Origin of the sequence: Burkholderia sp. AU44665 (assembly GCF_030504405.1) — a bacterium.
In the GTDB taxonomy this organism is placed as follows: Bacteria; Pseudomonadota; Gammaproteobacteria; order Burkholderiales; family Burkholderiaceae; genus Burkholderia; species Burkholderia semiarida.
Map to the genome: position 1 here is coordinate 57,672 of NZ_JAUJRI010000003.1, position 57,096 is coordinate 114,767.

51 protein-coding genes (2 of these 51 running past the window's edge) are annotated in these 57,096 nt (G+C 67.8%); 31 read left to right on the forward strand and 20 right to left on the reverse strand.

The genetic code is table 11. The features are described 5' to 3' along the window. The 3 genes from QZM15_RS08760 to QZM15_RS08770 all read left to right on the forward strand — a co-directional run. Nucleotides 1–639 carry the 3' end of an NAD(P)/FAD-dependent oxidoreductase gene (locus QZM15_RS08760; RefSeq protein ID WP_275905301.1) on the forward strand. Its footprint begins 720 nt before the window's first position, so 639 of the gene's 1,359 nt are visible here — the last part of the coding sequence; the start codon falls outside the window, past its left edge; it ends in the stop codon at nt 637–639. Between the two features lie 324 nt (nt 640–963). Then, nucleotides 964–1,398: a phosphatase gene (locus tag QZM15_RS08765; protein WP_275905300.1), complete on the forward strand. Its 435-nt coding sequence runs from the start codon at nt 964–966 to the stop codon at nt 1,396–1,398. A 179-nt stretch (nt 1,399–1,577) separates the two neighbouring features. Then, nucleotides 1,578–3,203 carry a histidine-type phosphatase gene (locus QZM15_RS08770; RefSeq protein WP_275905299.1) on the forward strand — a complete coding sequence of 542 codons (1,626 nt, stop codon included), beginning with the start codon at nt 1,578–1,580 and terminating at the stop codon, nt 3,201–3,203. An 89-nt stretch (nt 3,204–3,292) separates the two neighbouring features. Here QZM15_RS08770 and QZM15_RS08775 read toward each other — a convergent pair whose 3' ends face one another. Next, nucleotides 3,293–3,829: a YcxB family protein gene (locus tag QZM15_RS08775; protein ID WP_275905298.1), complete on the reverse strand. Its 537-nt coding sequence runs from the start codon at nt 3,827–3,829 to the stop codon at nt 3,293–3,295. 272 nt (nt 3,830–4,101) lie between these two features. On the opposite strand from QZM15_RS08775, the gene QZM15_RS08780 reads away from it, so the two are divergent. Continuing rightward, entirely contained in the window at nt 4,102–4,407 is a 306-nt protein-coding gene (locus tag QZM15_RS08780; protein ID WP_124862280.1) for a hypothetical protein, read from the forward strand. Between the two features lie 22 nt (nt 4,408–4,429). Here the strand turns inward: QZM15_RS08780 and QZM15_RS08785 are convergent, their stop codons facing one another. Continuing rightward, nucleotides 4,430–4,726 (reverse strand): hypothetical protein, encoded by a 297-nt coding sequence (locus QZM15_RS08785; protein WP_059574748.1) that lies wholly within the window; start codon nt 4,724–4,726, stop codon nt 4,430–4,432. 425 nt (nt 4,727–5,151) lie between these two features. On the opposite strand from QZM15_RS08785, the gene QZM15_RS08790 reads away from it, so the two are divergent. Beyond that, nucleotides 5,152–6,756 (forward strand): EAL domain-containing protein, encoded by a 1,605-nt coding sequence (locus tag QZM15_RS08790; protein WP_302106210.1) that lies wholly within the window; start codon nt 5,152–5,154, stop codon nt 6,754–6,756. An 18-nt stretch (nt 6,757–6,774) separates the two neighbouring features. Here the strand turns inward: QZM15_RS08790 and QZM15_RS08795 are convergent, their stop codons facing one another. After that, nucleotides 6,775–7,146: an SH3 domain-containing protein gene (locus QZM15_RS08795; protein ID WP_104013279.1), complete on the reverse strand. Its 372-nt coding sequence runs from the start codon at nt 7,144–7,146 to the stop codon at nt 6,775–6,777. Between the two features lie 209 nt (nt 7,147–7,355). Between QZM15_RS08795 and kdgT the strand changes: the two genes are divergently transcribed. After that, the gene (kdgT, locus tag QZM15_RS08800; RefSeq protein WP_302106211.1) at nt 7,356–8,375 is read left to right on the forward strand and encodes a 2-keto-3-deoxygluconate transporter; all 1,020 of its coding nucleotides are present in this window, start codon (nt 7,356–7,358) and stop codon (nt 8,373–8,375) included. Nucleotides 8,376–8,458: 83 nt separating this feature from the next. Here kdgT and QZM15_RS08805 read toward each other — a convergent pair whose 3' ends face one another. Together QZM15_RS08805 and QZM15_RS08810 are read right to left on the reverse strand one after the other, a co-directional pair. Further along, nucleotides 8,459–9,199, reverse strand: coding sequence for a 3-oxoacyl-ACP reductase family protein (locus QZM15_RS08805; RefSeq protein ID WP_181035496.1), 741 nt, complete (start codon nt 9,197–9,199; stop codon nt 8,459–8,461). A gap of 90 nt (nt 9,200–9,289) precedes the next feature. Then, nucleotides 9,290–9,874 carry a TetR/AcrR family transcriptional regulator gene (locus QZM15_RS08810; RefSeq protein ID WP_302106212.1) on the reverse strand — a complete coding sequence of 195 codons (585 nt, stop codon included), beginning with the start codon at nt 9,872–9,874 and terminating at the stop codon, nt 9,290–9,292. A gap of 140 nt (nt 9,875–10,014) precedes the next feature. On the opposite strand from QZM15_RS08810, the gene QZM15_RS08815 reads away from it, so the two are divergent. Further along, nucleotides 10,015–12,399 (forward strand): DNA polymerase II, encoded by a 2,385-nt coding sequence (locus QZM15_RS08815; RefSeq protein WP_302106213.1) that lies wholly within the window; start codon nt 10,015–10,017, stop codon nt 12,397–12,399. Nucleotides 12,400–12,532: 133 nt separating this feature from the next. Further along, nucleotides 12,533–13,660 (forward strand): J domain-containing protein, encoded by a 1,128-nt coding sequence (locus tag QZM15_RS08820; RefSeq protein WP_302106214.1) that lies wholly within the window; start codon nt 12,533–12,535, stop codon nt 13,658–13,660. 44 nt (nt 13,661–13,704) lie between these two features. On the opposite strand, the gene QZM15_RS08825 is transcribed toward QZM15_RS08820, so the two are convergent. From QZM15_RS08825 to QZM15_RS08850, 6 genes are all read right to left on the reverse strand, one after another. Then, a complete protein-coding gene (locus QZM15_RS08825) occupies nt 13,705–14,610 on the reverse strand; it encodes a LysR family transcriptional regulator (RefSeq protein WP_089465898.1) in 906 nt (301 codons plus the stop codon). A 79-nt stretch (nt 14,611–14,689) separates the two neighbouring features. Beyond that, on the reverse strand, nt 14,690–15,934 hold the full coding sequence (locus QZM15_RS08830; protein ID WP_302106215.1) for an acyl-CoA dehydrogenase family protein: 1,245 nt from the start codon (nt 15,932–15,934) through the stop codon (nt 14,690–14,692). Between the two features lie 39 nt (nt 15,935–15,973). Further along, the gene (locus tag QZM15_RS08835; RefSeq protein ID WP_124658894.1) at nt 15,974–16,732 is read right to left on the reverse strand and encodes an SDR family NAD(P)-dependent oxidoreductase; all 759 of its coding nucleotides are present in this window, start codon (nt 16,730–16,732) and stop codon (nt 15,974–15,976) included. 7 nt (nt 16,733–16,739) lie between these two features. Further along, complete coding sequence (locus QZM15_RS08840) at nt 16,740–17,504, reverse strand: SDR family oxidoreductase (protein ID WP_059645183.1); 765 nt, start codon at nt 17,502–17,504, stop codon at nt 16,740–16,742. Between the two features lie 79 nt (nt 17,505–17,583). Beyond that, nucleotides 17,584–18,615: a phosphotransferase gene (locus QZM15_RS08845; RefSeq protein ID WP_302106216.1), complete on the reverse strand. Its 1,032-nt coding sequence runs from the start codon at nt 18,613–18,615 to the stop codon at nt 17,584–17,586. A gap of 19 nt (nt 18,616–18,634) precedes the next feature. Then, a complete protein-coding gene (locus tag QZM15_RS08850) occupies nt 18,635–19,309 on the reverse strand; it encodes a histidine phosphatase family protein (protein WP_059574768.1) in 675 nt (224 codons plus the stop codon). A gap of 203 nt (nt 19,310–19,512) precedes the next feature. Here QZM15_RS08850 and QZM15_RS08855 point away from each other — a divergent pair, with 203 nt between their 5' ends. Next, a complete protein-coding gene (locus tag QZM15_RS08855) occupies nt 19,513–19,668 on the forward strand; it encodes a DUF3309 family protein (protein ID WP_006483086.1) in 156 nt (51 codons plus the stop codon). A gap of 127 nt (nt 19,669–19,795) precedes the next feature. Here QZM15_RS08855 and QZM15_RS08860 read toward each other — a convergent pair whose 3' ends face one another. From QZM15_RS08860 to QZM15_RS08870, 3 genes are all read right to left on the reverse strand, one after another. After that, entirely contained in the window at nt 19,796–20,173 is a 378-nt protein-coding gene (locus QZM15_RS08860; protein WP_099318171.1) for a BON domain-containing protein, read from the reverse strand. Nucleotides 20,174–20,221: 48 nt separating this feature from the next. Then, nucleotides 20,222–21,205: a LysR family transcriptional regulator gene (locus QZM15_RS08865; protein ID WP_059574772.1), complete on the reverse strand. Its 984-nt coding sequence runs from the start codon at nt 21,203–21,205 to the stop codon at nt 20,222–20,224. Between the two features lie 138 nt (nt 21,206–21,343). Then, on the reverse strand, nt 21,344–22,483 hold the full coding sequence (locus QZM15_RS08870) for an NAD(P)H-quinone oxidoreductase (protein ID WP_181035497.1): 1,140 nt from the start codon (nt 22,481–22,483) through the stop codon (nt 21,344–21,346). Nucleotides 22,484–22,575: 92 nt separating this feature from the next. Here QZM15_RS08870 and QZM15_RS08875 point away from each other — a divergent pair, with 92 nt between their 5' ends. Further along, complete coding sequence (locus tag QZM15_RS08875; RefSeq protein WP_124862297.1) at nt 22,576–23,448, forward strand: LysR family transcriptional regulator; 873 nt, start codon at nt 22,576–22,578, stop codon at nt 23,446–23,448. A 24-nt stretch (nt 23,449–23,472) separates the two neighbouring features. Here QZM15_RS08875 and QZM15_RS08880 read toward each other — a convergent pair whose 3' ends face one another. Both QZM15_RS08880 and QZM15_RS08885 read right to left on the reverse strand, forming a co-directional pair. After that, nucleotides 23,473–26,238, reverse strand: coding sequence for a LuxR C-terminal-related transcriptional regulator (locus QZM15_RS08880; RefSeq protein ID WP_302106217.1), 2,766 nt, complete (start codon nt 26,236–26,238; stop codon nt 23,473–23,475). A gap of 294 nt (nt 26,239–26,532) precedes the next feature. Then, the gene (locus QZM15_RS08885) at nt 26,533–28,200 is read right to left on the reverse strand and encodes a fatty acid--CoA ligase (protein ID WP_275905288.1); all 1,668 of its coding nucleotides are present in this window, start codon (nt 28,198–28,200) and stop codon (nt 26,533–26,535) included. A gap of 358 nt (nt 28,201–28,558) precedes the next feature. Between QZM15_RS08885 and hchA the strand changes: the two genes are divergently transcribed. The 4 genes from hchA (at nt 28,559) to QZM15_RS08905 (ending at nt 33,036) form a co-directional block, all read left to right on the forward strand. Further along, entirely contained in the window at nt 28,559–29,440 is an 882-nt protein-coding gene (gene hchA, locus QZM15_RS08890) for a glyoxalase III HchA (protein WP_226291073.1), read from the forward strand. A 121-nt stretch (nt 29,441–29,561) separates the two neighbouring features. Further along, nucleotides 29,562–30,299, forward strand: coding sequence for a response regulator (locus QZM15_RS08895; RefSeq protein WP_302106218.1), 738 nt, complete (start codon nt 29,562–29,564; stop codon nt 30,297–30,299). Beyond that, nucleotides 30,296–31,381 (forward strand): ATP-binding protein, encoded by a 1,086-nt coding sequence (locus QZM15_RS08900; RefSeq protein WP_059574784.1) that lies wholly within the window; start codon nt 30,296–30,298, stop codon nt 31,379–31,381. Before QZM15_RS08895 ends, QZM15_RS08900 begins: the two co-directional genes overlap by 4 nt. A gap of 383 nt (nt 31,382–31,764) precedes the next feature. Next, nucleotides 31,765–33,036, forward strand: a complete 1,272-nt coding sequence (locus QZM15_RS08905; protein WP_060968093.1) for an MFS transporter — start codon at nt 31,765–31,767, stop codon at nt 33,034–33,036. Between the two features lie 261 nt (nt 33,037–33,297). Here the strand turns inward: QZM15_RS08905 and QZM15_RS08910 are convergent, their stop codons facing one another. Beyond that, complete coding sequence (locus QZM15_RS08910; RefSeq protein ID WP_302106219.1) at nt 33,298–34,245, reverse strand: LysR family transcriptional regulator; 948 nt, start codon at nt 34,243–34,245, stop codon at nt 33,298–33,300. A gap of 119 nt (nt 34,246–34,364) precedes the next feature. Between QZM15_RS08910 and QZM15_RS08915 the strand changes: the two genes are divergently transcribed. The 16 genes from QZM15_RS08915 (at nt 34,365) to QZM15_RS08990 (ending at nt 51,229) form a co-directional block, all read left to right on the forward strand. After that, a complete protein-coding gene (locus QZM15_RS08915) occupies nt 34,365–35,420 on the forward strand; it encodes a 4-hydroxythreonine-4-phosphate dehydrogenase PdxA (RefSeq protein WP_302106220.1) in 1,056 nt (351 codons plus the stop codon). Nucleotides 35,421–35,470: 50 nt separating this feature from the next. Further along, on the forward strand, nt 35,471–36,643 hold the full coding sequence (locus tag QZM15_RS08920) for an L-rhamnonate dehydratase (protein ID WP_302106221.1): 1,173 nt from the start codon (nt 35,471–35,473) through the stop codon (nt 36,641–36,643). Between the two features lie 8 nt (nt 36,644–36,651). Continuing rightward, nucleotides 36,652–37,569 (forward strand): dihydrodipicolinate synthase family protein, encoded by a 918-nt coding sequence (locus tag QZM15_RS08925; RefSeq protein WP_059574794.1) that lies wholly within the window; start codon nt 36,652–36,654, stop codon nt 37,567–37,569. A 97-nt stretch (nt 37,570–37,666) separates the two neighbouring features. Continuing rightward, nucleotides 37,667–38,959 carry an MFS transporter gene (locus QZM15_RS08930; protein ID WP_302106222.1) on the forward strand — a complete coding sequence of 431 codons (1,293 nt, stop codon included), beginning with the start codon at nt 37,667–37,669 and terminating at the stop codon, nt 38,957–38,959. Nucleotides 38,960–39,002: 43 nt separating this feature from the next. After that, the gene (locus tag QZM15_RS08935; RefSeq protein WP_059645137.1) at nt 39,003–39,950 is read left to right on the forward strand and encodes a YncE family protein; all 948 of its coding nucleotides are present in this window, start codon (nt 39,003–39,005) and stop codon (nt 39,948–39,950) included. Between the two features lies 1 nt (nt 39,951). Continuing rightward, nucleotides 39,952–40,911: an amidohydrolase gene (locus QZM15_RS08940; protein WP_302106223.1), complete on the forward strand. Its 960-nt coding sequence runs from the start codon at nt 39,952–39,954 to the stop codon at nt 40,909–40,911. 202 nt (nt 40,912–41,113) lie between these two features. Beyond that, nucleotides 41,114–42,388 (forward strand): sugar ABC transporter substrate-binding protein, encoded by a 1,275-nt coding sequence (locus QZM15_RS08945; RefSeq protein WP_059581231.1) that lies wholly within the window; start codon nt 41,114–41,116, stop codon nt 42,386–42,388. Between the two features lie 46 nt (nt 42,389–42,434). Beyond that, nucleotides 42,435–43,331, forward strand: a complete 897-nt coding sequence (locus QZM15_RS08950) for a carbohydrate ABC transporter permease (RefSeq protein ID WP_059645127.1) — start codon at nt 42,435–42,437, stop codon at nt 43,329–43,331. Continuing rightward, nucleotides 43,319–44,149 (forward strand): carbohydrate ABC transporter permease, encoded by an 831-nt coding sequence (locus tag QZM15_RS08955; RefSeq protein ID WP_059581236.1) that lies wholly within the window; start codon nt 43,319–43,321, stop codon nt 44,147–44,149. The genes QZM15_RS08950 and QZM15_RS08955 overlap by 13 nt, the downstream gene beginning before the upstream one ends. A gap of 10 nt (nt 44,150–44,159) precedes the next feature. Then, complete coding sequence (locus QZM15_RS08960) at nt 44,160–45,194, forward strand: NAD(P)-dependent alcohol dehydrogenase (RefSeq protein ID WP_302106224.1); 1,035 nt, start codon at nt 44,160–44,162, stop codon at nt 45,192–45,194. A gap of 3 nt (nt 45,195–45,197) precedes the next feature. Continuing rightward, entirely contained in the window at nt 45,198–46,391 is a 1,194-nt protein-coding gene (locus tag QZM15_RS08965) for an ABC transporter ATP-binding protein (protein WP_302106225.1), read from the forward strand. Nucleotides 46,392–46,420: 29 nt separating this feature from the next. Next, complete coding sequence (locus tag QZM15_RS08970; protein WP_060968105.1) at nt 46,421–47,356, forward strand: AraC family transcriptional regulator; 936 nt, start codon at nt 46,421–46,423, stop codon at nt 47,354–47,356. Beyond that, the gene (xylB, locus tag QZM15_RS08975) at nt 47,353–48,819 is read left to right on the forward strand and encodes a xylulokinase (RefSeq protein WP_302106226.1); all 1,467 of its coding nucleotides are present in this window, start codon (nt 47,353–47,355) and stop codon (nt 48,817–48,819) included. Before QZM15_RS08970 ends, xylB begins: the two co-directional genes overlap by 4 nt. An 82-nt stretch (nt 48,820–48,901) precedes the next feature. After that, the gene (locus tag QZM15_RS08980) at nt 48,902–49,936 is read left to right on the forward strand and encodes a MerR family transcriptional regulator (protein WP_302106227.1); all 1,035 of its coding nucleotides are present in this window, start codon (nt 48,902–48,904) and stop codon (nt 49,934–49,936) included. A gap of 286 nt (nt 49,937–50,222) precedes the next feature. Continuing rightward, a complete protein-coding gene (locus QZM15_RS08985; RefSeq protein ID WP_302106228.1) occupies nt 50,223–50,591 on the forward strand; it encodes a hypothetical protein in 369 nt (122 codons plus the stop codon). Between the two features lie 200 nt (nt 50,592–50,791). Continuing rightward, the gene (locus QZM15_RS08990) at nt 50,792–51,229 is read left to right on the forward strand and encodes an N-acetyltransferase (RefSeq protein WP_302106229.1); all 438 of its coding nucleotides are present in this window, start codon (nt 50,792–50,794) and stop codon (nt 51,227–51,229) included. A gap of 31 nt (nt 51,230–51,260) precedes the next feature. Here the strand turns inward: QZM15_RS08990 and QZM15_RS08995 are convergent, their stop codons facing one another. The 3 genes from QZM15_RS08995 to QZM15_RS09005 form a co-directional block, all read right to left on the reverse strand. After that, nucleotides 51,261–52,103 (reverse strand): peptidylprolyl isomerase, encoded by an 843-nt coding sequence (locus tag QZM15_RS08995; RefSeq protein ID WP_302106230.1) that lies wholly within the window; start codon nt 52,101–52,103, stop codon nt 51,261–51,263. Nucleotides 52,104–52,445: 342 nt separating this feature from the next. After that, nucleotides 52,446–54,380, reverse strand: a complete 1,935-nt coding sequence (locus QZM15_RS09000) for an SMP-30/gluconolactonase/LRE family protein (RefSeq protein ID WP_302106231.1) — start codon at nt 54,378–54,380, stop codon at nt 52,446–52,448. A 456-nt stretch (nt 54,381–54,836) separates the two neighbouring features. Next, complete coding sequence (locus tag QZM15_RS09005; protein WP_059581262.1) at nt 54,837–56,135, reverse strand: dicarboxylate/amino acid:cation symporter; 1,299 nt, start codon at nt 56,133–56,135, stop codon at nt 54,837–54,839. Nucleotides 56,136–56,630: 495 nt separating this feature from the next. Here QZM15_RS09005 and QZM15_RS09010 point away from each other — a divergent pair, with 495 nt between their 5' ends. Continuing rightward, a protein-coding gene (locus QZM15_RS09010; protein ID WP_302106232.1) for a glycosyltransferase crosses the window boundary here: on the forward strand, nt 56,631–57,096 show its start. Its footprint extends 689 nt past the window's final position; 466 of the gene's 1,155 nt are visible here — the first part of the coding sequence; it begins with the start codon at nt 56,631–56,633; the stop codon falls past the right edge of the window.

The window sequence follows — 57,096 nt, forward strand, 5'->3', positions numbered from 1 at the left end:
CTCGACGAACGGTTGTCCGGCAAGATGCACGCGCAGCTTCGCGCGCTGAACGTCGACGTGCTGACCGATACGCGCGTGGCGGAAGTCGGCGCGGATGCCGTGACGACCGCGACCGGCGAACGCCTCGCGAGCGACATCACGATCTGGGCGGCCGGGGTCGCCGGGCCCGCGATGCTGCGGGACATCGGCGACATCGCGCTCAACCGGTCGAACCAGGTGATCGTGACCGACACGCTGCAGACGCCCGACGATCCGCACGTGTACGCGTTCGGCGACTGCGCCGCGTGCCCGTCGACCGGTGCGGGCGGGTTCCTGCCGCCGCGCGCGCAGGTCGCGCACCAGCAGGCCGTGTATCTGGTCAATGCATTCGCGCGCCGCGTCGCCGGCAAGCCGGTAGCCGGCTTCACGTTCCGCGATGCGGGCACCGTCGTGTCGCTCGGGCACGCGGGCGCCGTGTACCAGGCGGGCATCGGCGTGCGCTCGCGCTCGCTGATCGTCGACGGGCTGGCGGCGATCGGGCTGTACAAGTTCCTGTATCGCAAGCACCTGTTCAACGTGGTGGGCATGAAGCGCGCGCTGTTCCAGTCGCTGAGCCACTGGCTGCAAAGCCGTCACCAGCCGTCGATCAAGTTGCACTGAGCAACGACTCACACACGGCATCGCAACACGGCATATCGCGTGGCCATCGCCCGATATGCCGTATTTCCCTATGCATATGCGTGATTCGTCCGCAATGCGCGCCACACTGGTGCATCACGTTGAAGGCCGCCGATACGACGCCATTCCGGCGGGACATGCCGCGCGACACGCATCCCGCGCCCGCTGTGGCTGGCCGCCCCATTCATTAGTCGGATCGTATGAGTCGGCTAAAAATATTAATTGGTCGCGTTTTCCGGATCGACGCTAAGGTGTGAGGCATTCCCGTCGGCGAACGGATCATCACGTTTCTGAAAAGGAATCACCGTGGTCATCGAAGCCATCGTCACCCGTCTCGACGCAGCATTCGCGCAGATCGAAGCAACACCGGATTCGCGCGAATCGCGCAACCAGCGCGACGCGATCATCCAGTGGCTCGACCGGGCATCGGAAGAAGGCTATCGACTCGGTCTCGTCACGACGCTGCCGGCCGCGCGGCTCAGCGACATGTTCGAAGGCCAGTTCGGCCGCGCGAACCTCGACCGCTTCTCGGTCGTCGTCACGGACGCCAATCGACAGGAGTCCGGATCGAATCAGCATCCGTTCGATGTCGCGCTGCAAGCGCTCGGCGTGCCGCCGGAGCGCGCGGTCGGGATCGCGAGCAGCGAGCGGGAACGCCGCGAGGCCGAGCATTTCGGGCTGTCGCGCTGCGTGAGCATCACCGATACGGTGCGCTCGATCGCATCGGCCGAGCTGCACTGAACGCCGGCACACGAGCCGGCCGCGGCCGGCCGTCATCGTCGCTCCGGCGGCAATCGGGCGCGTGCCCACCCGCATCCTGACATTCTGCTGTCAAAGTCGCTTGCGACACTTCGGGGTTCGATCACATCCCCGGAAACGGACGACGCGCATGCGCATCGTCCGATCCGTTGCCCGCCACGATGACACGCCCGACCCGCACCGCCGCCGCCCTCACGATTGCCTGCCTGTTGCTCGCCGCTTGCGGCGGGAATGACTCGACAGCGCCTGCCACGTCGGCCGACAACAACGGCACGGCGCCGGCCCCGCAGCCGCAGCCGCAGCCCACGCCGGCCCCGGCACCCGCGACCTACTACCAGACGAAGACGCCGTACCGTCCGCAACAGGACGCCGCGACGTACGAAGCGCCGCCGGCCGGCTACGCGCCCGTCTATACCGAACTCGTCGCCCGTCACGGCTCGCGCGGGCTGTCGGGCTTCAAGTACGACGGCGCGATCTACGCGATGCTGCTCAAGGCCGAGGCCGACGGCGCGCTGACCGCGCTCGGCGCGCAGCTCAAGGCCGACACATACGCGATGATGAAGGCCAATGCGCTGCTCGGCTACGGCGTGCAGGGCATCTCGACACCCGGGTACGGCAACCTCACGCAAGCCGGCATCCGCGAACATCAGCAACTCGCCGCGCGTCTCGCGCAGCGGCTGCCCGCGCTGTTCGCCGCCGGCAACCGGCAGGTGGTGGTGGTCAACTCGGGCCAGGATCGCGCGGTCGACAGTTCGACGTATTTCTCGGCGGCGCTCGTTGCCGCGCAGCCGGCACTGGCGTCGGCCATCACGCTGCCGGCCGCGCCGTCCGGCTATCCGGCGAGCGCGCCGGTCGCGCAGCCGGCCGGCACCAATCGTTTCCTGCTGTATTTCCACGCGTTGAAACCGGCCACCGATCTCGTGACCGACGCGAGCGATCCGTACTACGCGACCTATCAGGCGAGCCAAGCGTACCAGGCCTATGCAAACGACGCGACGGTGGCCGCGAAGCTGAAGGCGATCAAGGCCGCGCCGCAAGCGGCCGACGTCGCGCAAACGGTGCTGTCCGCGCTCGTGTCGCCCGCCTTCATCGCGAAGCTCGGCGCCGACGGCTACACGTTCGCGAATACCGGCACCTATGCGTTCACGTCGACCGACGGCAAGTTCACCAACACGCTGAAGGGCGACGGCAAGACGAAGATCGCGACGGCCGTCGACGCAGTGAACGTGCTGTACAACCTGCTGCAGGTTGCGCCTGCGATGACCGCTGAAACCGGCGGCGTCACGATGGAGAAGTACATCGGTGCCGAGCAGGCGCAGTATCTCGCGTACCTGCAGGATGCCGAGGACTACTACCAGAAGGGCCCCGGCATCCAGGAAGCAAACCCCGTAACGTACCGGATGGCGAAGGGGCTGCAGGACGATTTCTTCGCCGAGGTCGACGCGATCGCGCGCGGCGACCTGACGCACGCCGCGAAGCTGCGCTTCACGCATGCGGAGGTCGTGATTCCGTTCGCGTCGATCATGAACCTGAAGAACGTGTTCGTGCCGACGCCTCAGTCGCAGACGTACACGTATGCGAACAACCCGTGGCGCGGCGATCAGGTATCGCCGATGGCCGCGAACATGCAGTGGGACGTCTATCGCAACGGGTCGCGGCTCATCGTGAAGATGCTGTACAACGAGCGCGAGACGGATTTCCAGGCCGCGTGCGACGGCGCGAAGATCGCGCCGGGCAGCCACTTCTACGACTACGCGGCGCTGAAGCAGTGTTACGGCTATCAGTGACGTGATGCGCGGGGCCTTCTGGCCGGAACCGCACGTTGAAACCCGGACGGCGCGGACCGTCCGGACTTCGCTACACACGCCGCGTCCCGCTAGACCTTGCGCACGCCGTTCTGAAGCAGCGCCTGGCGCAGGAATGCCAGTTGTCCATCGTCCAGCACGCGCTTCGGTACCACGCGGAACATCACCGATGACTGATAAAGCAGGATCATCTGACGATCCTCGCTCCAGTGAATGAGATCCGCATAGCGAATTTCGTCGCGCGAAGTCGGCGTTTCGACAACGAAGCGGTCGCCTTCGAAAATGACCGTGTAACGCTGATGAAGCGCCCTTTGCTGGTCGTAAATCTTGCGGCCTGCGCGCGGCATGATCAGGTGATTCAGAACGGGCACGCCGATCGCCACGACAGCCGCGATTCCCGCGGCCATCCAGACATGGCGCCATTCCGGAAAATGTCCGCTTGCTACCCGGACACCGCCGACCAGCAGCACGACGTACACGATCGCAAGAGTCGCAAACGACTTGAGCAGGGCTTTCCCGTTGTACCTGCGCCAAAGATTCAGGCGGTATGCGTGGACGAGATCATCCGGGGTTATTTGAAAAACGACTTCGGTATCGCTCGTGGGCATGGGCGGGCTCGGAATGTTGTCTGGTTCCTGGATTTGCTGTGGATGCGTCACCGCGGGCTGCGCGATCCAGACGGCCGGCAGTGCACGCGCACGATGACGTGCAAACGAAGCCGCGCGATATCGCCTGCCGGTCGATGCACGGCGACAATATACCTGCGTGAATGACGTCCACGCGGGGCGCAGCCGGCGGCCGGCGCGGGCGGCTGAGCGATCCTGTCGGGGCGAACTCGCATCGGCTCGCACGGTCGAACGAGCATCGTCGGAGAATCCCCATGAAACGCGTCGCCCTCGCCGCTGCCCTGACCCTGTTTGCCGCCATCAGCCTGTCGGCCATCGCCGGTACGCCCTCCGGAGCCGTCGCGCCGGCTTCGGCTCACGCATACGCGAAGAATTGCGTACCGTCGCGGGATGCCGCACAAGGCGCCCGTTCTCTCTCCAGCGCGCCGCCGATCCGCGTCTGCGTCGGCGATTCCGACACGCAGCTGAACCTGCCGTGGTTCCTGACCGACGTTCTCACCGCCGTGGACACGCATCAGTCACCGAGCGGCCTGCTCCACAAGATGCGCGACGATTTCTGAATCCCGGCCGGCCCCGCCTCGTTCATGGCTCGTCGGGCCGCTCCAGCACCTCGATGAACGTGCCGACGATGCCGCGCCACATCGCTGGGTCGGCGATGCGCGCCAGCAACCGCCGCAATTCGCGTCGTTCGTCGTTCGACAGCACGCCGTGCGCGCCGCGGATGCTGTCGTAGCTCGGCGTACCGCGCGACGCGAGTGCGCGATCGAGCGAATAGTCGCGGGTCTCTCCGTCCACCGAAATCCGGATCCACAGCGAACCGCCGTCCGCCACGGCGGCGCCATCGGTCACGACGACCGTGGGTGCGGCATTTTCTTCCATCACAACGCTCCGGTTTGACGCGCGGGCAGCAGGTTGCCGGCCACGGCGCCACGTTGAAATGTTTCTTTTTGAGACACAATCACAAAACCGCGCCGATTTTTAGACAATAACATTTCGTAATGGCGCGCCGCCCCTTATACTGGCCGCGCACCATCCTCGTGCCAAGAGACGGTGTCTTTGGTCCCGGCCGCACACACTGTGCGGCCGGGGCTTTTTTCGGTACGCTGCGTCGATATACATGCTTGATGCGCGCATGTTATTGAGGAATGCTGCCAGATGAATGGCCGATCGCGACAGGCTCACCCGATGCCGTCGCGGCGGCCGAGTCGATCGGCGTCCCGAAACCGGCGCGCGAGCCGCATGACCGGCATCAGGCATGCGGCATGCGCGCCGTTCGCGCATCGACCAGTTCGACTTGCCACGCCATGCGTACAACATCAAAGGCAATCGCACGACTGTGGGCGCTCACGCCCGGCTCGAAGCCCCTTTTCCAGCGCAGCGGCGCGTGGCCGCGCGGCGTCTTTTTCGCCGCCGTGATCATCTGCGTGCTCGTGCCCGTGCTTGCGATCATGCTGGCCGACCGCTATGCGCGCGATGCCGTCACCGCGCACGAGCGTGTCGTGGCAAACGACATCGTGGCTTCCGTGGATCGCATTCTGGACGGCGTGCGCCTCCGACACGCGGACGAGTTGACCGCGCTCGTCGGACGGCCGTGCGCGACGGTGTTCCGGTCACTTGCCGAAGTAAGCACTCGCCTGCGCTATCTGCGTGCCGTCGCACTGGTGAGCGACGGTCGCGTCACATGCTCGTCGGCGCTCGGCTCGATCGACGTGCCGCTCGCCGCGTACGCGCGCGAACCCGAACCGGGATCGACGATCGTCACGCTGCTGCGTCAGACGCCGTTCCAGCATGGCGTTCCGGTGCTGTCCGTGTTCCGCGCCACCGCGCATGGCGCGGGCGTCCTGTACCTGATCGAAGGCGACTACGTGGCCGATGCGCTCGCGCACGGCGCCGGCAACGAAGCGGAAACGGCCACGCTGTCGATCGCGGGCTCGGGGCGTCTCGATCAGCACGGTGCGTTCGCGCCGGAAACGGATGCAGGCCCCGCGGGCGGCAGCACGATGGCCTCGCGGCGCTGGCCGTTCACGGTGTCGGTCGTCGCATCGGCGCGCTACGCGTCACAGGTCCAGCGCCACTACCGGCTGATCTGCGCGACGATCGTGCTGCTGGCCGACAGCCTCGTGATGGCCGCCTACCTGCTCGCGATGGCGCCGCGGCGGCTGCTGCTGAAAGCCGTGCGCCACGCGCTCAGGCGCAACGAGTTCCATGTGGTGTACCAGCCGATCGTCGACGTGCAGACGCGCAGGACGGTCGGCGTCGAGGCGCTGTTGCGTTGGCAGCATCCGAAGTGGGGGGCCATCAGCCCGGCCGCGTTCATCCCGCAGGTGGAATCGAGCCCCATGTTGCCGAAGATCACCGAATTCGTGCTGCGCACGGCCGTATCCGAACTGACCGCGCTGGCGCCGTCCGCGCCGCTGCGCATCGCGGTAAACGTCGCGCCGCAGGATCTCGAGCGCGCGCGGTTCGTGGCCGTCGTCGAGGACGCGATTCGCGCGCTGCCGCCCGGCTTCACGCTGGTGCTCGAAGTCACCGAGCGCATCCTGCTCGAGAAGAACGCGCGCACCACCGAGATCTTCCAGGCGCTGCGGTCGAAAGGCGCGAAGTTCGCGATCGACGATTTCGGCACGCATCACAGCAATCTCGACATGCTGTCGCGCTTTCCGTTCGACTACGTGAAGATCGATCGACAGTTCGTGTCGCAACTGGACGGCGGCAGCGCGAGGCTGATCGAGGGAATCGCGGCCGTCGCGCATCACTACGGCCTGAAGATCATCGCGGAAGGCGTGGAGACCGAGGCGCAGCATCGCGCGCTGCATGCGGTCGGGATCCAGTACGCGCAGGGGTACCTGTATCAGCGGCCGCTGCGCGCGGAAAACCTCGAGCGCGATTTCGCATGGGCGACCGCGTAGCGCCGCCGCGGCCGGCGGCTACTGCGCGCCGTACTGACCGCCGAGGCGCACACGGTCCTGCTCGACCCATCCTTCGAAGTCGTCGCCGGTCTTGCCGTTCACGTACATGATGTCGTACCAGCGCCCGTGCGACTTGTAGACCGTCACCGAATCGCCGGGGACGATGAAAGTCCGCTTCGTGACGCACCGCGCGTCGGGCGCCGAATGGAAATACGCGCGCCCCATACCGACGACCGTGCCGGACGCCGGTGGCCGGAAGTTGTCGTCCGGGCCGCTCGTGGCCGCATCGAGCTTCCCGCAGTCCACCGTGCTCGTTGCGTGCGCGCCGTTCGCGCCGAGGCCCGCGCCGAGCGCCAGCATCGCGATGCCCATGCGCATCGTCATTTTCATCTGTTTCATTCGTTCTTTGCGCCGTCTCGTTTTTTCGTTTTGCCGGTTCGCGGCCGGCACACGCTCGATCCCGCGCGACCGTCGTCGCTTCCGGATGATACGACCGCCGTCGACATTCACAAAAACGGACCACCATGCCGAAACATGTCCTATAGTCAGTCAACAGACATCATTCGACAACGGGACGCATCGACGTCCACGGAGGAGACGTGAAGCTGAAACAGGCTATCGACCGCATTCCGGGCGGGCTCATGCTGGTCCCGATGCTGCTCGGCGCGTGCGTGCATACGTTCGCGCCGAACGCCGGCAAGTACTTCGGCTCGTTCACCAACGGCCTGATCGCCGGCACGGTGCCGATCCTCGCCGTATGGTTCTTCTGCATGGGCGCGACGATCAACCTGCGCGCAGCGGGCGTCGTGCTGCGCAAATCGGGCACGCTGCTCGCGACGAAGATCGTGGTCGCGTGGCTCGCGACGGTGATCGCCGCGCGGTTCATCCCCGACGACGGCATCCGCACCGGCCTGTTCGCGGGCCTGTCGCTGCTCGCGATCACGACCTCGATGGACATGACCAACGGCGGCCTCTACGCGGCCGTGATGCAGCAGTACGGCAGCAAGGAAGAGGCCGGCGCGTTCGTGCTGATGTCGATCGAATCGGGGCCGCTCGTCAGCATGCTGATTCTCGGCGCAGCCGGCGTCGCGGTGTTCGAGACGCGGCTCTTCGTCGGCGCGGTGCTGCCGTTCCTGATCGGCTTCACGCTCGGCAACCTCGACGTGGCGTTGCGCGAATTGTTCGGGCGCTGCGTGCATCCGCTGATCCCGTTTTTCGGTTTCGCGCTCGGCAACGGCATCGACCTGAACGTGATCGCGAAGAGCGGGCTGCCGGGCATCGCGCTCGGGCTCGCGGTGATCGTCGTGACGGGCGTGCCGCTGATGCTGGCGGACAAGGTGATCGGCGGCGGTAACGGGACGGCCGGGCTGGCCGCGTCGTCGACGGCCGGCGCCGCGGTCGCGAACCCGGCGATCATCGGCGAGATGATCCCGAAGTTCAGGCCGATGGTGCCGGCGGCGACGGCGATCGTCGCGACCGCGTGCCTCGTGACGGCGATTCTCGTGCCGATTCTGACGGCGATGTGGGCGAAGCGGGCGGCAAGGGCGGCGGGGGTGCCGGTGAGGGTCGCGGCGCCGGTCGGGAGCGGTGGGGCGATCGAGCATGAGGGGCATGTTTGAGCGGGGCCGGTTCGCGCTCGAACCGGCCAATTCAATGCGCACCCAACGGCGCGTCGCGCAACGGTTTCGCGTGCTTCTTCGAGCTACAGCGCCATCCCGCCGTCGATCGTCAGGCTCGAACCCGTCATGTAGCCCGATTCCGCACCGGCGAGCCACGCCACCAGCGATGCGATCTCGTCCCCACTGCCGGCGCGCTGCAGCGGAATCAACGGACGGATCTGGTCGAGATGATCGGCCGTCATGTCGGTCTCGACAGGCCCCGGCTGCACGTTGTTGACCGTAATGCCGCGCGGTGCGAGATCGACGGCGATGCCCTTGACCATCACGGCCACCGCGGCCTTCGTCATCGAATAGACGCTCGAACCCGGATGTCCGCTGCGCACGGCCGTATTGCTGCCGATCGTGACGATGCGGCCGCCGCGCGCGAGATGCGCAGCGCCGGCCTGGATGGCCAGGAATACGCCTCTCACGTTGACCGCGAGCATCCGGTCGAGATCGTCGACGCTCACGTCGGCCACGTCTCCCAGCTTCAGGATGCCCGCGTTGACCACGACGACGTCGAGCCGCCCGAAACGTTCGACTGCTTGTGCGACGGCCTGCCGGATTGCGTCCGCATCCGCGCTGTCGGCACGGATCGCCAGCGCGGCTCGCCCGCGCGCCTCGATCGCGGCCGCGGTCTCGTGCGCGCGCTCCGGCGCCGAGACATAGGTGAACGCGACATTCGCGCCGTCGGCCGCAAGCCGCCGCGCGATGGCCGCGCCGATCCCACGCGAGCCGCCAAACACGATCGCCGCCTTGTGCATACCCTCGGAATTGCCTGTCATGCTTCGCTCCTTAATGGACTGATCAGTCAATAACTTCCCACAAAAAAGCGCCGGCTCTCATGCCGGCGCGTTGCCCTGCCTGCATCGATATCAGTGCGCCCTGAGCCGGTCGGCCGCAAAGCCGGCGGTGGCGCGCAACGCCTGCGGCTTCGCGCCGGCGCGCGCACCGAGCTGGATCCCGTACATCGTCGTCAGGACGAAGTTCGCGGCCTCGCGCGCATCGAGCGCAGGGGCGATCTCGCCCACATCCTGCCCTTCACGGATGCGGGCGACGACCTGCCGATGCAGCATCGCACCGGCCTTCTCACGCAAGCCGACCAGTTCGGGATCGGCCGCGCCGAATTCGCAGATCGCATTGACCCCCATGCAACCGAGCACGCGTTTGGCCGGGTTGACGGCGATCACGCCGAGCAGCAACGCCTCGATGCCCGCGAGCGCGGATGCCGGCGCCGTCAGGCGCGCGATGTGGCCCGACACGCTCTCCGACTGATAGCGTTCAAGCGCTTCGACGTACAGCTTGCGCTTGTCGCCGAACGCGTTATAGAGGCTCTGCCTGCCGATTTGCATTGCGCTCAGCAGGTCGTCAGTGGACGTCGCGGCGTAGCCCTTCTCCCAGAACACGCGCAGCGCGCGCTCCAGCACCTCGTCCCGATCGAATTCACGTGGTCTCACCATGGCGGCAGAATAGGCGTTATGGACACATCAGTCAATAATTCGACGTCGCTCCGCCCCTTTTTTTGTCCGCGGTGACGTCGGCATATCCGCCGCCCAAGCGCTAAAATCCGCCGCCTGGGCATCCACGACGAGCAAGCGTTTTGACGGCGTTCGAGCAGGGCTTCATCCTTACCCGCCATTGGCGGGACACCGCATCCGGCATCGAGATCGAGTTCTGGCTGGCAACCGGACACGGCCCGCGCCGCGTGCGGTTGCGCCCGCAGGAAGCCGTCGCGTTCATCCCGGCCGAGCAGCAGGCGCTCGCCGAGCGCACGCTGGCCGGCGAGCGCGACGCCGAGTTGCGCCCGCTCGCGCTGCGCGATTTCCGGCGGCGCCCGGTCGTCGGCCTCTATTGCAAGCGCTACCGCCATCTGTCGGGGCTCCAGAAGCGTCTGGCCGCCGCCGGCGTCGATGTGTACGAAGCCGACGTGCAGCCGCCCGACCGCTATGCGATGGAGCGCTTCATCACCGCGTGCGTGGCGTTTCGCGGCCAGCCCGGCCGCGATGGCACGCTGACCGGCGGCGAGCTGAAGCCCGCGACCGGTTACCGCCCCACGCTGCGCTGCGTGTCGCTCGACATCGAAACCAGCATCCACGGCGAGCTGTACTCGATCGCGCTCGAAGGCTGCGGGCAGCGCCAGGTCTACATGCTCGGCCCGCCGAACGGCGATGCAAGCAGCGACGCAGGCCCCCTGGACTTCGACCTCGACTACTGCGACAGCCGGCCCGCGATGCTTGCGCGGCTGAACGACTGGTTCGACGAGCACGATCCCGATGCGGTGATCGGCTGGAACCTCGTGCAGTTCGACCTGCGCATCCTGCATGCCCATTCCGAGCAGTACGGCATCCCGCTGAAGCTCGGGCGCGGCGGCAGCGTGCTCGACTGGCGCGCGCACGGCCAGCAGCCCGACCACTTCTTCGCGGGCGCGGCCGGCCGGCTGATCCTCGACGGCATCGACATGCTGAAATCCGCGACGTGGACCTTCCCGTCGTTCAGCCTCGAATACGTGTCGCAGGCGCTGCTCGGCGAAGGCAAGTCGATCGACAACCCGTACCAGCGGATGGACGAGATCCAGCGCCGCTTCGATCACGACAAGCCCGCGCTCGCGCGCTACAACCTGAAGGATTGCGAGCTCGTCACGCGCATCTTCGACAAGGCCGACCTGCTGTCCTTCGCGCTGGAACGCGCGAGCGTCACGGGGCTGGCTGCCGATCGCACCGGCGGCTCGGTCGCGGCGTTCACGCACCTGTACCTGCCGCGCATGCACCGGCTCGGCTATGTCGCGCCGAACCTCGGCGACGTGACGGGGCAGAACAGCCCCGGCGGCTTCGTGATGGATTCGCGGCCCGGGCTGTACGACTCGGTGCTCGTGTTCGACTACAAGAGCCTCTATCCGTCGATCATCCGCACGTTCCTGATCGATCCGGTCGGGCTGATCGAAGGGCTCGCGCATCCCGGCGACGACGCATCGGTGCCCGGTTTTCTCGGGGCGCGTTTCTCGCGCACCGCGCACTGCCTGCCCGACATCGTGCGCCGCGTGTGGGAAGGGCGCGACGACGCGAAGCGGCAGCGCAACGCGCCGCTGTCGCAGGCGCTGAAGATCATCATGAATTCGTTTTACGGCGTACTCGGCTCGACGGGTTGCCGCTTCTTCGACCCGCGCCTCGCGTCGTCGATCACGATGCGCGGCCACGAGATCATGCATCGCACGCGCAAACTGATCGAATGTCAGGGATACGAAGTGATTTACGGCGATACCGATTCGACGTTCGTGTGGCTCGGCCGCGCGCACGACGACGACGAAGCCGGCGCCAAGGGCCGCGCGCTGGTCGAACACGTGAATCGCTGGTGGCATACCCACCTGCGCGAGCAGTTCGGGCTCGACAGCGCGCTGGAACTGCAATACGAGCGGCATTACCGCCGCTTCCTGATGCCGACCGTGCGCGGCGCGGAAGAAGGCAGCAAGAAGCGCTATGCGGGGCTCGCGGCGACCGCCGACGGCGGCGAGGATCTCGTGTTCAAGGGGCTCGAAACGGTGCGCACCGACTGGACGCCGCTCGCGCAGCAATTCCAGCGCGAGCTGTACCGGCGCGTGTTCAGGCGCGAGCCGTATCAGGATTTCATTCGCGACTACGTACGCCGCACGCTGGCCGGCGAATTCGACGATCAGCTCGTCTACCGCAAGCGCGTGCGCCGGCCGCTGCGCGAATACGAGCGCAACGTGCCGCCGCACGTGCGCGCGGCGCGCATCGCCGACGAGTTCAATCATGCGCAGGGCCGGCCGCTGCAGTATCAGCGCGGCGGCTGGATCAGCTACGTGATGACGACGGCCGGCCCCGAGCCGCTCGAGACGATGCGCTCGCCGATCGACTATGCGTTCTACCTGAGCCGCCAGCTTCAGCCCGTCGCCGATGCGATCCTGCCGTTCCTGCGCGACGATTTCGAACGCGTGATCTCCGGGCAGGGGCAGTTGTTCGGCGATTGACGGCCCACGATCCGGCCCGAACACGAGAACGCCGCGGCGGCCTGCCGGGAAGCGCCCATTGCGCGCCGCCCCGCAGGCATCCGGCTAAAATACCGGCCTGCCGCGCGTCCCGCCGCGGCCGGAGGACACCATCATGACCGCACGTCGCGGCGCCGCGGTCGCCATCGCGCCCGGCCACGAGACAGCCAGCCTGTCGAAAGCCCAGAACACGTTCAATACGCTCGTCAAGCAGATCGAAAAGCGGCGCGAGCGGCTCGGCGCGTGGGAAGCCGTGATGCCGGCATTCCAGAAGAAGTTCGTGGACGGGCTGTTGCCGCTCGAACAGGAAGCGACGGCGCTGCGCATCCGGCTGATTCATCTGCTCGACGACGCGTTTCTGCAGAAGGGCCTGAGCAAGGCCGAGCAGCGCATGCTGTCCGAGTTGATCGCCGACATGGCGAATGATTTGCTGAACGTGAGTGACGACCCGGCGCTGAAGATCATCTATAACCGGCATGCCGCGTCCGGAAACGTCGGCGCCGCCGCGGCCGATCCCGAGCCGGCGGAACCGGCACGGGAAGCCGAACCGCAATCGCAACCGCTGGACGATCTCGACGCGCTGTCGCCCGACGAACTCGCGGAACGCATGCAGGCCGAACTCGACGCGCAGTTCGAGCGCGACATGGCCGCTCACGCGGCCCGCGAGGCCCAGCGCGCGAAGCGCAAGAAAGCACCGAAGCAATCGGCCGCGCAAGCCCGGATCGAAGCCGAGCGGGCCGAGTCGAGCAAGTCGATCCGCGAGATCTATCGCAAGCTCGCGAGCGCGCTGCATCCCGATCGCGAAACCGATCCGCAGGAGCAGCAACGCAAGACCGTGCTGATGCAGCGGGTCAACCGCGCGTACGAGAAGGGCAACCTGCTGCAACTGCTCGAGTTGCAGCTGGAGATCGAACAGATCGACCGGCGCGCGATCGATGGCCTCGGCGAAGCGCGACTCACGCGCTACAACGGTATCCTCGAGGAACAACTGCGTGAGCTCGACCAGGAGATCGTGCACGTCGAGAACGACTTCCGGCGGACCTACGGCATCGCGTCGTCCACCAAGGTCGCGCCCGATACCGTGCTGCGCATCCTCGCGCGCAACATTGCCGGCATGCAGCGGAGCAACCAGGACCTGAGCGTCGCGCTGCGCGAGTTCGAGGATCCGGAACAGGTCCGGAACTGGTTGAAGGACATGAAGCGCCGGCCGGCATCGTCGCGCTTCGACGACGATTCGTATTGAGCGGCACTCAGGTATCGGCGAACGCGCGACACGCACGCCACGCGTCACCGCCCCTCGCCCATCCCGCCCATCAGCGTCATCAACTGCTCGCGCAGCCACCGGCTCCCCTGGTCCTGATCGGCGCTGCGATGCCAGTAGCAGAAGTAGTCGAGCCCCGGCATCTCGAACGGCAGCTCGAGAATCCGCGCCGGATAGCGTTGCAAGAGCCGCAACGGCGCGGTCAACGCGAGATCGCCGCGCATCGCGATCAGCGGCGCGACCATGTAGTGCTGCACGCGCATCTGGATGGTGCGGCGCAGCCCGAGCCGCGTCAGTTCCGCGTCGACGTGCCCGCTGCCCTTGCGGCGGCTCGACACGTGGATATGCCCCATCGACAGGTAGTCGTCCATGGTCAGCGTGTCGCCCTTGAACGGATGATCGTCGCGGATCATGCACGCGTAGCGGTCCTGCACCAGCAGCGCCTGGTGCAGATGCGGATCGCCGATCAGCGGCGCGTCGATCGCGATGTCGACGGAGCCGTTCGCGAGCGCGGTCGCGACTTCGCGGCGGTCCATCGTATAGCTGCGCACGTGCATGCCGGGCGCATGCGCCTGCAGCAGCTCGCCGAGCGCCGGCAGCAGCAGCGCTTCGGTCAGGTCGCTCATGCTGAGCCGGAACACGCGTGCCGAAGTAGCCGGATCGAACACGTCGCCTTCGTGCGCGCTCGAATCGAGCAGTTGCAGCGCCTCGCGCACGCGGCCGACGATGTTCTCGGCCATCGGCGTCGGCATCATCCCGGCCGGCGTGCTGACGAACAACGGATCGTTCAGCGTCTTGCGCAGCCGCGCCAGCGCGTTGCTGACGGCCGGCTGCGTGAGGTTCAGCACCTCGGCCGCGCGCGTCAGGTTGCGCTTGTTGTAGATCGCCTCGAATACGACGAACAGGTTCAGATCGATCTTCGAAAGACGCATCGCCGAATCTCCTTGCCGGCATATTAATACGGTGTGCGCCTCCCGTTCGCCCACGTCGCCGGCCCGCGCGGCGCGCCGCTCACCCGCGCGGCGGCGGCGTCAGGTACGGCGCGGTCGCACCGGGTTCGCCGTCCTTGATCTCCATTCGCGCGATCGCCTGCAGGTGCACCTCGTCCGGGCCGTCGGCGAAGCGCAGCGCGCGGCCCCAGGTCCACAGGTCGGCCAGCGGCGTATCGGGGCTCAGCCCGGCCGCGCCGAACACCTGCATCGCGCGGTCGCACACGTCCGTATAGACGGTCGGCACGAGCGCCTTGATCATCGAGATTTCCTTGCGCGCGGCCTTCGCGCCAACCTTGTCGATCATCCATGCGGCCTTCAGCACCAGCAGGCGCGCCTGGTCGATCTCGATGCGCGAGCGCGCAATCCATTCGCCGACCGTGCCGTGCCGGTTCAGCGGCTTGCCGAACGCGACGCGCGACTGCGCGCGGTCGATCATCAGTTCCAGCGCCAGCTCGGCCGCGCCGATCGAACGCATGCAGTGGTGGATGCGGCCCGGCCCGAGGCGGGCCTGCGCAAGCGCGAAGCCGCTGCCTTCCTCGCCGAGCAGGTTGCGCACCGGCACGCGGACGTTGTCGAACGTGATCTCGCAGTGCCCTTCGGGTGCGTAGTGATTGACCACCGTGATGTTGCGCACGACCGTCACGCCCGGCGTGTCGCGCGGCACGAGGATCATGCTCTGCTGCTGGTGCGATTCCGCATCGGGATCGGTCTTGCCCATCACGATGAAGATCTTGCAGTTTGGATGCGCGGCGTTCGTGATGAACCACTTGCGGCCGTTGATCACGTACTCGTCGCCCACGCGCTCGATGCGGGTCGTGATGTTGGTCGCATCCGACGACGCGACGTCGGGCTCCGTCATCGCGAACGCCGAACGGATTTCCCCGCGCAGCAGCGGCAGCAGCCACTGTTCGCGCTGCTCGGGCGTCGCGAACATGTGCAGCAGCTCCATGTTGCCGGTATCCGGCGCGTTGCAGTTGAACACTTCCGACGCCCAGCTCACGCGCCCCATGATCTCGGCGAGCGGCGCGTATTCGAGGTTCGTCAGGCCCGTGCCGGGCTCGTCGTCCTTCAAATGCGGCAGGAAGAGGTTCCACAGCCCTTCCGCTTTCGCGCGTTCCTTCAGTTCCTCCATGAACGACACGGGATACTGGCCCGCATGCACTTCGTCGTTCCACTGACGGATGCGCGGCACGATGTGCGCGTCCATGAATGCCCGCACGCGTTCGCGCAGCGCTTCCACTTTCGGGGTGTAGCCAAAGTCCATGATCGACTCCTCGAGATTGCGTGTTTCCGTTCGTCCGGTTCAGAAGGCCGAGACGCCGCCGTCCACGGCGACGGCCTGCCCGGTCAGATAAGTGTTTTCCTTCGCGCACAGCGTCAGCATCGTCGCGACGATTTCGTCGGGCCGGCCGAGCCGCTTCATCGGCGAGCCCTGCGCGAGGAAATCCTGGCGCTCGCCGATGTCGCTGTCCGTGACCATCGGCGTCGTGCTGTAGAACGGACACACCGCGTTCACGCGGATGCCGTGGCGCGCGTATTCGAGCGCGGCCGTCTTCGTGAGCCCGACCACCGCATGTTTCGACGCCGCGTACGCGGCCAGCTTCGGCGCGCCACCGAGGCCGGCCATCGACGCGACGTTCAGGATCACGCCTTCGCGCTGCGCGAGCATCTGGCGAATCTGGTGCTTCATCCCGAAGAACACGCCCTTCGCGTTCACCGCGAAGCTCTGGTCGAGGTCGGCTTCGTCGGTGTCGATCAGCGCCTTCATCGGCGGTGCGATACCCGCGTTGTTGATGCCGACGTCGAGCCGCCCGAAGCGCGCGACGGCTTCATGCACCAGCGACGCGACGTCCGTTTCGATGCGCACGTCGCAGCGCTGCGCGATCACGTCGGCGCCGCCCGCGCGCAGCGGCGCGGCCACGCGTTCGAGCGCTTCGCCGTTCAGGTCGCCGAGCGCGAGCCGCGCGCCCATCGCGGCGAGTTCGCTCGCGAGCAGCGCGCCGAAGCCGCTCGCGGCGCCGGTGATCATCACAGCCTGGCCCGCGTAGCTGTCGAGTCTCATCGCGCGCTCAGATCGTCAGGCCGCCGTCGACGACGATGCATTCGCCGTTCGTATAGCTCGCCGCGTCCGACACGAGATACAGCACGGTGCCGGCCATTTCGCGCGGCTCCGCGTGGCGGCGCAGCGGAATCTTCGCCTTCCAGGTCTCGTAGATGTCCTTGTCGGCGAACAGCGCGCCCGCGAACTTCGTCTTCGTGAGCCCCGGCAGCAGCGCATTCACACGGATGCCGAGCGGCCCGCATTCCTTCGCGAACGCCTTCGTCATGTTGACGACGGCCGCCTTCGTGATCGAGTAGATGCCTTGCCGGTCGCCCGGCTGCAACGCATTCACCGACGCGGTGTTGACGATCGCGCCGCCGCCGTGCGTCTTCATCAGCTTGCCGGCCTCGACCGACATGAAGAAGTAGCCGCGGATGTTCACGTCGACGGTCTTCTCGTACGCGGCGAGATCGGTATCGAGGATGTGCCCGAAATACGGGTTCGCGGCCGCGTTGTTCACGAGGATGTCGAGGCGACCGTGCTTGCCGCGGATGTGCTCGAACGTCGCGGCGATGTCCTCCAGGCGCCCGACGTGGCACGCCAGCGCTTCGGCGCGACCGCCCGCCGCGACGATCGCGTCGGCCACGGCCTGGCAGTCGTCGAGCTTGCGGCTCGACACGATCACGTGCGCACCCTGCTCGGCGAGCAGCTTCGCGATTTCCTCGCCGATGCCGCGGCTCGCGCCCGTCACCAGTGCGATCTTGCCCGTCAGGTCGAACAGGTTCGTTGCCATGTTGCTGTGCTCCTCCATTGATGGTGTTGTCGTGTCGCCGCTCGACGAGCGTCGCAATCGCGACGCTTCGCGGGCGACGTCAGCGATGCGCGTCGATCACGCCGACGGCGAGTTCGGCGAGCCGGCCGGCCATTTCGCCGACGCGCAGCGCCTGCTCGCTCGATGCGTTGCCCTGCAGCGCGCGCGCCTTCACGCCCTGCGCGATCGCCGCGAGCCGGAAGAAACTGAAGGCGAGGTAGAAATGCCAGTCGCGGATCGGCGCGATGCCGCGCAGTTCGCAGTAGCGCGCGACGATCGCCGCTTCGTCGGGAATCCCGAGCGCCGCGCGATCCTGGCCCGCGAGCCCGCGCACCTGCCCGCCGGACGGCAGCCGCAGGCACATGCAGAAATACGCGAGATCGGCGAGCGGGTTGCCGAGCGTCGACAGCTCCCAGTCGAGCACGGCCTGCACGCGATAGCCGTCGCGCGCGAACATCAGGTTGTCGATCCGGAAATCGCCGTGCACGAGCGCCGGCCGGCCCGTGTCCTCGGGGCACGCTTTCGGCAGCCAGTCGATCAGCGTCTCCATCGCGTCGAGGCGCCCCGTTTCGGCCGCGCGATACTGCTTCGTCCACACGCCGATCTGCCGCTCGAAGTAGTTGCCGGGGCGGCCGTAATCGGCGAGGCCCACCGCGTCGACGTCGACGTCGTGCAGCGCGGCCATCGTCTGCAAGAGCGCGTCGTAGCAGGTCGCGCGCTCGGCCTTCGGCAGTTCCGGCAGCGCGGGATCCCAGAAGATCCGGCCATCCTCGAAACTCATCACGTAGAACAGGCTGCCGATCACGTCGCGGTCTTCGCACAGGTGATACGGACGCGCGACCGGCACCGCGGTGCCCGACAGCGCGGTGAGCACGCGGAATTCGCGGTCGACCGCGTGCGCGGATTTCAGCAGTTCGCCCGGCGGCTGGCGGCGCAGCACGTAGCGGCCGCTTTTCGCATTCAGCAGGAAAGTCGGGTTCGACTGGCCGCCGGCAAACTTCTCCGTGTCGACCGGGCCTTCGAAGCCCGGCACGTGCGTTTCCAGATAGCGCGTGAGGCGGGCTACGTCGAGTTGCTGGGAAGGGTTCGTCATCGTCGCGATCGTTCGTGGGTCAGCCGTAGGTGCGCAGCGCGTGTCGTTCGGGATCCTCCAGATGCGGGATACCGTTGAACGACGCGAGGTGGAACGCGTCGGCGTTGAAGAAAAACTGTGAAAGACTGCTGTTGCGGATCTGCAGGTTCAGCGCGATCGCGCTCGACGGCGGCGCCGCGAGCACCTGCTGCACGGTCACCGCGATCGGGCCGCCGGAGCTCACCGCCAGCACGCGCCGGCCGCCGCCTGCGCGGATCGCCGCGCGCGCGGCGGCCACGCGCTGCTGGAAATGAGCCCAGGTTTCGGGCGCCGCATCGCCTAGCTTGTCCTCGGTCCACAGTTGCAGCACCTGCCGCAGCGCGCGAAAGTGCTCCTTCATCGATCCGGCCGCGAGCCGCGCGATCTCCGGGTAGTCGCTGGCGGCTGCCGCGAACAGGCCGTGGAAATCGTATTCGTTCAGGCCGGGATGTCGGTCGACCGCGACGCCTTCGCGGCCCATCCCGCGCAGGATCGCGGCGACCGTCTGCGCATGACGGTTCATCGTGCCGCAGATCACGCGGTCGAACGTCAGGCCCTGCCGCGCGAAGTATTCGCCGAGCCAGGCGCCCTGCTGGTCGCCCGCCGCGGAAAGCCGGTCGTAGTCGTCGGTGCCGAACGACGCCTGTCCGTGCCGTACCAGAAAGAGTTCAGCCATTGCACTCGCCCGAGGAAAACCGAAGGCCCAGCATAGCGACCGGGCGGGCATTTTTGAAATTTATTTTTTGAATCATCGGGTATTCATCGTGTGAATTCAGAACATTCAAACGACGCCCTCGCGCCGCCTTTCATCGGCCACCGCGTCGCGGCACGCGAATTGCGTCAGCCCACACCGTGTCGAATAAATCCAGGAGGGATGCGATGCTCGGTACGATCCTCATCATCGTTCTGATTCTGCTGCTCATCGGAGCATTTCCTGCATGGCCGCATAGCCGAAGCTGGGGCTACTGGCCATCGGGGACCGTCGGGCTGATCGTCGTCATTGTCGTGATACTGGTGCTGCTCGGTCGGATCTGACGCTCCGGCACCGGCGAGGGGACGCGTCACAGCCGGCACGGGTGCGTGCCTTCCGCAGCCTTCGCCGTGGATTCTTTACACGACGAAGCCCGCGAAGACATGCACCCGATGCCGTCGACGCGGCCCGTTACTGGCCGCCCTCCAGACGCAACTGGAGCCTGCTCTTCACCGACGTCACGCCCGGTACCCGGCGGGCCGCATCCACTGCGGCCCGATCCTGGGACTCGTCGGTGATCTGCCCGGCCAGCGTCACGTCGCCCGTCTTCGCGTTCGCGAACACGGTGACTTGCGCATGGCCGACGCCGGGCGCTCTGACGATCGCCTGGCGAACCTTCTTCGCGAATGCACGGTCGGCCGCGCGTTCGGCCTTCTTTGCCGCGCGTGGCGACGCGGGCGCCGACGCCGCCTGCTCGGCGGGTGCGGCGGCCGTGGCGGACTGCGCATGACCGGCCAGCGGCGACAACGCAACGAAACCTGCAACGACGATTGCAAAACGGGACTTCATCGGATTCTCCTGGACAGGAACGAACGGGTACGACGAATGGGCCGGCCGTCAGGCCGTGACACCGGACAACCCACGGGCGCGGTCGCGCCCGTGGGGCGCCGTGAGCGCGTCAAGCGCACGCACGTCGGCTTTCAGCGCGGGCGACAACGTCGCGCGCAGATGGTCGATGAAAGTGCGGACCTTCGCGTCCACGAAGCGGCGCGACGCATACATCGCGTACACGTCGAGCATCGTCAGCCGGTAGTCCGGCAGCACGCGCACGAGCCGCCCGCTGCGCAGGTCGTCGATCGCCGAATAGATCGCGAGCGAGCCGATGCCGAGTCCCGCACACAGCGCGATCGACAGCGCTTCCGGCGCATTCGCGTGAAACGGCGCGGCCGTTACCGCATGCGACGCGGTCTGGCCGCCGGGGCCGTGCAGCAGCCATTCGTCGTTCGCTTCCGCCGGCGTGTCGAGGCGCAGGCAGGTATGGCGCGCCAGGTCGGCGGGCACGGACGGCGCGCCGTAGCGGGCGAGGTAGGCCGGCGACGCGACCAGCACGCTGAAAGACGTGCCGCATGAATGCGCGATGCAGGCGGAGTCGGGCAGGCTCGCGGCCGTCACGACCGAGACGTCGTAGCCTTCCTCGACGAGATTGGGCATCCGTTGCGAATACGTCATCTCGATGGCGACTTCGGGAAAGCGCGCCCGATAGGCGACCGCCGACGCGGTCACGTGGCTCTGTCCGAGCCCCGGCATCGTATGCACGCGCAAGCGTCCGTACGGGCGGATCAGCGCGTTCCGGGCCTCGGCATTCGCCTGGTCGACCTCGCCCAGGATCGATTGCAGGCGCTCGAAATAGCGGCGCCCGCTGTCGGTCAGCGCGATTTTTCGGGTGGTCCGGTTCAGCAGCCGAATCTGCGCATACGCCTCCAGGCTCGCGACGGCCCGCGACACCTGCGCGGTCGCCATATCGGCCTGTTTCGCGACGGCGGTGAAGCTGCCGGCCTGCACGACGCGCACGAATGTCCGCATGTTTTCGAGCATGTCCATTTCGATTGATCGTCCGGTCCGGTGCTGCATCCATGCGACGCGCCGGCGGAGCGCGGCGGCGCATTCGATGTCGTCGATTGTCGGGCCATCCGCGCCGCGGCTTCAGCCCCCCGACCGGGGGGCTGAAGCCGCGGCCGATCATGTGGAATGCTTGGCGTTTGCATCGACGGCCGCCCGAAGCGAACGATCCGCGGCCGGCGTCGCCAGCACGATCTTGCCGATATGCCGCCCCGAATCCATCAGCTCGTGCGCCGCGCGCGCGTCGCGCAGATCGAACAGCCGATAGACCTGCGGCTTGACCGTGCCTTGCCGGATCAGCGGCCACACGGCCTCCTCGAGCTCGCGAATGATCTGCGCCTTCTCCGCGTAGGTGCGCGAGCGCAGCGTCGAGCCGATGTGCGTGAGCCGCTTCGTCAGCATCGGAAACAGGTCGAGCTCCTTCGCGGGGCCATTGATCACGCCGATCTGCACGATGCGCCCGTTCATCGCGGCCGCCGCGAAATTACGCGCGACGTAGTCGCCCGCGATGATGTCGACGACCACGTCGACACCCTTGCCGCCCGTGAAGCGCGCGACCGCATCGACGAAATCCTCGCTGCGATAGTCGATCGCGAGATCCGCGCCGAGCCGCATGCTCGCGTCGCGCTGCGCGTCCGACCCGACGGTCGTGACGATCGCCGATGCGCCGAACGCCTTCGCCAGCATCGTCGCCGTCGTGCCGATGCCCGACGCGCCGCCGTGGATCAGCACGCTTTCGCCGGCTTTGAACCCGCCGCGCTGAAACAGATTCAGCCACACCGTCATGAAGGTTTCCGGCAGCGCCGCCGCCTCGGCCATCCCGAGGCCGTCGGGAATCGCGAGCGTGTTGCTCTCGTTCGCCACCGCGTACTCCGCGTAGCCGCCGCCGGGAATCAGCGCGCAGACACGATCGCCGACGGCGAAGCGCGTGACGTCGCGTCCGATCGCGACGACCTCGCCGGCGATCTCGAGGCCGGGAATGTCGGACGCGCCAGGCGGCGGATCGTACAGCCCCTTGCGCTGGAATACGTCGGGGCCGTTGACGCCGGCCGCGTGAATCCGGATCAGCACGTCGCCGGGGCCAGGCGCCGGTACGGCGCGGGTCGCGGGCACGAGCACGTCGGGGCCGCCGGGACGCACGATTTCGATCGCCGTCATGTGGGTGGGAAGGGCGTTCGCGTCATCAGTCACGATATGATCCTCAACGTTCGTCGATGCGCGGCCGATTCGCGGGCCATCCCCGAATCGCGGCATCGCCATGTAAGTGAAGCCAGTCTATGGGCGATGCCGCGTGCGGGCACGCAGCGAATTACCGGTCGGGGAATGCAAAAATGCATCAGTCGGGACACACGATGAACTGGGACGACGCGCGCGTCTTTCTTGCGATCCATCGCGAGCGCACGCTGCGCCGCGCGGCGCGCACGCTCGGCGTCGATCAGGCGACGGTCGGGCGGCGGCTCGCGACGCTCGAGCACATGCTCGGCGCGACGCTGTTCCTGCGCTCGTCGAAAGGCTATCTGCCCACGCCGGTCGGCGAACTGGCGCTGCGCGCCGCCGAGGCGATGGAGCAGCACGCGCACGAGCTGGTGCGACTGACGCAGGGCGTCGACCGGCGGCTCGCCGGCGAGGTGAAGATCACGACGACCGACGCGCTCGCGATCGAGTTCGTGATGCCGTCGATCGCGCGGCTGCACGCGAAACATCCCGACGTCTCCGTCGCGCTGAACACGTCGACGCACATCCTGAATCTCGCGAAACGCGAAGCCGATATCGCGATCCGCACGGTGCGGCCCGAGAACCCCGATCTTGTCGCGCGCCGTCTCGCACGCTGGGACATGGGCCTGTTCGCGTCGCCCGACTATCTGCACCGGCACGGCGAACCCGAGCGCGGCCGCGCGTTCGCGGGCCACGACCTCGCCGTCTACCAGCCGTACGTCGACGCCAGCCGCAAGCCGACCCTCGCCGGCGAACCGATCGACGGCGGGCGCATCGTCACGCGCACGAACTCGAACCTGATGCTGCGTGCGGCGCTGCGCGCGGGCCTCGGCGTCGGCGAGATTCCCGTCCATATGGGGGAGCGCGACGGGCTCGCACGCATCTGGCCGGACCGCGTGCGCGAGTCGCCGTACGAGGTCTGGCTCGTCACGCACCGCGACCTGCGCCACACCGCACGGATCCGCGCGGCGATCGACGAGATCGTGGCCGCGTTCGCCGCGCACGGCTGACGCGGGCGGCGCCGCGTCAGCCGGTCATTCGTCGTCGCGTCGCACCCGTGACGCATCGAGCGCCAGCCCGCTGCGCACCGCCTGGATGCGCGACGTCACGTTGAGCTTCTCGAAGATGTTCTTCAGGTGCCACTTGATCGTCTCCGGCGCGACGCGCAGCGCGCGGGCGATTTCCTTGTTCGACAGGCCGCGCGCGACGTAGTCGAGAATCTCGACTTCACGGGCGCTGAGGTTGCCGGGCGCACCCTGCCGCGCGGCCGGCGCCCCGCTCGATGCCCGCTGCGCGTCGAACGCACGGGCCAGATCGCGCAGATACCACGCGCCGACTGCCGGAAAGCGGTCGGCACGCTTCTGTACGCGCGCCAGCAGACGCTCGGCCGCCGCCCCTTCGTCGACGAAGGTTCGGACGAGCCCGTTGCCCTGGCCGTATTCGAGCGCACGCGCCAACGCCGCGAGCGCCGCGCTTTCGTCGCCCGCCTGATCGAGCGCGATCGCATGCAACGCGGCGGCCTGCGCCGCGAACCAGTCGAATCCGCGCGCGGCCAGCACCGCATGCACGGTCGCCATGCACTGCGCGGCTTCGTTCGCGCGCGCATCGGCAAGCAGCAGCCTTGCCTGCGCGGATTGCGCCATCTGCCACGTCTCGACGTGGCTCGACGCTTCGTCCGGCGGCACGGGCGACACCAGCGACGCCAGCGCGCGCCCCACACGATGGGCCTGCGTCGGCTGGCCGGCGGCGAGATGCAGCCGGATGCCGGTCGCCATGCATGCGACGCGCAACCGCAGCCATTGCCGGCTGCATGCGATGTGATCGGCTTCGTCGAGTATGTCGTGCGCACGCGCGTCGTTCCCCGACCGGAATTGCAGCAGCGCGGCAGTCTGCATGAACCTCTGCAACGGCCCGAGCGAACAAGCCTGCATCGCGATGTCGAAGCGGTCGGCCTGGGCGTCGCGCACCTTCGCCCAGTCGTTCCATTCGTAATAGATCGCCGACAGGTAGCCGGCCGACAGCGCCGTCGCCGCCGACAGGCGCCCCGCCGAGCGTTCGGCGGCCCGCAGTGCCGTCTCGAACGTCTTCGACGCGTCGTGCAACCGCCCGGCGACGAACTCGGCCAGGCCCGCCATGTTCTGGCGGTACACGTTCGCGTAAAGCGGCTCGTGCCCCGACCCCGCGTGCTCCGCGCGCGCGCCGAGATCTAGCACGTCGCCGAGGCGGCCCGCGTAGCCCAGCCCGAAGATCAGCGTCGTCTGCCCGATCTGCTCGACCCAGGAACCGGCCGGCGGTGCGGCCGCCAGCACGCGCTCACCGAGCTGCAGCGATTCGATGCTGCGATCCGACAGCCCGGCGATCAGCGCGCGCACGGCCAGCAGTTCGGTCGCCGTGACGGCATCGGTATCGAGCCGCCCGATCTCGATGTCGGCTTCCAGCGCTTCCAGCGCGCGCCGCGCATCGACGATCTGCATCGACAGCGCGAGCGCCCACGTATGCGCGATCCGCAGCCGCAGGCGGCCCGTCAGCGCCTGCGCGGGCAGGCGCGACACCCAGTCGAGCACGGTACGCACGTCGCTCGACGCGATGAGCTTCATCGCGCACGCCTCGACCCAGCCGGCGGCCGCGTCGAAGTCGCCGGCCGCGAGCGCGTGCCTGACCGCGTCCGGCCATTGCCGCTCGGCCGCGTACCACGCGCTCGCGCGGCGATGCAGCGCGGCCACCGCGCCGGGCTCCCGCAGCGCCAGCTCCTCCCGCAGGTAGTGCAGGAACAGCGCGTGATAACGGTAGCGCTGGCGGTCGCCGTCGATCGACCGGATGAAGAGGTTGTGCGCGCTCAGCCATTCGAGGCAGTCGAGCGCATCGTCGCGACCGGTCAGCGCATCGCACAGCGCCGGCGTCATCCGGTCGAGCACCGCCGTATGCAGCAGGAAGTGGCGGATCGCGTCCGGCACCTGCGTCATCACGTTCTCGTTCATGTACGCGGCGATGCCGGCACGCGCGCGGCCGACCTGTTCGGCCACGCGCGCCGCGTCGCTGTCGTCGTGCAGCGCCAGGGCCGCCAGTTGCAGGCCCGACACCCAGCCTTCGGTCGCCGCGCGAAGGCGCCCGACGTTTTCCGCATTGAGCGGCTTGCCGGCCACCCGCTCGAAGAATGCGCGCGTCTCCGCGTCGTCGAAGCGCAGGTCGTTCTCGTCCACCCGCACCAGCTCGTCGCGCGACTCGAAATAGCTGAGCGGCAACGCGGGCACCGAGCGGCACGACAGCACGACATGCAGGTTCGACGGCGCGTAGCGCAGCAGATCGAACATCGCGTCGTGGATGACCGGCGACGCGAGGCGATCGAAGTCGTCGAGCATCAGGAACAGGTCGACGCCCGCGCTGTCCAGTTCGTTGAGCAGTTCGTCGAATACGGTCTTCAGCGGAATCAGCGCGCGATCGCGCAACAACTGCCGCGCGCGGGCGCCGACGCCGCCGGTCGCGTCGACGATCGCGGCGACCACGTATGACGCGAAGATCGACGCGTTGTCGTCGTCCTGGTCGAGACTCACCCACGCGACTTTCACGCCCGACGCCACCAGTGCCTGGCGCCACTCCGCCAGCAGCGTGGTCTTGCCGTAACCGGCCGGCGCGCTCACGAGCGTCAACCGACGGTCGAGGCCACGCCCGACCCGCCCGAGCCGCGCGATGCGCGCCACGATCCCGCGGGCCGACGCCGGCGCCAGCTTCGTGCGCACCAGCACTTCGATCGCATCGGTGTCCGGCGGGCGGGCCGGTTGTCTGCTGTCCGTCGGCGCCATGCTGCTCCTGTTCTCCTCGCGCTGATCGCGTGTCCGCCGGCACCGCGAGCGAAGCCGTCGACCGGCCCGGTCTCGCCGTGCGCCGCAAACAGCATAACGATTCGGCGCCGGCCGTCAAAAGTAGGTGATGTCCGTACCGGCGTGTGCGCACGCTGCGCATATCGGCCGCGACATGGGACCCGCATTGTTCTCGAACCGGCGCGCGCTGTTCAGCCCCCCATTCGGGGGGTATCCGGCGGGGAGGAAGTCGCCTCGTCCCGAGCGGCCGGCGCCGGCGGCGGCCGGGCGCGCCGCTCAATCGGGCTGGTAGCGCTCGCGCAGCGCGCGCTTGTCGATCTTGCCGACGCTCGTCTTCTCGATCGCGTCGACGATCAGCAGCCGTTCCGGCACCGCATAGCGCGAGATCAGCCCGCGGTCGGCCACCTGCTTCACATGCGCTTTCAGCTCGTCCGGCCCGACGCGGCCGACCTGCTCGTCGGTCAGGACGACCAGCGCGAGCGGACGCTCGCCCCAGCGCGCATCCTTCACGCCGATCACCGCTGCCTCCCGCACGGCCGGGTGGCGCGACAGGATGTCCTCGAGTTCGAGCGACGACACCCATTCGCCGCCCGTCTTGATCACGTCCTTGATCCGGTCGGTGATCTGCAGCCGGCCGTCGGGATCGATCACGCCGATGTCGTTCGTATGCAGGTAGCCGCCCGCCCACAGCGCGGCCGACGCCTGCGCGTCGCCGAGATAGCCGGGCGTCGCCCACGGCATCCGCACGACGACCTCGCCCGCCGACCGGCCGTCGTGCGGCACGTCGCGACACTGCGCGTCGACGATGCGCAGGTCGACGAGCGGCAACGGCAAGCCCGCCTTCGTCCGGCGCGCGATGTCGTCGTCGGCCGACGCGCCGCCGCCCGCCCGCGGCGGGTCGATCTGCGCGATCGTCATCAGCGGGCAGGTTTCCGACATCCCGTATCCGGTGTAGACCTCGATCCCGCGCGCGAGCGCTGCCCGCGCGAGCCCGTCGGACAGCGGCGAGCCGCCGACGATCACCTTCCACGCCGACAGGTCGGCCGCCGCCGACGCCGGGCTGTCGAGAATCATCGCGAGCAGCGTCGGCACGCAATGCGAGAACGTTACCGCTTCGCGCGCGATCAGCGCGACCAGTCCGTCCGGCGAATAACGGCCCGGATAGACCTGCTTGAGCCCGAGCGCGGTCGCGATGTAAGGCATCCCCCATGCGTGCACGTGGAACATCGGCGTGATCGGCATGTAGACGTCGTCGCGATGCACGCGGCCGCGATCGCGCGCGCTCGACAACGCCGCCATGCCCGCGAGCGTATGCAGCACGAGCTGGCGATGCGTGAACGCGACGGCCTTCGGCAGGCCGGTGGTGCCCGTCGTGTAGAACGTCGTCGCGCGGGTGTGCTCGTCGAAATCGGGGAACGCGAAATCGGGCGAACCGGCCGCGACGAGCCGCTCGTATTCGTCGGCGAAGCCGTCAGGCAGGTCGATGTCGTCGCCGTCGGCGATCAGCACGACGTGCCGCACCGAGTCGAGCCGGTCGCGCATGCCCGCCAGCAACGGCAGGAAATCGCGGTGAACCAGCACCACGCGTGCACCCGAATGGTCGAGCGTATACAGCAACTGGTCGGGCGACAGCCGGACATTGGCCGTCATCAGCACCGCGCCCATCATCGGAATCGCGTGGTAGCACTCGAGGTAGCGATGGCTGTCCCAATCCAGCACGGCGACGACGTCGCCCGCGCCGACGCCGATCGACGACAGCCCGCTCGCGAGCTGCCCGATGCGATGCCGGAACGCCCAGTAGTCGTGCCGGACGCGGTCGCCGTACACGATCTCCTGCTCGGGCCGCGTCGCCAGCGGCGCGTGAAGCAACTGCTTGATCAGCAGCGGATATGCGTGGGCGGACGGCGCCGGTTCGGCTTGCGGGTACGGGTACGAGGAATTCATGAGTGTCTCCATGGGCGACCGGTCGGGTCGTCGAGCGTGCGGCCACGATACCGGACCGCCCGGCTTTCGCGTCCCCCCTGTCCGGGGGGAGCCAGCCCTTGTCGAAACCGGCCGCCGGCCGCCCGTGCACGTAACACGGCGATTGGCACGCGATACCCACCCGTTCGGGGAGGCGCTCGCCGCAACACGCCGCTGTAAGATGCATCGCAGCGCGTATCCTTCCCGTGGGGTGCCCGTTCACCCGACCGGACATGACCGGAACGCCGCGCCGCCGATGCGGGATCGCCCTCTCCGGCTCGCGCATGCGGCCACCGGCTCGCGCCCGCCACCTACCCCATCTCCCCAGCAAGGAGCAGCCATGACTTCCGACACGACGCAGATGAGCCGCACGCCCGCACCCGACCCGGCGGAGAACAATGCGTATTTCCCGTCGCCATATTCGCTGTCGCAGTACACGTCGTCGAAGACGGACTTCGACGGCGCGGATTATCCGAATCCGTACACCGGCGGCAAGTGGAAAGTTCTGATGATCGCGACCGACGAGCGCTACGTCCTGATGACGAACGGCAAGATGTTCTCGACCGGCAATCATCCGGTCGAGATGCTGCTGCCGATGCACCACATGGACAAGGCCGGCTTCGAGATCGACATCGCGACGCTGTCCGGCAATCCGGCCAAGCTCGAACTCTGGGCGATGCCGCAGGACGACGAAGCCGTGCAGAGCACCTACCGCAAGTACCTGCCGAAGCTGAAGACGCCGCTCAAGCTGTCCGACGTGCTCGACCAGCATCCCGGCGCCGATTCGCCGTATATCGCGGTGTTCATTCCCGGCGGCCATGGCGTGCTCGCCGGCATTCCGCACAGCCAGGACGTCAAGCGTACGCTGCGCTGGGCGCTCGACCACGACCGGCACATCGTCACGCTGTGTCACGGGCCCGCATGCCTGCTGTCGGCCGCCGTCGACGAAGATCCGCGCGACTACCCGTTCAAGGACTACGAGATGTGCGTGTTTCCGGATGCGCTCGACACCGGGCCGAACCTCGACATCGGCTACATGCCGGGCCCGCTGCCGTGGCTCGTCGCGCAAAGCCTCGAAAAGCTCGGCGCGCGCGTGCTGAACAAGGACATGACCGGCCGCTGCCATCAGGACCGCAAACTGATCACGGGCGACAGCCCGCTCGCGTCGAACGGCGTCGGCAAGCTCGCTGCCGCCGCGCTGCTGAAGGAAGTCGGGCACTGACGGTTTGCGCCGCCTGGGGCGGCGTCTCGCCGGGGCGTGGCCGCCCGTCTCCACTCGATCGACCGGGCCGTACGGTAGTATGGCGATCCAATGGAACCCCGATGGATCCGAACGAGTGGCCATGCCCGAATTTTCTTCATCTGCCGGCGCCGGCCAAGGCGCGCAAGCGCTCGTCCTCATCGCCGAGGACGAACCCGAGATCGCCGAGATCCTGAGCGCCTATTTCGCGCGCAACGGCCTGCGCACCGTGCACGCCGCCGACGGCCGCCGCGCACTCGAACTCCACCTGTCGCTGAAGCCCGACCTCGTGCTGCTCGACGTGCAGATGCCGCACGTCGACGGCTGGAAGGTGCTCTCCGAGATTCGCCATCGCGGCGACACGCCGGTCATCATGCTGACCGCGCTCGACCAGGACATCGACAAGCTGACCGGGCTGCGCATCGGCGCCGACGATTACGTGGTCAAGCCGTTCAACCCCGCCGAAGTCGTCGCGCGCGCGCAGGCCGTGCTGCGCCGGTCGATGGGCGGCGCGCGCCAGGACGAACAGCGCGTGCTGCGCGCGGCGCCGTTCGAGATCGATCTCGAGCACCACGAAGCGACGGTCGAAATCGACGGCACGCGCCGCACGCTCGTGCTGACGCTCACCGAATTCAAGCTGCTCGCGCAGCTCGCGCGCGCGCCGCGCCGCGTGTTCAGCCGCGCCGAGCTGATGGCCACCTGCCTGCCGGAAGGCGACGCGCTGGAGCGCACGGTCGACAGCCACGTGAGCAAGCTGCGCAAGAAACTCGACGATCTCGACGTCGCGGGCGTGCCGGCAAGCGTGCGCGGCGTCGGCTACAAACTGTGGAGCGGCGAGTGAGACTCGATGGCCTGAGCCGCCAGATCGCGCTGACGATGGGCGCGATCGCCTTCGGCGTCACGGTGCTGATCGTCGTGACGGCCTACGCGTTCTACTACCTGCTGTACCAGTACTCGCCCCAGTCGTTCCAGACGGTGAGCTGGCTGCCGAGCGGGCCGGAGTGGGTGTGGATCATCTCGACCACGCTGGTCGGCCTGTTGATCGCGGTCGTCGTCGCGATCAACCTGTCGCGCCGCATCCTCGTGCCGCTGAATTCGGTGACGGACAGCATCCGCCGCGTCGCGCGCGGCGATCTCGGGGCGCGCGCCGTCGCCGGCGACCGTTCGCTGAAGGAAGCGGCGCTGCTCGCCGACAACTTCAACGCGCTCGCGAGCGAGCTGCAGCGCGTGACCGCCGAGCAAACCTTCTGGAACGCGGCGATCGCGCACGAACTGCGCACGCCCGTGACCGTGCTGCGCGGGCGGCTGCAGGGCCTCGCCGAAGGCGTGTTCACGCCGAGCGACGCGCTGTACCGCAGCCTGCTCGCGCAGGTCGAAGGGCTGACGCGGCTGATCGAGGATCTGCGCGTGGTCAGCCTCGCCGACAGCGGCCACCTGAGCATCGAGATCCGCGACACCGACCTCGCCGCCGAGGTGCGCGCCGTGGTCGACGCGTTCGCGCACGCGCTGCAGGCCGCCGGCCAGCATCCGGAATTCGATCTCGACCCGCGGCACATGCGCTGCGATCCGGTCCGCATCCGCCAGGCGCTGCTCGCGTTGCTGGAAAACGCACGCCGCCACGCGGTGCCCGGCGCGATCCGGATCCAGACGCGCATCGAGAACGGGATGTGCCGGCTGCGCGTCGAGGACGACGGCCCGGGCATCCCGGCCGAGTTCGCGCCGCACGTGTTCCAGGCATTCCGGCGCGTCGACGAGACGCAACCCGGCGGCACGGGCCTCGGGCTCGCCGTCGTCGCGGCGATCGCGCGCGCGCACCGCGGCGAAGCGCTGTGCGTGCCGACCGGCGCGGGCGGCACGCGGTTCGAGGTGCAGTGGCCCGACGATCTCGTGCCGGCGCCCGATAGCGCGCGCTTTCCGGCGTAGCGCGACGCCGCTCCCCGCTCACGCACGCGGTTCGCGCGCGACCTGTTCGAGCGGCGGGCTGAACCCGGCGCCGTGTACGCCATCACGGGCACCGCCCCGCTTCCCGGCCGCGCGCCGCACGCCCCCGCGCGCGCGGCGTCGGCACGGTCGAATGTCAGCCGCGCGCCGACGGCCACGTAGCGCAATCCCTCCGTTCCTCGCCTCGCGCGATCGCCGGCGTCCGTACCGCGCCGAAGCCGCGCGGCTGAAACGGAAATGAACACCTGGGGTTATCGATTGATCCCAAAGATTCATTGGACAGTGTCTCCGCCGCCGCGCGATGCTGGGCCGGCCCGTGAACGCAGCGTCATTGCAACGCCGCGCACGAACATGGAGTGAGACAGATGCCCAACGACCACCGTCAACGGCGCCACACACTGTGGCTGCTGTGCGCGCTTTCATTCATCCTGTACGTCGATCGCGTCAATCTCGCGACCGCCGCCGGCGCGATCAAGGCCGAACTCGGGCTGTCGAATACCGAGCTCGGCATCGCGTTCTCCGCGTTCGCGTATTCGTATGCGATCTGCCAGATCGGCGGCGGCTGGATCGCCGACCGGTTCGGCGCCCGCATCACGCTGATCGGCTGCGGGCTGATCTGGGTCGTCTCCACGTTCACGACCGGGCTCGTGCACAGCCTCACGCTGCTGTTCGCCGCGCGCCTGCTGCTCGGCGTCGGCGAAGGCGCGACGCTGCCGGCCCAGGCCCGCGCGATCACGCACTGGTTCCCGCGCGAGCGGCGCGGCGTCGTGCAGGGCTTCACGCACTCCTTCTCACGGCTCGGCAACGCGGTCACGCCGCCGATCGTCGCCGCGCTGATGACATGGCTGTCGTGGCGCGCCGCGTTCTTCGTGATCGGTGCGGTCACGCTCGTCTGGCTCGCGTGGTGGATCGTCGGCTTCCGCGAGCATCCGGTGGGCGACGACGACGGCCGCAGGCGCGCAGCCCGCCGTGCCGCACCGTCCGGCCCGACGCCGTGGGGGCCGCTGTTCCGGCGCATGGCGCCGACCATCTTCGTCTACTTCTGCTACGGCTGGACCGCCTGGCTGTTCTTCACGTGGTTGCCGACCTTCTTCCTGAACGGCCAGGGCTTGAACCTGAAATCGACCGCGTTGTTCGCGTCCGGCGTGTTCTTCGCGGGCGTCGTCGGCGACACGCTCGGCGGCTGGCTGTGCGACCGGATCTATCGGAAGACCGGCAATCTCGCGATGTCGCGGCAAAGCGTGATCGTCACAAGCTTCGTCGGCGCGCTCGTCTGCCTGCTGCCGCTCGCGTTCGTGCACTCGACGGCCGGCGTCGCGCTGTGCCTGTCGGGGTCGTTCCTGTGCCTCGAACTGACGATCGGACCGATCTGGGCCGTGCCGAGCGACATCGCGCCGACGCACGCCGGCATCGCGAGCGGGATGATGAACGCCGGCTCCGCGATCTCGGGAATCCTGTCGCCGATCCTGTTCGGCTATCTCGTCGATCGCACGGGCAGCTGGATGGTGCCGTTCATCGGCTCGGTCGCGATGCTACTGATCGGCATCGTCGCCGCGCTGCGGATTCGCCCGGACCGCGCGCTGTCCGAATCGATACCGGCGCTCGCGGACGCGCCGGCCGCGCCGTCGGCGCACTGAATCCGTTCGCCGCGGTTCGCCTGCCGCAGTCGTCCTGCTGGCGTCGCCGTCACGCTTCACTGCGTTCCGCGATGGTGGGTCGGCCCGGTCGGCCAGCGCGGCTTGATCGGCTTGATCGGCTTGATCGGCTTGATCGGCCTGCTCGGCCTGCTCGGCTGATTCGGCTGATTCGGCTGATCCGGCTGATTCGGTCTGCGCGGCTTGCTCGGCCGACGCGGCTGGCGCGGCTGACTCGGTCGCCTCGGCTGGCAAGCCGCGCCATTACGCGGCGCCGTCATCCTCTGCCCCGTCCCGGTGAAACAGCGCGAGAAACTGCTGCGCGGGAATGCTCAGCGGCCGGTCGCGCCGCACGAGGCTGCCGTACGACGGCAGCTTCTGTTCGAGCGTGTAATCGATGATCGCGACGAGCCCGTGCGCCGCGTTGCGCTGCGCGACCGTCAGCGGAATCACGCCGAGCATCGACGAACGATCGACGAGGTTCATCGTGGTCAGGATCGACCCCGTTTCGACGAGCCCGCGCGGCATCGGCTGGTGACGCGCGCGGAATTCGCGCTCGACGACCTCGCGCGCCGGGCTGCCGGCCGGCTGCAGTATCCACGCGTAATCGAGCAGCGCGTCGAATTCCACGGGCCCCGCGCCCGCGAGCGGATGGTCGCGGCCCGCGATGATCGCGAGCGCCTCGTCGTCGACCACGCGGAAGTCGCAATCGGTCCCGACGTGGCGCCCGATCACCACTTCGAGCACGCCTTCACGCAACTGCGGCATCAGCCGGTCGCTCGTGTCGACCGCGATATCGATCGCGAGCAGCGGATAACGCGCCTTCAACCTCACCAGCGCCTCGGTCAGCCGCCCCGGCGACGCCGCCATGATGCTGCCGATCGCGAGTCGCCCCGCGCTGCCGAGCTGCAGTTCGCCGAGCTCGCGGTTCAGCGCCTCCATGCTGCCGCGGATGCCGCGGAAATAGCCGAGCACGCGCTCGCCGGCCGGGTTCAGCACGAGCCCGCGCCCGACGCGATCGAACAGCCGCTGGCCGAGCGCGCTCTCCAGCTCGGCCAGCATCTTCGTCGCGGCCGGTTGCGTGAGGCCCATCTGCTCGGCCGCGGCACGCAGCGTCGAGCATTCGTCCACGGCCAGCAACAGCGCGATCTGGCGCATGCGCAGCCGGTTCAGCAACTGCGGCGTCGAATCTCGTCGGTCAATCGAGCCCATCTCTGATTACTCCAGGTTATCGATTCATCAAGAGTTTTCAATTTACCGACTCATTCCGTCTACCTAGCATGAACCCCGTAGACGAACGAACGGCCGCATGCCGCCACCGGAGACACCGCATGAACACCCCCTCGTCCACCGCCACCCGGCCCGTCGTCGCGCTGACGCTCGGCGACCCCGCCGGCATCGGCGCCGAACTGATCGCGAAACTGCTCGCCCGCCCCGACGCGACCGCCCGCGCGAATCTCGTGCTGATCGGCGACCGCTGGCTGTGGGAAGCCGGCCAGCGCGTCGCCGGCGTCTCCATCGACGTCGAGCCCGTCGCGTCGCTGGCCGCCGTGCGCGGCCGGCCGGCGACCGCGCGCGCCGCGTTCGTCGCGGTCGATACGGTCGATCCCGCGCAGGTCAAGGTCGGCCAGGCCGGCGCGCCGGGCGGCCGCTCGACGCTCGCCGTGCTCGACCAGTGCCTGGACGCCGCACTCGCCGGCGACATCGACGCGATCTGCTTCGCGCCGCTGAACAAGTACGCGATGAAGCTCGGCGGCCTCGAACATGACGACGAGCTGCACCACTTCGCCGCCGCGCTCGGCGTGACCGGCTACTTCTGCGAGTTCAATACGCTCGGCGACCTGTGGACCGCGCGGATCTCGTCGCATATCCCGCTGAAGAATGCGGCGGCGCAGTTGAGCATCGAACGAATCGAACAGGCATCCGAACTGATCTACCGGTCACTGCTCGAGAACGGCGTCACGGCGCCGAAGGTGGCGATCGCCGCGTTCAACCCGCACGGCGGCGACGGCGGCAGCTGCGGCCGCGAGGAAGTCGACATCATCGAGCCGGCGGTGCGCAAGCTGCAGTCGCGCGACTGGCCGACCGACGCACCATTCCACGGCCCGTTCCCGGCCGACACGATCTTCCTGAAGGCGCAGGCCGGCGACTACCAGGCGATCGTCACGATGTACCACGATCAGGGGCAGATCGCGATCAAGCTGCTCGGCTTTTCGCGCGGCGTGACCGTGCAGGGCGGGCTGCCCGTGCCGATCACGACGCCCGCGCACGGCACCGCGTATGACATCGCGGGCCGCGGCACGGCCGACGTCGGCGCGACCTGGCAGGCGCTGCAGATCGCCTGCCGGATGGGCGCCGCACGCCGCACGCCCACCGTTTCGGCGTGACGTTCGCGCGCCCTTTACACACGACAACATCGATTCCCGGAGACACCATCATGAAAATCCGTTCCGTACGCGCTCGCGTATTCCAGTGGAAAGGCAAGACCGTTCCGCCCCAGGGCAACTTCTGCTCGAATGCGATGGATCTGCTGTACGCGCCGCAGGAAACGATGAGCACGTTCCGCTTCCATGCGTGGACGGTTGTCGAAGTCGAGACCGACGACGGCATCGTCGGCCTCGGCAACGTCGCGCTCGCGCCGCACGTCGCGAAGGTCATCATCGACCAGTACCTCGCGCCGCTCGTGATCGGCCAGGACCCGTGGGACTACGAATACCTGAACCAGCGGATGTACCGCGCAACCCACGCGTGGGGCCGCAAGGGCATCGGCATGGCGGCGATCTCGGCGGTCGACATCGCGATCTGGGACATCCTCGGCAAAAGCGTTGGCAAGCCGGTGTTCAAGCTGCTCGGCGGCCGCACGAAGGAACAGATCCCCTGCTACTACTCGAAGCTGTACCGCACCGACCTGAAGGCGATGCAGGACGAGGCGCAGCGCTATCTGGCCGAAGGCTTTCGCGCGTTCAAGATGCGCTTCGGCTACGGGCCCGCGCACCGGCAGCAGGGCGTGACCGAAAACCTGAAATCGGTCGCGGCGATCCGCGAGGTGATCGGCTACGACAACGACCTGATGCTCGAGTGCTACATGGGCTGGAACCTCGAATACGCGAAACGCATCCTGCCGAAGCTCGAGAAGTATCAGCCGCGCTGGCTGGAAGAGCCGGTGATCGCCGACGACATCGACGGCTACGCGGAGCTGAACCGGCTGACGCGCATCCCGATTTCCGGCGGCGAGCACGAATTCTCGCTGTACGGCTTCAAGCAACTGCTCGACCGCAAGGCCGTGTCGGTCGTCCAGTACGACACGAATCGCGTCGGCGGGATCACGATGGCGCACAAGATCAACGCGCTGTGCGAGGCGTACAGCGTGCCGGTGATTCCGCATGCGGGCCAGATGCACAACTATCACCTGACGATGAGCACGCTCGCATCGCCGATGAGCGAGTACTTCCCGATGTTCGACGTCGAGGTCGGCAACGAGCTGTTCTATTACATCTTCGACGGCGAGCCGGTGGCCGAGAACGGCTTCCTGCAACTGCGCGACGACGTGCCGGGCCTCGGCCTCACACTGAAAACGGCGTTCCTCGACCAGTTCGACATCGTCGAGTGAGGCCGGCCATGAACGCGCGCTACCAGGGCGTCTTTCCGGTCGTGCCGACGATCTTCGACGCGCACGGCGCGCTCGATCTCGACGGCCAGCGCCGCTGCATCGATTTCATGATCGATGCCGACTCGCACGGCCTCTGCATCCACGCGAACTATTCCGAGCAGTTCGCGCTCGGCGACGACGAACGCGATCTCATCACCCGCACCACGCTCGAACACGTCGCGGGCCGCGTACCGGTGATCGTCACGACGTCGCATTTCAGCGCGCGGATCTGCGCGGAACGCAACCGGCACGCGCAGGCGCTCGGCGCGGCGATGGTGATGGTGATGCCGCCGTACCATGGCGCGACGTTCCGCGTCTCCGATGGACAGGTGCGCGCGTACTTCCGCGAAGTCGCCGACGGCCTCGACATTCCACTGATGATCCAGGATGCGCCGGCGAGCGGCGTCGCGTTGTCGGCGTCGCTGCTCGCGACGCTCGCGCGCGAGATCGACGCGGTGTCGTACTTCAAGATCGAGACGGCCGGCGCCGCGTCGAAGCTGCGCGAGCTGATCGCGCTCGGCGGCGACGCGATCGAGGGGCCGTGGGACGGCGAGGAAGGCATCACGCTGCTCGCCGATCTCGATGCCGGCGCGACCGGCACGATGACGGGCGGCGGCTATCCGGACGGAATTCGCCGGATCACCGACGCGTATTTCGCCGGACGCCGCGACGATGCATACGACGAGTACGCGCGCTGGCTGCCGCTGATCAACTACGAAAACCGCCAGTCGGGCTTCCTCACCGCGAAGGCGCTGATGAAGGAAGGCGGCGTGATCGCGTGTGACCGGCCGCGCTCGCCGTGGCCCGAGCTGCATCCGCTGGTACGCGCGGGGCTGCTCGACACGGCGCGGCGGCTCGATCCGCTCGTACTGCACTGGGGGCGCTAGACACCGTTTTTGCACCCGCAACGCGCGTGCGTTGCGCATCGGCGTGACGGCGGCCCGACAGAAGGCCGCCGCCGCTCATCGGATGGATGGAGACACCATGAACCTGCTGAACCCCGCTACCCCGGCCTACGACGCCGGCGAAGCCATTCCGCGCCGCCGCTGGCTGCGCGTGATTCCGCCGCTGCTGCTGGCCTGCATCATTTCCTACATGGATCGCGTCAACATCGCGTTCGCGATGCCCGGCGGGATGAACGCCGATCTCGGCATGGACGCGACGATGGCCGGCCTCGCCGGCGGCATCTTCTTCTTCGGCTATCTGTTCCTGCAGATTCCCGGCGGCCGGCGCGCGGCGCTCGGCAGCGGCAAGACCTTCATCGCGTGGTCGCTCGTGAGCTGGGCCGTGCTGTCGGTACTGACCGGGCTCGTCACGCACACGTGGCAGCTGCTGGCGCTGCGCTTCCTGCTCGGCGTGGCCGAAGGCGGGATGCTGCCCGTCGTGCTCACGATGGTCAGCCACTGGTTTCCCGACCGCGAACGCGGCCGCGCGAACGCGATGGTCATCCTGTTCGTGCCGCTCGCCGGCATGATCACCGCGCCGCTGTCCGGCTTCATCCTCGCCGCGTACGACTGGCATCACCTGTTCTACAGCGCGGGCGCGCTGTCGGTGCTGTGTCTCGTCGTCTGGATGCTGTTCGCCGACGACGGCCCGGAGACCGCGCGCTGGGTGTCGCCGCGCGAGAAGGCATACATCCTCGACGCGTTGCGCGACGAGCAGGAGCGCAAGCGCGCGGCCGGCACGCCGGCGGCCGCATCGTTCGGCGCGCTGCTGCGCCACCCGACGATCTGGCTGCTCATCGCGATCAACTTCTGCTATCAGGCCGGCGTCTACGGCTACACGATGTGGTTGCCGACCCTGCTGAAAAACCTCACGCACGGCGGGATGGGCCGGGTCGGCCTGCTCGCGATGCTGCCGTACGTCGCGATGGTGATCGGGATGCTCGCCACGTCGTATTTGTCTGACCGGACCGGCAAGCGGCGCCTGTTCGTGCTGCTGCCGCTCGTCGCGTTCGCCGCCTGCCTCGCGCTGTCGGTGCTCACGCATGCGTCGATGGCCGTGTCGTTCGCGTTCCTGACCGGATGCGGCTTCTTCCTGCAGGCGGCGGCCGGCGTGTTCTGGGCGATTCCGCCGAAGCTCTGCAGCGTCGAGGCGGCCGGCAGCGCACGCGGCCTGATCAACGCGCTCGGCAATCTCGGCGGCTTCTGCGGCCCGTATGCGGTCGGCGTGCTGACGCAGCACGTGAGCGCGGCGGCCGGCGTCTACAGCCTCGCGGCCACGCTCGCGGTGGCCGGCCTGCTCGCGCTGACGCTGCCGAAGCGCTGCGAGGGCTGACCACGACGACACGAGACAGCGAACGACACACCGGAGACCCACCATGAACGACATCCTGCTGCTGGTGCAGAAATGCGCGCACACTTTCAGCTTCTACGACCTCGACACGAAAGCGCCGCTCAAGCACATCGTGCTGCCGAACTTCCCGCATGAATTCACCGTCGACGTGAACGACCGATACGCGTACGTCGGCATTTTCGGGATCGAGACCGCATGGTCGCGCGGCCATGAAGGCGATCACCGGATCGCCGAGATCGATCTCGTCGAGCGCGCCCATACGCGCATGCTCGACCTGTGGCCGTACTACCGGCCGCACGGGATGGCGAGCGACCGCGACGGTCGGCTGTATGCGATGAGCGAGGCGCACGACATGCTGCTCGTATTCGACGAGCCGACCCGGCAGCCGGTACCGAACATGGCCGTGCCGTCCGGCGGCGTGAAGACGCACCTCGTGACGCTCACGCGCGACGCGAGCCGCGCGTACGGCGTGCATCTACTGTCGAACACGGTCACGCAATTCCATCCGCGCGACGCAACGGTCGCGCCGCGCGCGGTGATGCCCGGCCCGCGCCCCGAAGGCAATGCGCTGTCGAGCGACGAGCGCACGCTGTTCGTCGCGAACCGCGGCGACGATACGCTGGTCGAGATCGACACGGAAACGATGACCTGTGGCCGTCGCGTGAAGACGCGCAGCGATCCGAATCGCATCTACCGCACCAGCACGCGGGACGGCCGCGACCTGCTGCTGCTGACCAATTCGGGCGAGCGGTCGATTTCCGTATTCGATGCGCGGCAGCTCGAGGAGATCGAGCGCATCGCGCTGCCCGCGAACCCGACCGCGCTGTCGTTCCATCCGTCGAGGCGCGTCGCGTACGTGTCGTTCCAGGACGACCATGTGCGCGAACTCGACCTCGACGGGTGGCGTTTCGTCGGTGCGCTCGCGACGCTGCGCGAACCCGATGCGTCGTACGTGCTCGCCGGCGCGCTCTGACATGCGCGACGAAGCGCCGCCCGGCGGCATGCCCGATGCGCTCGTCGATGCGCATCACCATCTGTGGCGGCTCGATGCGGGCGCACACTATCCGTGGCTGCAGACGCACTACGATCCGGCGCGCTTCATGTTCGGCGACTACGCGGCGCTGTGCCGCAACTTCGACGTCGACGATTTCCGGCGAGCGGCGCAATGCGCGCCGCTCGTCGCCAGCGTGCATGTCGAGGCCGAACGCGCGCGCGACGAGGCGCTCGCGGAAACGCGCTGGCTGCACGAGGTCGCGGCCACGCACGCGCTGCCCTCGGCGATCGTCGCGTGGGTCGACCTGCTGGCTCGCGATGCGGACGAACGGCTCGCCGAGCAGGCCGCGTGGCCCCGCGTGCGCGGCGTGCGGTTCAAGCCGCGCACCGCGGCGGCGCCGGATGCATCGATCGACGGGCCGGGCACGCTGCATGATCCGCGCTGGCCGGCCGCACTCGACCGCCTTGCCGCGCACGGCCTGAGCTGGGATCTGCGCGTGCCGTTCTGGCATCTCGGCGACGCGGCCGCGATGCTGACCGATGCACCCGCGGTCGACGTCGTGCTCGAACATGCGGGGCTGCCGTGGGACCGGTCCGAAGCCGGGCTCGCGCGCTGGCGCGGCGGGATGGCGGCGCTCGCCGAGTTGCCGCGCGTGACCGTGAAAATCTCCGAGCTCGGCCTGCGCGATGCGGGGTGGAACGACGCGGACAACGCGCGGATCATCCGCGACACGATCGCGATCTTCGGCTGGCAGCGCTGCCTGTTCGCGAGCAATTTTCCGGTGGCCGGGCTGCGCGTGTCCTATCCCGCGCTGCTGCGCACGTTCGCCGGCGCGATCGCGCACCTCGGCGCCCCCGCGCGCCGCGCGATCTGGCATGACAACGCGCTGCGGGTGTACCGGATCGCACTCGACGCGCCGCATGAACCCGCGGGCGGGTAGCGCCGGTTTCCCGCCGTTCCGCCTCGTCGGGCCGGCACCGCGCCGCACCCCCACCACCACATTTTGTGCATCGCACGACCGACCCTGAGCAAAAAGTATCGGTTCGCGAATCCTTTTGATGTGGTGATCGCATCGCCCGCGTCACACCATTGTTCCTGCCGTCATCGGCGGCATTCGAACAAGCAGAATCAAGGAGACACGGGTGAACAAGATGCGAATCGTCGCAGCCGGCCTGCTGCTCGGCGCCTGTCTGCCGGGCGTCGCGGCCGCGCAAACCTGCAAGGTGCCGACCCTTCGGGTGCTCGCGCAGAAGAGCCTCGGCCTGTCGGTGATGGAGAAATCGCTGGCCGACTACGAGAAGAAGAGCGGCACGAAGGTCGAGATCAGCTATTTCGGCGAGAACGATCGCCGCGCGAAATCGCGCCTCGACGCGTCGACCGGCGCGGGTTCCTACCAGATCTACTACGTCGACGAGGCGAACGTCGCCGAATTCGCGTCGGCCAACTGGATCGTGCCGCTCCTCAAGTACTACCCGAAGGACTACGACTACGACGACTTCCTGCCCGGCCGCCGCGCGGTCGCGAGCTACAACGGCGTCGCGTACTTCGCGCCGCTGATCGGCGGCGGCGACTTCCTGTTCTACCGCCGCGACCTGCTCGACGCCGCGCACATCCCGGTGCCGAAGACGCTCGACCAGCTCGTCGCCGCGATCAAGAAGCTGAACGCGCCGCCGAAGGTGTACGGCTGGGTCGCGCGCGGTCAGCGCGGCTCGGGAATGAACGTGTGGCGCTGGTCGCCGTTCATGCTCGGCATGGGCGGCACGTGGACCGACAAGGGCGGCCAGCCCGCGTTCGACTCGCCGGCCGCGGTGAAGGCCACGCAACTCTACAGCGACCTGTTCAAGTACGCGCCGCCCGGCTCGGCGACCTACGACTGGAGCAACGCGCTCGAAGCGTTCCGCTCGGGCAAGGTCGCGTTCATGATCGAATCGACGCCGTTCGCCGACTGGATGGAAGATGCGAGCAAGTCGAGCGTGGCCGGCAAGGTCGGCTACACGCGCCCGCCCGCGCCGCTGCCGTCGGCCGCATACGGCCACGGCTTCGCGATCTCGGCGGTCGGCGCGAAGGACGACTGCACGCGGACGGCCGCCGGCCGCTTCATCGCATGGGCGACCAGCAAGGACCAGGAACAGGCGCGGCTGCGCAATGGCGTGTTCAGCGACTACAACCGTTCGAGCACGATCGGCAGCCCGTACTTCAAGCAGCATGTCGCGCCCCAGATCCAGGCCGGACTGAACGACACGAACCCCGTCACGCAGGTGACGATCTGGCGCACGCCGCAGTGGCCGGATATCGGCGACAACCTCGGCATCGCGCTCGAACAGGTGTTCACCGGCACGCAGACGGATATCCGCGGCACGCTCGACGACGCGGACCAGTACGCGAAGGACGCGCTCGAACATGGCGCTCGCAAATGACGGCGCCGGCGGACGCGCGCTCGGCGTCCGCCCGGCCCCTTCCGCAATGTCGGCCCGGCGCGGCCGCGCGCGCCGCGACCGCACGAGCCTGCCGTGGGTGTTCCTCGCGCCGACGCTCGCGCTGCTCGCGGTCCTGAGCCTCGTCCCGACGATCGCCGCGATCAACCTCGCGCTGCGCAATCGCGTGCTGCGCTACCCGGACAGCGAATACGTCGGCCTGCGCAACTTCATCCGGCTCGCGTCGGACCGGCGCTTCCTGAACGCGATCGAGGTGTCGGTGCTGTGGGAAGTCGTCACGGTCGCGGGCGCGGTGCTCGTCGGCATCGCGCTCGCGGTGTTCCTGTTCGAGCGCGTGCACGGCCGCTGGCGCCGCTTCGCGTCGCTGGTGCTGATCATGCCGGTGCTGCTGCCGCGCGTGTCGGCCGCGTTCATCTGGAAGTTCATGTACGCGCCGCTCACCGGGATCCTGAGCTGGCTGCTCGGCACGCTCGGCGTCGAGCACACCGCGTTCCTCGCCGATCCGCATCTCGCGCTGTACGCGGTCGCGCTCGTCGACGTGTGGCAGTGGGGGCTGTTCTTCGCGGTCGTGATCCTGAAGCTGCTCGAGACGCTGCCGCCCGAGCCGCTCGAAGCCGCGCGGCTCGACTACGCGACCACGTGGCAGGTGCACGCGTACATCGCGCTGCCGATGCTGAAGGCGCCGCTCGTGAGCCTCGTGTTCATCAAGATGGTCGAGTCGCTGCGCTCGTTCGACCTGATCTACGTGATGACCAAGGGCGGCCCCGGCATCGCGACCGAAACGCTCGATCTCTACGCGTACCAGCAGGGCATCGGCCTCGCCGGCAAGGTGTCGTATGCGTCGGGCATGGCCGTGCTGATGATGGTCGCGACCACGCTGGTCTTCACGCTCATCTGGAAGAGGGTCAACAAATGGGACGACTGACGGCCCGCCGCGGCCCCGCCGCCACCGTGTCCACCGCCGTAATCGCCGGCGCGATCCTGCTCGTCGCCGCGTTCCCGCTATTCTGGGCCGTGCTCAATTCGCTCAAGCACCTGCTCGACATCGTCACGCCCGCGCCGCGCTTCTTCTTCACGCCGACGCTCGCGAACTACGAACAGGTGCTGTCGAGCCCCGAGGTGCTGATCGGCCTCGGCAACAGCATCGCGATCGTCGGCGCGGCCGTGCTGATCGGCGCGGTGCTCGGCGTGCCGGCCGCGTATGCGATCGCGCGCTACCCGGTGCGCGGCAAGCGCGACATCCAGTTCTTCCTGCTGTCGCTGCGCTTTTTGCCGCCGGTCGCGGTCGCGCTGCCGCTGATCGCGATCTGGGTCGATCTCGGGCTGTACGACACGAAGCTGTCGATGATCGTCACGTACCTGCTCGTCACGCTGTCGACCATCACATGGCTGTCGATCCCCGTGTTCCGCCGGCTGCCGCGCGAGATCGAGGAAGCCGCCGCGCTCGACGGCTACGGCCCGTACGCGGTGTTCTGGCATATCGCGTTGCCGGTGTGCGCGAGCACGCTGCTCGGCGGCATCGTGTTCAGCTTCGTGCTGGTATGGAACGAACTGATGATCGCGCTCGCGCTCACGTCGTCGCGCAGCGCGACGCTGCCGGTGGTCGCGTCCGCGTTCACGTCGCTCGGCCAGGAAGTGCCGTGGGGCGTGATCAACGCATCGACGGTGCTGCTCGCGCTGCCGCCGCTCGTCTTCGTCGGCATGCTGAGCCGGCTGCTCAATTCGATCGTCAAGGGAAAATGAGGAGAACACGTTGAAAGCACTCGTACTCGAACGCACGCGCGAGCTCGCGCTGCGCGACATCGACCTGCCGCAACAGGTCGGCCCCGGCGACGTCCGGATCAAGGTCCATACGGTCGGCGTCTGCGGCAGCGACGTGCATTACTACGTGCACGGCGGGATCGGCCCGTTCCGCGTCGACGCGCCGATGGTGCTCGGCCACGAGGCGTCCGGCACGGTCGTCGAAACCGGCAGCGACGTCACGCACCTGCGCGTCGGCGACCGCGTGTGCATGGAGCCCGGCGTGCCTCGCTTCGATTCGCCCGCGACGCTGCGCGGGCTCTACAACCTCGATCCCGACGTGCGCTTCTGGGCGACACCGCCCATCCACGGCTGCCTGACGCCGTTCGTCGTGCATCCGGCCGCGTTCACGTACCGGCTGCCCGACAACGTGTCGTTCGCCGAAGGCGCGATCGTCGAGCCGCTGTCGATCGGCCTGCAGGCCGCGAAGAAGGCGGCGATGAAGCCGGGCGACCTCGCGGTCGTGATCGGCGCCGGCACGATCGGCGCGATGACGGCGCTCGCCGCGCTCGCCGGCGGCGCCGCGCGCGTGATCCTCGCCGACGTCGTGCCGGAGAAGCTCGCGCTGTTCGCCGCCAACCCGGCCGTCACGACCGTCGACGTGCGTACGCGGCCGCTGGCCGACGCGGTGGCCGACGCCTCCGGCGGCTGGGGCGCGGACGTCGTGTTCGAGGCGAGCGGCAGCGCGAATGCATATGCGGGCCTCGTCGACCTGATGTGCCCGGGCGGCTGCGCGGTGCTGATCGGGATGCCGGTCGCGCCGGTGCCGCTCGACGTGGTCGCGCTGCAGGCGAAGGAAGGCCGCATCGAATCGGTGTTCCGCTACGCGAACATCTTCCCGCGCGCGCTCGCGCTGATCGCGTCCGGCGCGATCGACGTGAAGCCGTTCATCTCGCGCACGTTCCCGTTCTCCGAAGGCGTGCGCGCGTTCGAGGAAGCGGCGAGCGGGCACCCGCGCGACGTCAAGATTCAGATCGAAATGGATTGAGCCATGGCCCAGATCACCTGCAAGGCTTTGTCGAAGCACTACGACGGCGGCCCCGCCGTGCTGCATCCGCTCGACCTCGAGATCGCCGACGGCGAATTCATCGTGCTGCTCGGCCCGTCCGGCTGCGGCAAGTCCACGATGCTGCGGATGATCGCGGGCCTCGAGGCGATCACCGGCGGCGAGCTCGTGATCGGCGATGCGGTCGTCAACGATCTGCCGTCGCGCGAGCGGAACGTCGCGATGGTGTTCCAGAACTACGCGCTGTACCCGCACATGACGGTGTACGACAACATCGCGTTCGGCCTGCGGCGGCTGAAGGTGCCCGCCGACGAGATCGACCGCCGCGTGCGCGACGTCGCGCGCATCCTGAGCCTCGATGCGTTGCTCGAGCGCCGCCCGCGTGCGATGTCGGGCGGCCAGCAGCAGCGCGCGGCGATCGCGCGCGCGATGATCAAGACGCCCGCCGTGTTCCTGTTCGACGAGCCGCTGTCGAACCTCGACGCGAAGCTGCGCACGCAGTTGCGCGGCGACATCAAGCGGCTGCACCGGCAACTGAAGACGACCACGCTGTACGTCACGCACGATCAGCTCGAAGCGATGACGCTCGCCGACCGCGTCGTGCTGATGCGCGGCGGCCACATCGAACAGATCGGCACGCCGGCCGAGCTGTACGGCCAGCCGCATACGGTATTCGCCGCGGGGTTCGTCGGCACGCCCGCGATGAACTTCGCGGACGGCACCATCGAGCGCGTCGGCGCGAACGTGCTGCTCGACTGCAACGGCGCGCGCTGGCCGCTCGCGTCTTCACGCTTCGCGCGGCTGCAGGACGGCCAGCAGGTCAAGGCGGCGATTCGCCCGAACCACCTGCGGCTCGCCGCCGAAGGCGATCCGACCCCGGGCACGCTGTCGCTCACCGGCACGGTCGAGCTCGTCGAGCTGCTCGGCGCGGAGGCGCTCGTCACGCTGGACTGGCGCGGCCAGCCGTGCGCGGCCCTCGTGCCGGCCCCGATGGCCCCGGCGCCGGGCGCCGTGGTAGCGTTTCGCTTCGACGAAGAAGCCCTGCATCTGTTCGACGCCGGCACCGAGCGCAACGTCACGCTGCCGGACGCGAACCCCATCGCGCACGCGGCGCCGCCGGCGGCCGCGACGCGCACCACGCCGCCTGCCGCGACGGGCTGGTCGATGTCCCGCCCGTAGCACGCCGGCACGCCCCGACGGAGCACACGATGAACCCGGATCTCGAGATCGTTCCCACCCACCGCGACGAATCGTTCCGCGCGTGGGTCCACGACTATCCGCATTCGGTCGCGAAGTGGCACTTCCATCCCGAGTACGAGATTCACCTGATCCAGGCATCGCGCGGCAAGGTGTTCGTCGGCGACCACATCGGCGATTTCGGCCCCGGCAACCTGATCGTCACCGGGCCGAACCTGCCGCACAACTGGGTCAGCGAGCTCGCCGACGGCGAACGCGTGCCGTCGCGCGACGTCGTGCTGCAGTTCTCGCGCGATGCGATCGAGAAGATGGTCGACGCGTTCAGCGAGCTGCAGCCGGTGATCGAGCTGATCGACGACGCGGCGCGCGGCGTGCAGTTTCCCGATCGCGTCGGCATCGAGGTCGCGCCGCTGATGCTCGAACTCGCTAACGCGCACGGCTGCCGACGCGTCGAGATCCTGATGTCGCTGTTCGACCGGCTGTCGTCGTGCCGCGAGCGGCGCGTGCTCGCGGGCCCCGGCTACCGCAGCGACGCGCAGCACTACATGTCGTCGACCATCAACCAGGTGCTGTCGTACCTGCAGCAGAACCTGCCCGGCATGCTGCGCGAAGCCGACGTCGCCGCGTTCGCCGGCATGAGCGTGAGCACCTTCACGCGGTTTTTCCGGCGTCACACCGGCTCGTCGTTCGTGCGCTACCTGAACCGGCTGCGCATCAACGAGGCGTGCGAGCTGCTGATGTTTTCCGACCTGACGGTGACCGACATCTGCTACCGGGTTGGCTTCAACAACCTGTCGAACTTCAACCGTCAGTTTCTCGCGATGAAGCAGGTGCCGCCGTCGAAGTTCCGCGCGCTGCACCGGCTCAACGAACCGCACGGCCGCGACGACGCGCCGCCCCCGCGACGCGCGCCGCCGCGCGCCCCAGACAGGACGCTCCATACGTGACATATCTCGGCATCGATCTCGGCACGTCCGAGGTCAAGGTTCTGCTCACCGATTCCCGATCGGTCCCGCTCGCGACCGGCTCGGCCACGCTGTCGATCAGCCGGCCGCATCCGCACTGGTCCGAACAAAGCCCGCAGGCGTGGTGGCACGCGATGCTCGACGCGATCGCGTCGGTGCGGGCCGCGCACCCGGCCGGCTTCGCCGCGCTGCGCGGCATCGCGCTGTCCGGGCAGATGCACGGCGCGACGCTGATCGACCGCGCGGACCAGGTACTGCGCCCCGCGATCCTGTGGAACGACACGCGCGCCGGCACCGAATGCGTGGAGCTCGAGGCGCTGGTGCCGGAATCGCGCACGATCACCGGCAACATGGCGATGCCCGGCTTCACCGCGCCGAAGCTGCTGTGGCTCGCCAAATACGAGCCGGCCGTGTTTCGCGCGGTGCACAAGGTGCTGCTGCCGAAGGACTACCTGATTTGGCGGCTGTCCGGCGAATTCGTGTCCGACATGTCCGACGCGTCGGGCACGCTATGGCTCGACTGCGCGCGCCGCGACTGGTCCGACCGGATGCTCGCCGCGACCGAGCTGTCGCGCGCGCAGATGCCGCGCCTCGTCGAAGGCAATGCGGCCGCCGCGCAACTGCGCGACACGCTGCGGCGCGAATGGGGCATCGCCGGGCCCGTGACGATCGCCGGCGGTGCCGGCGACAATGCGGCGTCCGCGATCGGCATGGGCGTCACGGGCGCCGGCAGCGGCTTCCTGTCGCTCGGCACGTCGGGTGTGCTGTTCACCGGCAACGACCGCTTCGCGCCGAATCCGGACGCCGCCGTGCACGCGTTCTGCCACTGCGTCGAAGGGCGCTGGCACCAGATGAGCGTGATCCTGTCGGCCGCCGCGAGCCTCGACTGGCTCGCGCGCGCGCACGGCACGACGCCCGGCGTGCTCGCGGCGTGTGCCGAACGCGCCGATCCGGCCCGCGCGCCGCTGTTCCTGCCGTATCTCGGCGGCGAGCGCACGCCGCACAACGATGCGCATGCGCGTGGCGTGTTCTTCGGGCTGTCGAACGAACACGGTGCGGACGACCTCGCGTATGCGGTGATGGAAGGCGTCGCGTTCGCGATGGCCGACGGCTACGACGCGCTGCGCGCGGCCGGCACGACGCTCGACGCGGTGTCGTTCATCGGCGGCGGCTCGAAGAGCGCGTTCTGGGCGCGGCTGTGCGCAAATGCGACCGGGCTCGCGATGCAGCGCCACGCGGACGGCGCGGTCGGCGCGGCACTCGGCGCCGCGCGGCTCGCGCGGCTGGCTGCGACGAACGACACCCTCGCGGAAGTCTGTATCGCGCCGCTCGTCACGGAAACGGTCGCGCCCGATGCCGCGTCGGTCGATCTGCTGGCGGGGCGGCTTGCACGGTATCGGCGGCTGTATCGCGCGCTGCGGGATGAGTTCGCGGCCGCCGACTGAGCGTTAGAGCGATCGCGCTTGACCCGGCCCTTGGGATCGCCTTTATGCTGACCGCAACGAATCGACAGCAAAGAGGTGACGGATGGGTTCGTCCACGCCCCGTTTGAACGCATCGGCCGCCGCCGCGCGGCTCGGCGTCTCCATCAAGGCGCTGCGGCTGTACGAGCGGCACGGCCTGCTCACGCCCGAGCGCACGCCGGCCGGATACCGCGCGTACGGCCCGGACGACCTCGCGCGCGCCGCCGACATCGCGGCGCTGCGCAAGCTCGGCCTCGGTCTCGCGCAGGTGGCGAGCGTGCTCGGCGGCGATGCGCGCAGCCTCGATGCAGCGCTCGGCGCTCACGAAGCGGCGCTCGATCGCGGAATTCAGGATCTCGTGAGCAAGCTCGACCGCGTGCGTGCGATGCGCGCCGGCCTGGCTCGGGGACGGATGCCCGCGGACGGGGAACTCACGCGGCTGCTCGACGCTGGCAGCGCCGGCGTCACGTTCAGCCTGCCGTGGCCGTGGGGCGGCGAACGGTTCGAGTGTCGCGATATCCGGCCGTTGAACTACATCATCGGTTCGCTCGGGAGCGGCAAGACGCGGCTCGCGCTTCGGCTGGCCGACGCGCTGCCCGGCGCCGTGTTCGTCGGCCTCGATCGGCTCGACGACGATGGTGCAGCCGCATCGGATGCATTGCGTGCCGATCCGGAACTGAAGTCGCGTGTCGACCGCACGTCGGCGTTGCTCATCGGCAAAGGCGCGACGCCGTCGGCGGCGCTGACCGCACTGCTCGTCGGCCTCGAAGCAGCAAGCCCGCGCGTGCGGATCGTCGACATGATCGAACAGGATCTCGATCGCGCCACGCAACTGGCGTTGATCGCGCATCTGCGCGAATGCGCGGCCGCCGGCATGCGGCCGCTGTTCTTGCTGACGCGCTCGTCGGCGATCCTCGATCTCGCGGCGGTCGGCCCCGACGAAACCATTCTGCTGTGCCCGGCCAATCACAGCCCGCCTGTGCGCGTGGCGCCTTACCCGGGCGCGCCGGGGTATGAAGCCGTGGCCACGTGCCTGGCGGCGCCGGAAGTTCGGGAGCGGGTCGCGCGGCGGCCGGAAGCGGCGCGCTGTCAGGCCTGATAGGGAGCTGAACAGAAGATTTGCCGGCCCGCCTCGTCGGCGAACCTGACGGCACGCGTCAAGCGGGTAGGAATCGACCTGACCGATAGGCGTGCCCGCAAGCCGGCGATCGTAACCGGGAAAGATTCGGAAAAGTCCGGTGCTTGCCGGGCGCTATTGGACGGGTCAGCAAGCCGTCTTGTCCGGATGGCCAAAAACGCGCGCGGCCGGACGATCGCCCCTACGATGAAGGGCATCCGAAACCGTTCGTTCCGAGGTATCGTCCACCTCTGCCCCAGCATTCCACATGACCGCACGCAATGAAAACAGCACCGCCCCGGCCGATATCGGCCCCTTCGACGCGATGAGCCGATTCCGCATCACGTACGACGGGCCCGCGCTCGAATCGTCCGAGATGGACGTGCGCGAACTCGCGCCCGCGCTGCTCGCCTTCGGCGATTTGCTCGACGCGTCGACCCGCGCCCTGTGCGGCGATCAGGTTCGGCCGCGGGTGAACGTGCGCGGCAGCTTCAAGACCGGCAGCTTCGGCATCGACTTCACGCTCGCCACCTCGCTGCTCGGCCGCATGCGCGATCTGCTGAGCGGCAACGAAGGCACGGCGCTCGCCAATGCGGTCACGCGACGATCACCGATGCCGGCTTCCTGTCGCGCGTGAACAACAGCCAGATCAGTTTCAGCAAGGGCGACGTGCTCTTGTGCAATGTCCGTATGCAGCAGTGGCAAACTTCGGACGGCGCAAAAACCGAATACGAGGTCACGGATGTCCTCGAACATCGCCCGGCGGGCCTGTAGATTCCGTTGTCGGGCCTCTGATCCACGTCGCCGCCTCGCGCCCGACGCAACTTCTCACCACTCATGAAACCGGCGATCCATCTGCGTGTCGCCTCGCGGGAAGACCTCGCCTTCCTGCTGACGCTCCGTCGACTCACGATGACCGAGCACCTGCAGCGCGTCGGCGCGCCGACCGACGACGAAGCACACGACCGACGCATCCGCGCGAACTTCGACGACGCGATGATCGTCTGCGAAGGCGCCGACGCCATCGGCCTGCTGAAGGTGACGCGCGCGGCCGGCGACTGGCACGTCCATCAGATCCAGATCCTTCCCGCGTGCCAGGGTCGTGGAATCGGCGCGGCCGTACTGAACGCATTGCTGACCGACGCGGCACGCGAGCGCGTATCCGTATCGCTGAGCGTGCTGCACGGCAACCCCGCACGGCGGCTCTACGAACGGCTCGGCTTTCGCGTCGTATCGGAAACCGATACGAGCGCGAACATGATCCGCCGCGCGTGACACGTGTCGTTTCGACGCCGCCACATTTCTGTTACTGCGTGATCTTCGCGTCCTTCAGCAGGTTGCCGATCATCTGCGCACTCGCCTTCTCGACCGCGATCGCCTGCAACTGCTGCTGAAGCGTCGGCTTCGCGGTTTCGAAAGCCGGCACCTGCGTCGGCCGCTTCGCATCCAGCTTCACGATCGCCCGCACGCCATCGACGGGAATCGAATCCTTCGTCACCGCGCCGACGGGCAGTTTCTCGAGCGCCTGCGCGACCGGCTGCGGCAACCCGGCCGTCTTGCCCGCCGCCGCCGGCGTGTTGAAGCTCACCCACGGCAGCTCGCCGCCGGTATCGCGGCTCGGCGCGACGCTGTACTGGCGCGCGAGCCCGTCGAACGACTTGCCCGCTTTCAACTCGCTCAGCACGGTGGCCGCCGCGACCGGATCCTTGACGACGATCACGCGCGGCTTGTATTCGTTCTTGCCGAGCGCGGCGACGAGCTCGTCGTAGCGCGCCTTGACCTGCTCGTCTGTCACGGGCTCGGGCTTCACGTTGTCGCGCAGGTACAGCTGCACCTCGGCCGTCACCTTCGCCTGCTGCATCGCCGCCTTGACCTCGGGCTTGTCCGCGTAGTTGGCCTTCTCGGCCGCCTGCTGCACCAGCACGCGCGTGATCAGCTGATTCTTGATCGCCTCGCGGATCTGCGGCGAATCGGCTTGCCCGGACGCGCGCAGCAGCGTATCGACGTCGGCCTGCGTGATCGGCGTGCCGTTGACGGTCGCGACGGTCGCCGCGCCCGCCGCCGTTTCCGCGTGGACGGGGCCCGTCAGCGCGCCGGCTAGCGCAGCGATCAGCAACAGGCGGTTCGGTGTCGTTTTCATTTTCGTCATGTCGTCACTTCGGCTCAAAAATCGCGGCATCGGGCTGCCGCGCAAGTTCACCGGCGCGGCAATGTGCCGGCGCAACCGGTCGGTCGATTCGGTTCATCGTCGTGTGCACGCGCACTCCCGCCGGTGCCGCCGCTATTGTGCCCGGATCGGGCTTTCCGCGCCGTGTGGTTGGGAACGACCGCCCGGCGGGCGGTGAGGCGCGCGTTGCGCACGCCGCTCATTACGCACGCGCGATGCGGAAATTGCGTGGAAGCACGATGGACGTCCGGCGACACGCGGTGAATCCCGTCGTTGCCGCGCGGGCACGGCCGGCGGACAGCGGCCGCGCACGCGTGATCGATGTCATGGCGTCCACCGGTACACGGTGATGCTGTTCCCCTTCACGTTGTTCTTCATCACCACGTACTCGCCGTTCGACCGGCGGTACGCGCGAATGCTGTACATCGCATCGATCGCGCTGCTGGTATCGACGGTCGCGGGGCTCGTGTTGACCAGCGTCGTGTCGAGGCTTCCCGTGGTCAGGTTGAACGCGTCGACGTTCGGCCAAAGCGGCCCGCTGCTGCTGAACCAGTAGCCGACGAACAGATGGTTGCCCGCCGCGTCGATCGATTTCGCGCCGCTGTGCGGCAGCGTGATCACCGGGTCGGGCTTCGTCGTGTTGCCCGCGCGCCAGCCGTGATACACCTCGATGCGCGTGCCGATCGACGTCCAGTCGTTGCTGCCGAGCGCGCCCTGCGCGAGCACCATCGTGTCGCTGTCCGCGAGATAGACGATGCGCGTGAGCGGCTGGATGCTGGCCGGAATGCGGGTCGCGACGCCGGGCCCCCACGACGGCTTGCCGTTCGCGTCGAAGCCGGTCAGCGGGTAATGCGTGATCGCGCCGGTCTTGTCGAGGCCTGCCCATACGCCACCCTGGCTGTCGAGGCTGAAGCCGCCCGTCACGCGCTGCGTCGTGTTGAACGCAGGGCCGGGAAGCGAGCCGTCCGGAATCGCGACGTAACCGTTCGCCGCGTTGAAATGATAGAAGTAGAAGACCGGCGGGTTCTGGCCGGCCGCGACGAGAATCCGGTTCGCGCCGACCGACGTGAGCAGCCCGAAGTGTTCGTCGCGCTGCGTGTCGCTCATGTTGATGCGCGGGTCCGACGGATACGTGAACGGGTCGACGGTGTTCGCGACGAACTTGCCGCCCGCGCTGCCGCTGTAGATGTGCGTGCCGCCGTAAAACAGCGCGCCGTCCGTGACCGGGTCCGGCGCGGCGATGCCTTCGAAGTTCAGCGACTGCAGTGTCCAGCGCAGGCTGCCGGTGCTGCTGTACGCGTGAATGTCGGTCGCGCCATTGCGGCCGAGATCCCAGCTGCCGCCCCACGGATTGTTGAGCACATAGAGATTGCCGCCGGTGTCCTTGCCGATCCCGACGATGCGCGTGAAGCGTTGCGGGCCGACCTGCCCCTTGATGCCCGTCGTCGTGTCGAGATAGCCGCCGCGCACGCCGAACGTGCCGACGAGCGCCGGCCGGCCCGAGATCGAATAACGCTTGATGTTCTGGTCCGGACCTTCGTCGCCCACCAGCAATTGCCCGGCCGCCGCGTCGACATACAGCGCCGACGGTTGCGACCCGGCCGGCATGCGGATCGTGTTCAGCAGCGCGCCGGTCGGGCTGAAGCCGACGATCGAGCCGGCACGCTTCTGCGCGACCCACACGTTGCCCGCGCCGTCCACCGCGAGCGCGCCCGGCGCCGACACGCCGATGTCGCGCTGCCACACGCCATCGGTCGTGAACACGCGCACGCGATTGCCGTAGAAATCGCTCGCATACAACAGCGAGCCGGCCGTCGCGAGCCCGGTGACGACGTCGATGCGCGGCTGGTTGGTCGCCGCGCTGATCTGGATCACGCGGTCGCGATACTTCGTCGCGCGGTTGTAGCGCCCCACCGCGCCGCTGCCGTAGGTCTTGCCGGGCTGCAGCGCGACGAACAGCGATGTCGCGTTGCCGGTGATCGCGCTGCCCTGGAATTCCGAATGCGCGCCGATCGAGCCGATGCTCTTGCCGTTCTGGTAGATCGCGACGCCACCTTCGTCCTCGTCCCACATCGACGCCGTGTAGATCACGCCTTCGGGCGCGACCCACATCGCGCGCGCCACGTTGCCGACGTGCGCCGCGAGCGTGCCGTACGTGTTCGCGATCCAGTCGGTCGTGTTGGCTGCATGCGCGGCCGATGCACATGCAGCGATCGCCGCGGCAACAAGCGCGGCCCGGATTCGTTGTCTGGCGACCATGACGGAGGCTCTCCTGAATGAGACAAACATTCACATGAAGGATCGGCCGGCCAGATGGCTTGAAGTCCGCGAGATGTAAATTCTTCCCTGAATCATCCGGCGCAGTCGGTATGACGTACGGCATGCATTCGATAATGCGCAGGGCGAGAATAGCGTTATATAAATCGAAAAAAATTGCGAATCGCCCGCGCTTGCGGCGAGCGCGGCTTCGCGTCAGTAAATGGTCACTTACGCGCCGGATCGGAAATGGAGAAAATCAGGCATTCGCCGCCGGGAATATCGCCGGGGATTCAACGACGATGGATTGAAACGGCGAATGCCATTTCGGCAGTATCGGGAAAAATCCACTGTCCCCAAATGAAAACGCCGGCCTGAATCCGTGTCGAATCCAGGCCGGCGAATATCATTTGCTGCGGGTCAGGCAATGCAGCGTTTGCGCCACCGCATTGCCGTGCGTCAAGCCGACGTTTCCCTCACCTTCACCTCGGCGACGCGCGCGCCGTCCGGATCGTCGCCATCGCGCGGCGCGTCGAGCTGCCCTTCCCACTTCGCGACTACGGCCGCCGCGATCGAGTTGCCGACGGCGTTGGTGGCCGAGCGCCCCATGTCGAGGAACATGTCGACGCCCATGATCAGCAGCAAGCCGGCTTCGGGCAGGTTGAACTGATTGAGCGTCGCCGCGATCACGACGAGCGACGCGCGCGGCACGCCGGCCATCCCCTTCGACGTCACCATCAGCATCAGCAGCATCGTGATCTGCGTGCCGAGCGGCAGATGGATGCCGTACACCTGCGCGATGAACAGCACCGCGAACGTGCAGTACATCATCGAGCCGTCGAGGTTGAACGAATAGCCGATCGGCAGCACGAAGCTCGAGATCTTGCGGTTCACGCCGAAGCGGTCGAGCGCGTCCAGCAGCTTCGGATACGCGGCCTCGGAGCTGGCCGTCGCGAACGACAGCAGGAACGGCTCGCGGATCAGCCGGAGCAGCGTGAACGCGCGCTTGCCGAGGAACGTCACGCCGGCGAGCGTCAGCACGGCCCACAGCAGCGCGAGCGCCAGATAGAAGCTCGCCATGAACTTCGCGAACGTGAGCAGGATGCCGAGCCCTTCGGTCGTGATCGTCGACGCGAGCGCCGCGAACACCGCAACGGGCGCGAACCACATCACCGTGCCCGTTACCTTCAGCATCACCTGCGCGAGATCGTCGATCACGGCGGTCAGGCGCTTGCCCGCTTCGCCGAGCGCGGACAGCGCGGAGCCGAAGAAGATCGAGAACACGACGATCTGCAGGATTTCGTTGTTCGACATCGCCTCGGCGATCGACTTCGGCACCAGGTGCACGACGAAATCCTTCAGCGTGAACGCGCCCGTCTTCAGGTTGAGCGCCGCATCGGATGCCGGAAGCGGCAGGCTCAGGTGGCTGCCGGGTTGCAGGATCGTCGCGGTCAGCAGGCCGAGCAGCAGCGACGTGAACGACGCGATGAAGAACCAGCCGAACGCCTTGACGCCCACGCGGCCCACCGCGCTGCCGTCGCCCATCTGCGCGATGCCGACGGTCAGCGTCGCGAACACCAGCGGCGCGATGATCATCTTGATCAGGCGCAGGAACACGTCGGACAGCAACGACACGTACCCGGCGACCTCCTTCGCCATCTTCGGGTCGGGAAACGCGCTATGGCAGGCGTAACCCACGGCGATACCCAGCATCATCGCGACGACGATGTACCTGGTGATGTTGTGCTTCTTCTTCATTAGTAATCCAAATCACAAAGCGTATGTTGCTAACGGCTGGCACAGCTTCCGCGTCCGGCTGCGAATCGAAACCCACGTCTCTCTGGGTGCGACCTCCCCGCTATCGGCGCTCGCCATGGCGGACAGGGGGGGCATTCTAACGCAAATGGCTCGCCGGCTTTCAAATCTGAAAGCGGCACGGGTTGATCTGCGTCCTGAACCCCGCCGGGAAGGGGACGCCTGCCACGCCCGCCCCGTCGGAAATCGTCACGCGGGCAGCGACATGATCGAGCGATCGCGACACATTCTCACAAACCTGCGCAGACCTCGACACTACGGCACGTAAACGGTCTGTAATATTTGGAAATGATTCGCGTCGACATCGTGCATCGACGTCAACGCGCAATTCCGAGCGGGAAATGCGGGACCGCGTTCGCGTCATGGCTTCCATCAGGCCGAGTGATTCATTTCGTCAGTATTCCTTGAAATGAAGGATCGGGAAAAAGCGGCATCGTGATGAACATTCTTTACACCAACTTCCACGGCGACTATGGCGGCGGACAGGACACCTACGTCCGCGATCTCGCCGTCGCGATGAGCCGTCATCACCGCGTAACCGTCGCGTCGCCGGAAGGCAGCCGCTTGTCGCGACTGCTGAAGGACACTCCCGACGTGGCCATCTTCGACATGGAATTCAAGCCGCGCTGGAACCGGCTGTGCCGCGAGATTCTCCGGCTGCGCGAGCGGATCGCCGCCGAGCGCTTCGATGTCATCCATGTAAACGGGTCCGCCGATCACCGGCAGGTCATGCTCGCGCTGCTCGGTTGCCGATATCGGCCCGCGGTCGTGCTGACCAAGCACAACACCTATCGCGCCGACAGCTTCGGCAACCTGCTGCGCGCCCGGCTGGCCACTGACCACACGATCGCGGTCAGCGACTACGTCGCGAGCATGCTCGCGCTGCGCTCGCCATACGGCAACG

Bases quoted from the DNA above. Each gene is read 5' to 3' on its own strand.
- QZM15_RS08770 (WP_275905299.1), top strand. From the start codon at position 1,578: ATGACACGCCCGACCCGCACCGCCGCCGCCCTCACGATTGCCTGCCTG.
- QZM15_RS08775 (WP_275905298.1), bottom strand. From the start codon at position 3,829: ATGCCCACGAGCGATACCGAAGTCGTTTTTCAAATAACCCCGGATGAT.
- QZM15_RS08780 (WP_124862280.1), top strand. From the start codon at position 4,102: ATGAAACGCGTCGCCCTCGCCGCTGCCCTGACCCTGTTTGCCGCCATC.
- QZM15_RS08785 (WP_059574748.1), bottom strand. From the start codon at position 4,726: ATGGAAGAAAATGCCGCACCCACGGTCGTCGTGACCGATGGCGCCGCC.
- QZM15_RS08790 (WP_302106210.1), top strand. From the start codon at position 5,152: ATGCGTACAACATCAAAGGCAATCGCACGACTGTGGGCGCTCACGCCC.
- QZM15_RS08795 (WP_104013279.1), bottom strand. From the start codon at position 7,146: ATGAAAATGACGATGCGCATGGGCATCGCGATGCTGGCGCTCGGCGCG.
- QZM15_RS08805 (WP_181035496.1), bottom strand. From the start codon at position 9,199: ATGACAGGCAATTCCGAGGGTATGCACAAGGCGGCGATCGTGTTTGGC.
- QZM15_RS08810 (WP_302106212.1), bottom strand. From the start codon at position 9,874: ATGGTGAGACCACGTGAATTCGATCGGGACGAGGTGCTGGAGCGCGCG.
- QZM15_RS08820 (WP_302106214.1), top strand. From the start codon at position 12,533: ATGACCGCACGTCGCGGCGCCGCGGTCGCCATCGCGCCCGGCCACGAG.
- QZM15_RS08825 (WP_089465898.1), bottom strand. From the start codon at position 14,610: ATGCGTCTTTCGAAGATCGATCTGAACCTGTTCGTCGTATTCGAGGCG.
- QZM15_RS08830 (WP_302106215.1), bottom strand. From the start codon at position 15,934: ATGGACTTTGGCTACACCCCGAAAGTGGAAGCGCTGCGCGAACGCGTG.
- QZM15_RS08835 (WP_124658894.1), bottom strand. From the start codon at position 16,732: ATGAGACTCGACAGCTACGCGGGCCAGGCTGTGATGATCACCGGCGCC.
- QZM15_RS08840 (WP_059645183.1), bottom strand. From the start codon at position 17,504: ATGGCAACGAACCTGTTCGACCTGACGGGCAAGATCGCACTGGTGACG.
- QZM15_RS08845 (WP_302106216.1), bottom strand. From the start codon at position 18,615: ATGACGAACCCTTCCCAGCAACTCGACGTAGCCCGCCTCACGCGCTAT.
- QZM15_RS08850 (WP_059574768.1), bottom strand. From the start codon at position 19,309: ATGGCTGAACTCTTTCTGGTACGGCACGGACAGGCGTCGTTCGGCACC.
- QZM15_RS08855 (WP_006483086.1), top strand. From the start codon at position 19,513: ATGCTCGGTACGATCCTCATCATCGTTCTGATTCTGCTGCTCATCGGA.
- QZM15_RS08860 (WP_099318171.1), bottom strand. From the start codon at position 20,173: ATGAAGTCCCGTTTTGCAATCGTCGTTGCAGGTTTCGTTGCGTTGTCG.
- QZM15_RS08865 (WP_059574772.1), bottom strand. From the start codon at position 21,205: ATGGACATGCTCGAAAACATGCGGACATTCGTGCGCGTCGTGCAGGCC.
- QZM15_RS08870 (WP_181035497.1), bottom strand. From the start codon at position 22,483: ATGGCGATGCCGCGATTCGGGGATGGCCCGCGAATCGGCCGCGCATCG.
- QZM15_RS08875 (WP_124862297.1), top strand. From the start codon at position 22,576: ATGAACTGGGACGACGCGCGCGTCTTTCTTGCGATCCATCGCGAGCGC.
- QZM15_RS08880 (WP_302106217.1), bottom strand. From the start codon at position 26,238: ATGGCGCCGACGGACAGCAGACAACCGGCCCGCCCGCCGGACACCGAT.
- QZM15_RS08885 (WP_275905288.1), bottom strand. From the start codon at position 28,200: ATGAATTCCTCGTACCCGTACCCGCAAGCCGAACCGGCGCCGTCCGCC.
- hchA (WP_226291073.1), top strand. From the start codon at position 28,559: ATGACTTCCGACACGACGCAGATGAGCCGCACGCCCGCACCCGACCCG.
- QZM15_RS08895 (WP_302106218.1), top strand. From the start codon at position 29,562: ATGCCCGAATTTTCTTCATCTGCCGGCGCCGGCCAAGGCGCGCAAGCG.
- QZM15_RS08905 (WP_060968093.1), top strand. From the start codon at position 31,765: ATGCCCAACGACCACCGTCAACGGCGCCACACACTGTGGCTGCTGTGC.
- QZM15_RS08910 (WP_302106219.1), bottom strand. From the start codon at position 34,245: ATGGGCTCGATTGACCGACGAGATTCGACGCCGCAGTTGCTGAACCGG.
- QZM15_RS08915 (WP_302106220.1), top strand. From the start codon at position 34,365: ATGAACACCCCCTCGTCCACCGCCACCCGGCCCGTCGTCGCGCTGACG.
- QZM15_RS08920 (WP_302106221.1), top strand. From the start codon at position 35,471: ATGAAAATCCGTTCCGTACGCGCTCGCGTATTCCAGTGGAAAGGCAAG.
- QZM15_RS08925 (WP_059574794.1), top strand. From the start codon at position 36,652: ATGAACGCGCGCTACCAGGGCGTCTTTCCGGTCGTGCCGACGATCTTC.
- QZM15_RS08930 (WP_302106222.1), top strand. From the start codon at position 37,667: ATGAACCTGCTGAACCCCGCTACCCCGGCCTACGACGCCGGCGAAGCC.
- QZM15_RS08935 (WP_059645137.1), top strand. From the start codon at position 39,003: ATGAACGACATCCTGCTGCTGGTGCAGAAATGCGCGCACACTTTCAGC.
- QZM15_RS08940 (WP_302106223.1), top strand. From the start codon at position 39,952: ATGCGCGACGAAGCGCCGCCCGGCGGCATGCCCGATGCGCTCGTCGAT.
- QZM15_RS08950 (WP_059645127.1), top strand. From the start codon at position 42,435: ATGTCGGCCCGGCGCGGCCGCGCGCGCCGCGACCGCACGAGCCTGCCG.
- QZM15_RS08955 (WP_059581236.1), top strand. From the start codon at position 43,319: ATGGGACGACTGACGGCCCGCCGCGGCCCCGCCGCCACCGTGTCCACC.
- QZM15_RS08965 (WP_302106225.1), top strand. From the start codon at position 45,198: ATGGCCCAGATCACCTGCAAGGCTTTGTCGAAGCACTACGACGGCGGC.
- QZM15_RS08970 (WP_060968105.1), top strand. From the start codon at position 46,421: ATGAACCCGGATCTCGAGATCGTTCCCACCCACCGCGACGAATCGTTC.
- QZM15_RS08980 (WP_302106227.1), top strand. From the start codon at position 48,902: ATGGGTTCGTCCACGCCCCGTTTGAACGCATCGGCCGCCGCCGCGCGG.
- QZM15_RS08985 (WP_302106228.1), top strand. From the start codon at position 50,223: ATGACCGCACGCAATGAAAACAGCACCGCCCCGGCCGATATCGGCCCC.
- QZM15_RS08990 (WP_302106229.1), top strand. From the start codon at position 50,792: ATGAAACCGGCGATCCATCTGCGTGTCGCCTCGCGGGAAGACCTCGCC.
- QZM15_RS08995 (WP_302106230.1), bottom strand. From the start codon at position 52,103: ATGACGAAAATGAAAACGACACCGAACCGCCTGTTGCTGATCGCTGCG.
- QZM15_RS09000 (WP_302106231.1), bottom strand. From the start codon at position 54,380: ATGGTCGCCAGACAACGAATCCGGGCCGCGCTTGTTGCCGCGGCGATC.
- QZM15_RS09005 (WP_059581262.1), bottom strand. From the start codon at position 56,135: ATGAAGAAGAAGCACAACATCACCAGGTACATCGTCGTCGCGATGATG.